Genomic DNA, 57,671 nt, shown 5'->3' with positions numbered 1-57,671 from the left:
CTTTCATAGACTCCAAACCAGGTATGCCAACGTTCAGCGTCGGGAACGTATTCATATATATAAAACAAAAAGGGAGTCGCTGCAATAAAAGTTGCAACAATACTCCCAATTAAAATCTTTCGATTATAAGTACTCTTATCCGTGTGTAGGGATTTTGAGTTTTCTCTTATCGACTTTGTTAATTGCTTGCTCATTTAAATCAATGATGTTAGTTGCTGAAACAGTAAATAACATTCCACCGAAAATGGCAATGGCTAAAATTAATTTTTTGCTTTTCATAATTCAAGGGATTAATTAATTAATACTACAAATGTAAAGGGTCGCTAAGCCTTCATAAAATGAAGCAATGTTAAAATCCGATGAATTTTGAAGTTTCAATTACGGTTTTTCCGTAATAGGCTATCTCGGTAATTAGAATGTCCACTAGGAAATCCTAGTGTTTACGGGCTGTTTTCGGCATATAGTTCGGTTAATGTATTAGTACTTATAGTTAATTTGAGGGTTCTTGTTTTATCATCATTTATAGCAATATCTATAGTATGATAGGTGTCTGGCAACAACTCTTCAATGCGGTCTGGCCATTCCATAAATAGCCAAGCATCACTATCTAAATAGTCTTCAATGCCAAAATCATAGGCTTCGTCTATGCTTTCAATGCGATAAAAATCGAAATGAAAAAGCCTGTCATTGGGTAATTGGTATTCATTGACAATAGAAAACGTAGGGCTTGATACATCATCATTAGAGCCCAAAGCGTTTACCAAGGCTTTAATCATGGTGGTTTTCCCCGAGCCCATCGCTCCATTGAACAACACGGTTTTGGTTTTAAACTGTGTTATCAGCTGACGAGCTACCTGCTCTAAGTCTTCTAATCGATATGTATATGTTGCGGTTATCAATCGAATACTGAATTAATTACAGGGCAATTATAACTAGAAAAAATGGAAAATCCTAGAAAAAAGTGTATTTCGTCGGATTTTTATGCTTTTTATGGAATTTTGTTGTGTTGTTATGAAGCGCAGAGCGATGTAGTCATCTTTCTAATTTTAACTCTAATTAAGCAGATTGCCACATCACGCTCTAGCGTGATTCGCAATGACGGTGTAATTATGGTATATAGTATGTGACGTCTAAGTGAGCGTTCCTCCCCTTGGGGGAGGCTAGGTGGGGCTCCCGAGTAAGAGTTCCTCCCCTTAGGGGGTCCCGACGCTTCGGGAAGGTGGGGCTTTGGCTTTTCTACTTCGGCTCCATAACCACAAAAGGAATTATCATCTCCTCCAAAGACACACCGCCATGCTGGTACGTATTCCTATAATAACTCACATAATGGTTGAAGTTATTCGGGTAGGCCAAGAACAAATCACCTTTAGCAAATATGAATGAACTACTCATACTTAATGCCGGTAAATGGATATCCTTTGGGTCTTTAATGGCATAAACATCCCGGTCTTCATAAGTTAAGCTACGCCCGGTTTTATAACGCAGGTTAAGGCTCGTGTCTCTATCACCAATAACTTTGGTTGGCGATTTTACATTAATAGTACCGTGGTCGGTAGTTAAAATCAATTTAAAACCGAGTTGCTGTGATAATTGAATCATTTCCAGCAAGGGTGAATTTTTAAACCAACTCACCGTCAAGGAACGATAGGCCTTATCATTAGACGCTAATTCCTTAACGACTTCCATTTCCGTTTTGGAGTGTGAGAGCATATCCACAAAATTGTAGACGATTACATTAAGGTCGTTGTTCTTCAAACTTCTGAAATTCTCAACGAGCTTTTTACCGTTTCGTAGGTTGGTGATTTTATGGTATTCATAATCGATATGATGTAATCCCAAACGCTTTAACTGCGCTTTCAGAAAATCATCTTCGTGCATGTTTTTTCCGCCTTCATCGGTATCATTCTTCCAAAACTGTGGAAATAACTTTTCCATGTCCGATGGCATCAATCCTGAAAAAATAGCATTGCGCGCATACTGTGTCGCGGTTGGGAGGATACTATAGAAAGAGGTTTCTGACTGTTTTTTATAATAATTATTGACGATGGGCTCAAAGGCTTTCCATTGGTCGTAACGTAAATTATCTATAACAATGAGTACGGTCGGTTGTTTGTCGCTTAATTCTGGCACCACCTTTTCTTTAAACAATTGGTGCGACATCAATGGCGCATCTGCACCCGGCGAGAACCAATCCGTATAATTTTTCTCAATAAACTTCCCGAATTGTAGATTGGCTTCCACCTTTTGGGATTCCAAAATTTCCGTCATGCCTACATCTTCAATATCTTCAAGCTGAAGTTCCCAGAATATCAATTTCTGATATAAGTCCGCCCACTCTTCATAAGTATTGACCATAGACAAATCCATGGCTATTTTTCGGAATTCCTGCTGGTAATTAGAGGTGGTTTTTTCGGACACTAATCGAGAATGGTCCAAATTCTTCTTCAGACTTAATAATATCTGATTCGGGTTAACGGGTTTAATCAAATAATCCGCAATCTTACTGCCAATGGCTTCTTCCATGATGTATTCCTCTTCGCTCTTGGTAATCATTACCACAGGAAGATTGGCACGGCGTTCCTTAATTTCATTCAAGGTTTCCAAACCTGTAAGTCCGGGCATGTTTTCGTCTAGAAAAACAATATCAAAATTGGTGTCGTCTAAAATTTCTAAAGCCTCGGTACCACTTTGGCAGGTGGTTACTTTATACTGTTTTTGTTCCAGAAAAATAATGTGAGGTTTCAATAAATCTATTTCATCATCGACCCAAAGGATATTGATTTCGTTCATGTATATTTGTTTATGTCTAAATTAAAGGATGTAGGCTTGTCAGTAAAAAACAAACTCAAAATATTTAACGACCCAATTTACGGCTTTATTGTCATTCCTAATGCGCTGATTTTTGATTTAATTCAGCATCCGTATTTTCAAAGATTGCGACGCATAAGCCAAATGGGATTATCATATTTGGTCTATCCAGGCGCACATCACACACGTTTTCATCATGCTTTAGGTTCAATGCATTTAATGCAAAAAGCAGTGAGTGTCCTTCGTTTTAAAGGGATTGCAATTTCTGAAGATGAAGAATCGGCATTGTATATCGCCATTTTATTGCACGATATTGGTCACGGCCCGTTTTCTCATGCCATGGAGCACAGCATTGTAAGTGGCATCTCGCACGAAGAGATTTCGCTCCATTTTATGGAAGAACTCAACACCGAATTTAACGGAAGATTAACTTTGGCCATTCAGATATTTAAGGGTGAATATGTTCGAAAGTTCATGAATCAACTCGTGTCAAGTCAATTAGACATGGACCGTGCCGACTACCTAAAGCGCGATAGTTTCTATACAGGCGTTGCCGAAGGAAACATTAATAGTGAACGTTTAATTACAATGTTGAATGTTAAGGATGATGCCATTGTTATAGAAGAAAAAGGCATTTATAGTGTAGAGAAATTTTTGGTAGCGCGCCGTTTAATGTATTGGCAGGTGTATTTGCACAAAACGGGTTTGGTAGCAGAGCAGTTATTGACCCGTGTTTTAAAACGTGCGAAGGAATTGGTGGAGCAGGGGGTAACGCTACAGGCTAGTAAGCCTTTGATGTACTTTCTTGAAAATACCATCGATGCTTCAAACTTTAAGTCCGAAGCCTTATCGACCTTCTCAAAATTGGATGATTACGATATTGTTTCAGCCATGAAAGATTGGCAATACCATTCGGATTTTGTCTTGAAGAATCTTTGCGAGATGATTATTAATCGGGAATTGCTGAAAATAAAGCTGAAGAATAAGCCTATCGATAAAAGTGAAGTAAAAAAGCACAAGTCGGCATTGATGGAAAAATATGGTATTTCTGAAGAGGAAGCTTCTTATTTTGTGTTTTCAGGAAGCATTTCAAACCAAGCGTATAAGTCAGGTAAACAGGATATCAATATTCTTCTAAAAAATGGCAAAACCAAAGATATCGTAAAGGCATCAGACCAATTAAATCTTAAGGCATTGAGCAAACCCGTGACCAAACATTATATATGTTATCCCAAAAACAGAATGTGATATGTTTTTTCTATTTTTGCATGACCAATCAATAGACTTAAACAAAAACATTTGAAGTTTACAGCACAGCAAATTGCAGGTATTTTAGAAGGCGACGTCGTTGGTGACGGTGAAGTTGAAGTATCGCAATTGTCAAAAATAGAGGAGGGCGAAGAAGGCTCTTTAACGTTTTTAGCCAATCCAAAATACAAACCTTATATATATACCACAAACGCATCCATTGCTATTGTGGGTAAAGATTTTGAACCAGAGCAGGCCATTTCCACGACTTTGATTAAGGTTGATGATGCCTACAAGGCGTTTTCAAAATTGCTGGAATATTATAACCAGATTAAATTGAATAAATCAGGGATTGAGCAACCTAGCTTTATTTCTGAAGATGCCAAATACGGCGAAAATATCTATGTTGGCGCTTTTAGCTACATCGGAAGCAATGTAAAAATTGGTGATAATGTGAAGATATTCCCCAATGCATACATTGGTGACAACGTTACAATAGGTGATAATTCTATTCTATTTGCTGGGTCTCAGGTTTACAGTGATTGCGTGATTGGCGATTCTTGCGTGATTAATTCTGGAGCCATAATTGGTGCCGACGGATTTGGATTTACACCAAACGAAAAAGGAGAATATTCAAAAGTGCCTCAAATAGGAAATGTGATTCTCGAAGACTTTGTTGACGTAGGCGCAGGCACAACGATTGATAGAGCGACTTTGGGGTCAACGGTCATTAGACGAGGCGTGAAGTTGGATAATCAAATTCAGATAGCCCATAATGTAGAGATTGGACAAAATACGGTCATTGCCGCTCAAACAGGCATCGCTGGTTCAACCAAAATAGGTAAGAACTGCCAGATTGGTGGGCAAGTCGGAATTGTTGGTCATATCACTATTGGAGATAATGTCCGTATACAAGCGCAATCAGGTATTGGTCGCAATGTAAAAGATAATGAAACCCTGCAAGGCTCACCAGCATTGAATTATGGGGACTATAATAAATCGTACGTTCATTTTAAGAACTTACCAAAACTAGTTAAATCCATTAACGATATTGAAAAAAAAGTAAATGGCAATAGTTAAGACAGAACAGAATCAAAAAACTATAGAAACTGAAGTTTCATTACAGGGTGTAGGACTACATACCGGAAAAGATGTAACCATTACCTTTAAACCTGCACCAGCCAATTCAGGTTTTTCTTTTAAACGTGTAGATTTAGAAGGTGAGCCTAATATTGAGGCAGATGCTAATTATGTAACCAATACCCAACGCGGTACCTGTTTGGAAAAGAATGGTGTGACCATACAAACTTGTGAACACGTTTTGGCCGCATTGGTAGGGTTAGATGTTGATAATGCTATTATTGAATTGAATGCTTCTGAGCCACCAATTATGGATGGCTCGTCCAAGTTCTTTGTAGAAGCCCTTGAAAAAGGAAAGATTGTAGAACAAGATGCTAAACGCGAAGTATTTGTGGTACATGAAAATGTCACCTATTTAGATGAAGAAACTGGAAGCGAAATTATCCTCATGCCAGCCAATGAGTATCAAATAACAACTATGGTTGATTTTGGCACTAAGGTATTGGGGACTCAGAATGCGACACTGAATGATATTTCGGACTTTAAAAGAGATATTGCTGACTCTAGAACTTTTAGTTTTTTGCATGAATTGGAAACACTTTTAGAACATGGCCTGATAAAAGGAGGAGACCTTAATAATGCAATTGTTTATGTAGACAAGGAAATTTCAGAATCGACGATTGAAAAATTGAAAGTGGCCTTCAACAAAGACAATATTGCGGTGAAGCCAAACGGTATTTTAGATAACCTAACGTTGCATCACCCTAATGAAGCCGCACGCCATAAATTACTTGATGTTTTGGGGGATTTGGCTTTGATTGGTACACGAATTCAAGGTAAGGTAATTGCCAATAAACCTGGTCACTACATCAACACCCAGTTCGCCAAAAAATTATCCAAAATAATCAAGAACGAACGTAGAAACCATGTACCAGTTGTAGATTTGCATGCGGCGCCAGTCAAGGATGTTAATCAGATTATGGAGATGTTGCCACACCGACCACCGTTCTTATTGGTGGATAAGATAATGGAGCTTTCACAGGAGCATGTTATTGGTGTAAAATGCGTTACCATGAATGAACCCTTCTTCGTAGGTCATTTTCCTGGTGCGCCAGTGATGCCAGGTGTTCTTCAAATTGAAGCGATGGCACAAACAGGAGGCATTTTGGTATTGAGCACAGTACCAGACCCTGAAAATTATCTCACATACTTATTAAAGATTGATAACGTGAGGTATAAACATCAAGTAGTTCCAGGCGATACCTTAATTTTCAAATTGGATTTAATGACGCCAATTAGACGTGGTATTTGTCAAATGCAAGGTCGTGCTTATGCCAATGGACGTTTAGTTTCAGAAGCAGAAATCATGGCACAAATCGTAAAAGTAAAATAACATGAATCAACCTTTAGCATACGTTCATCCGGGAGCAAAAATCGCCAAAAATGTGGTGATTGAACCTTTTACAACAATCCACAACAATGTGGTGATTGGTGAAGGGACTTGGATAGGTAGCAACGTTACCATTATGGAGGGCGCTCGGATTGGAAAAAATTGCAATATTTTTCCAGGAGCAGTTATTTCGGCGGTGCCACAAGATTTAAAATATAACGATGAAGACACTACCGTTGAGATTGGTGATAATGTCACTATCCGAGAATGTGTGACTATTAACAGAGGAACGACGGACAAGATGAAAACGGTTGTAGGCAACAACTGTCTAATAATGGCATACTGCCACATTGCGCATGATTGTATTGTGGGTAATAATTGTATTTTTTCGAATAATAGTACTCTAGCAGGACATATTAATATTGGTGACTATGTGGTTTTGGCGGGGATGACAGCTGTGCATCAATTTTGTTCTATTGGAAATCACGCATTTGTAACCGGAGGTTCTTTGGTGCGTAAAGATGTACCACCTTATGTAAAAGCTGCTCGGGAGCCTTTGTCTTATGTCGGAATTAATTCGGTTGGCTTAAGACGTCGCGGGTATTCTACGGAGAAGATTCGTGAGATTCAAGACATATACAGAATGCTCTATCAGAAAAACTATAACAACTCTCAGGCTTCAGACTTAATTGAAGCCGAAATGGAAGCTACGCCAGAGCGTGATGAGATTCTTCAATTTATAAAGAATAGTCATCGTGGTATCATGAAGGGCTATTTTAAATCAAATTAAAAAACAACTAAACGACAAACGACTTAACAACAAATGGCAAGTACTTCAGATATAAGAAACGGACTGTGTATTAAATACAACAACGACATTTATAAAATCATTGAATTTTTACACGTAAAACCTGGTAAAGGCCCAGCATTTGTGCGTACAAAATTGAAAAGTGTTACTACAGGGAAAGTGTTGGATAACACCTTTTCTGCAGGTCATAAGATTGAAGAAATTCGTGTTGAAACTCATAAGTTTCAGTATTTATACAACGATGGTGAATTCTACCATTTTATGAATGAAGCCGATTACACGCAAATCCGTTTATTGGAATCTGCCTTAGATCGACCTGATTTAATGAAGGAAGGTGAAATTGTGACCATACAGATTAATACTGAAGACAACATGCCATTATCAGTGGATATGCCTGCAACTGTAATTCTAGAAGTTACCCATACAGAACCTGGTGTTAAAGGTAATACGGCAACAAATGCTACCAAGCCTGCGACTGTTGAGACTGGAGCAGAGGTTAATGTTCCATTATTCATTAATGAAGGGGATAAAATAAAAATTGAAACAGATAAAGGCACGTACAAAGAGCGTGTAAAGGAATAAGTGAAGTTTCCTAAACCACATACCTTAGAGCAAGTAGCCGAACTGATTGATTCAGAATTTATAGGCGACGCCAATTTTGAGGTTTTAGGTATGAATGAAATTCATGTTGTAGAACCTGGCGATATTGTTTTTGTAGATCACCCGAAGTATTATGACAAGGCTTTAAATTCAGAAGCGACGATTATCCTTATAAATAAAAAAGTAGACTGCCCAGATGGTAAAGCTCTATTGATTTCTGATGATCCGTTTAGAGATTTCAATAAGTTAACCAATCATTTTAAGCCATTTCGTCCTTCAAACGTTTCTGTAGCTGAATCTGCTCAAATAGGTGAGGGGACCATTATTCAACCTAATTGTTTTATTGGGAATAACGTTGCGATTGGAAAAAACTGTGTCATTCATAGCAATGTTAGTATTTATGATGATGCTGTTATCGGGGATAATGTCGTCATACATGCGGGTTCTATTTTAGGTGCAAGTGCTTTCTATTACAAAAAACGACCCGAAGGCTTTGACCAATTAAAATCTGGTGGCCGTGTTGTGATAAAAGATAACGTTCATATAGGGGCTTTATGTACCATTGACCGAGGTGTTACCGCAGATACCACCATTGGAGAAGGTACTATGCTCGATAATCAGATACAAGTTGGGCACGATACTGTAATTGGCAAAAAATGCTTGATTGCATCCCAAGTGGGGATTGCTGGTTGCGTGGTAATTAAAGATGAGGTTACTATTTGGGGGCAGGTAGGCATTACCAGTGGCATCACAATTGGTGAGAAAGTTGTTATTTCAGCTCAATCTGGAGTTAGTAAATCCTTAGAAGCCAATAAGCATTATTTTGGAACCCCAGCTGAGGATTTTAGGACCAAATACAAGGAGATTGCTTCGATTAAGCAAATCCCTGAAATCATAGAAAAATTAAAAACATTATAATGACAGCGAAAGAGGTAGTTAAATCATTTTACAATGCAGACTTAGCCAATGACGCTTCTATTGTTCAGCGTTTTTTTCATAAAGACTGTGAATTGCATTGGAATAGTAGTAGAGGCTTCACAATTTTAAATTACGATGATATTGTTGATTTTTTTGTTGGCACTAGAGACGCCTACAATAGTCTGAGATTTCAATTTAGTCATATATTGGTTGATGGCAACTTTGTTACAACTCGACACTCGTTGTACGCCATTACTATTGAACAACCAGAAGATGAGGAGTTATTGGCACATTTTACATCAATTTGGGAAGTAAAAGATCATAAATTATACCGTTGTTACGAAATCAGTCAATTGGCGGACGAGAAAACCATTTCGTCAAATTCTTTCAAAGAAATAAAAGTGTAAAGCACTCGAAAATACGTGTCAATTCTCGTATTTTTGCAACGTTTTAAAAACAAAATATAAGCACAAATTTATGAGCGTTTTAGTTAATAAAGATTCAAAGATTATAGTTCAAGGTTTTACAGGTAGTGAAGGAACTTTTCACGCCGGCCAGATGATTGAATATGGTACTAATGTTGTTGGTGGTGTTACTCCAGGTAAAGGCGGACAAACCCATTTAGATCGTCCTGTATTTAATACTGTTGACGAAGCTGTTGCCAAAGTAGGAGCTGATACGTCGATTATTTTTGTACCACCAGCATTTGCTACGGATGCCATTATGGAAGCGGCTGAAGCAGGTATAAAAGTAATTATTTGTATTACTGAAGGTATTCCTGTCGCTGATATGATAAAAGCTGCAGATTACATAAAAGATAGAGATTGTCGATTAATCGGGCCAAATTGCCCTGGCGTTATTACACCTGAAGAAGCCAAAGTAGGTATCATGCCAGGTTTCGTCTTTAAGAAAGGAAAAGTTGGTATTGTTTCAAAATCAGGTACATTAACGTACGAAGCCGCAGACCAAGTTGTAAAACAAGGTTTGGGAATTACTACGGCGATTGGTATTGGTGGTGACCCAATTATCGGAACCACCACAAAGCAAGCTGTTGAGATGTTGATCAATGATCCAGAAACCGAAGCGGTTGTGATGATCGGTGAAATCGGTGGTCAGCTAGAAGCTGATGCGGCCAATTGGTACAAGGCTAGTGGTAGTAAAAAACCAGTAGTTGGTTTTATCGCAGGTGAAACTGCACCAGCTGGACGTACCATGGGACACGCAGGTGCTATCGTTGGAGGATCTGACGATACGGCTCAAGCCAAAAAGAAAATCATGAGAGCCTGTGGTATTCATGTTGTGGATTCCCCAGCGGAGATTGGAAAGAAAGTCGCTGAAGTTTTAGGATAGGCTTTGACAAAAAGGTAATTAGATGTCCAATTAAATTGGACACAAGCTGTTAAAAACCTCGCAAAATCTTGTGAGGTTTTTTTTATTGATGCAACTTGTAATTAATATCTTTGAAAGACATGTCAAATTTGATTTTGTCGTCTTAAAAAATGTATCGAATAAACCAACTAACATTATAAATTATGCAACTATTAGAAGGAAAAACAGCAATCATCACAGGTGCCAGTCGTGGTATTGGAAAAGGTATTGCTGAAGTATTTGCAGACCATGGCGCCAATGTGGCGTTTACATACAGCTCATCGGTAGATGCGGCAAAAGCTTTAGAAGATGTACTTAATGCCAAAGGGGTTAAGGCAAAAGGCTACCAAAGTAATGCGGCCGATTTTGATGAATCCCAGAAATTGGCTGAAGATGTTTTGGCCGAATTTGGAAGCATAGATATCTTGGTAAACAATGCCGGAATCACAAAAGATAATCTCCTAATGCGTATGGCAGAGGAGGATTTTGATAAAGTCATTGAAGTCAACCTGAAGTCCGTTTTTAACATGACCAAAGCCGTACAGCGTACCATGCTAAAGCAACGTAAAGGCTCTATTATCAATATGAGTTCTGTTGTTGGTGTTAAAGGCAATGCCGGACAAACCAATTATGCGGCGTCTAAGGCTGGTATTATTGGATTTTCGAAGTCCGTAGCATTAGAGTTAGGCTCTAGAAATATTCGGTCTAATGTCATTGCTCCAGGGTTTATTGAAACGGAAATGACCGCCAAATTAGACGAAGAAACCGTAAAAGGTTGGCGAAATGCCATTCCATTAAAACGTGGTGGCACACCAGAAGATATTGCCAATGCCTGTGTGTATTTGGCGAGTGATTTGAGTGCCTATGTCACCGGACAAACCTTGAATGTGGACGGTGGTATGCTAACCTAACTGAATGCAAACAGCAACGATTTTCTACATCATCCTCGCAGGTATCATAGCGCTTTCATTAGCGCTATTGCAGTATAAATACAAATCAAAAGCCAGTGGTCGCCGTTCGCAACTATTGGCTTTATTGCGTTTCCTTACCTTGTTTGCAGTTGGCTTACTCATCATTAACCCGAAGTTTGAATCGGTCACCTATTTTGATGAAAAGCCAAACCTCATTTTAGCCATTGACAATTCTGAATCGATATCGTATTTGAAACAGAATGAAAATGCTTCTCGTATTTTGAATCAACTTAAAAACGACGATAATCTAAAAGAGCAATTCACGATTGAAACCTATAGCTTCGGAAGTGATTTTAACACGTTTGAAACGTTGACTTTTGAAGACAAACAAACCAATATCAATCGCGTCTTTAAAAACATAGAAGACATTTATTCTGAAAATACGGCGCCAATCATTCTAATATCGGATGGGAACCAAACTTATGGTGCCGACTATCAATTCTACGGTAGTAAGTCTAAACAAGCTGTGTTTCCAGTAGTATTGGGCGATACCATTCAGTATTCAGATTTACGGATAGAACGTTTGAATGTCAATCGGTTTGCCTATCTAAAGAATCGCTTTCCAGTTGAGATATTTGTCAATTATACGGGCGATGAATCGGTGAATTCGCAACTACGCATCTTATCTGGTAACGCAACAGTATTCTCGCAAAACCTCAATTTCGATTCCAACTCAGGCTCACAACTCATCAATACAACGTTACCTGCAAATAGCGTTGGTGTGAAATCCTACACGGTTGAAATCGTGCCTTTGGAGTCAGAACGCAACAAGGTGAACAATAGAAAGCGATTTGCGGTTGAAGTGATTGACCAAAAGAACAATGTGGCGATTGTAGCGGAAGGCCCACATCCCGATTTAGGCGCTTTTAAAAAAGCTATTGAATCCAATGAGCAACGCCGTGCAACGATTTTAAAGCCACGAGATTATATTTCTAAAAAAGATGATTTTCAATTGGTTATCCTGTACCAGCCAAATAATAGCTTTAGCACTGTGCTAAAGTCTATTTCTGACGATAAACGCAATGTTTTTTTTGTAGCAGGTCCAGCAACCAGTTGGGATTTATTGAATAAAAATCAGGAGTTTTTTAGTCAGACGATAACCAATCAATCCGAAGATTATCAACCCAGTCTCAACCTTAATTACAACACATTCATTATTGACAATCTTAATTTTGACAATTATCCTCCATTAAAGTCAGAATTCGGAAAGCTTGAATTTAAAGTCCCAGAACAAACCATTCTCTTCAAAACTATAAATGGTACAGCAACGAGCAGGCCTTTATTGTCCTCTTTTGAGTTTAACAACAACAAATACGCCTTGCTCAACGGGGAAGGCATTTGGCGCTGGCGAGCCCAAAATTACTTGGACACCAACAGCTTTCAGGATTTCGATAATTTTATGGGGAAACTCGTTCAATATTTAAGTTCCAACCAAAAACGACGTAGAATGAATGTAGATTACCGTTCATTCTATAACGGTAATGAAAGCTTAATCATAAGCGCACAATTTTTCAATAAGAGTTATGAGTTTGATGCCGATGCTAATCTGGTCATCCGACTTAAGAATGAAACAGACGATACACGGCGAGAGATTCCCTTGTTATTGGATAATTCAAGCTACAGCATAGATTTGAGCGGTATTGCCCCGGGCGACTACAGCTTTACTGTCTTAAATACTAATGAACCAATTTCAGCTTCAGGCCAATTCAAAGTCTTGGAATATAACGTAGAACAGCAATTTTTAAATGCGGATATCAGTAAGCTCAAAGCCGTAGCAGAAGGTTCAGGTGGAAAAACTTATTTTTCAAACCAAGTTGAGCAGTTGGTGAATGACCTTCAAAATGATTCGAGATTCGCCATCGTACAACGTAGTTCAAAAGATATTGTTCCGTTAATTGATTGGAAATATCTATTGGCGTTCCTTGCTTTAACCTTATCTTTGGAGTGGTTTATAAGAAAATATAACGGACTCATTTAATTCAAAATAAAAATGGAAAAATTACCAAAAATCGGACTGCCAATCATTATTGGTGTCCTTGCTTTAATTGTTATCCTCGCTAAATCGGCAGTAACTATAGACTCTGGTCATGCCGGTGTTTTATATGAAACTTTAGGCGATGGTGTAGACCCAGAAAAACCAGCTTTGGGCCCTGGGTTCCATGTGGTAGCACCTTGGAACAGAGTGATTGATTACGAAACACGTCAGCAAGAAGTACCAGAAAAAATGGCCGTGTTGTCATCAAATGGTCTAGACATTAAATTAGATGCTTCGGTTTTATACGAGCCAGATTTAGCCAATTTAGGACGTTTGCACAACCAAAAAGGGGTGGATTATTTAAACAGGGTATTACAACCTGCGGTGCGAAGTGCGGCCAGAAGCGTCGTTGGACGTTATACGCCAGAGCAATTATACTCTAGTAAGCGGGATGCTATACAGGAAGAAATCTTTGAAGAAACAAAAAAAATTGTTGGACCTCAGTTCATAATTCTGAAAGACATCTTAATTAGAGACGTAACATTGCCACCTACAATTAAGGAAGCGATTGAGCGTAAATTAAAGCAAGAACAGGAGTCTTTGGAATACGAATTCCGTTTGGTAACTGCCGAAAAGGAAGCTCAAAAAGTAAGAATTGAAGCTCAAGGTAAAGCAGATGCTAACCGTATTTTAAGTGCTTCTTTGACGGATAAAATCCTTCAGGATAAAGGTATTGAAGCAACAATTAAATTATCAGAATCGCCTAATTCTAAAGTGATTGTGATAGGTTCTGGAGATTCAGGAATGCCGATTATTTTAGGGAATCAATAAAATTCTCTTAAAAACTTGGAATTGTAATTAAATTTTTGGAAACTTTGTTTTCACAAAAAGCATAATGAACAACACACATTTACATTATCATTTACATTCTGGCTGTCGAGCGAGTTGTTAGTGTATGACGTAAATTTTAAATCATATATAAAAACCCGTTTGAGAAGTCAAATGGGTTTTTTGTTTTTAAAAGATTCCTATTCTCAAACACAAAAAAGATTTCCATTAGGAAAATGTTATGAGTAAACTAAAAATTGCAGTACAAAAGTCGGGTCGTCTTCACGACGATTCCTTAAAAATCTTAAAAGAAATCGGTATTTCCATCGATAATGGTAAAGACCAATTAAAAGCTTCAGCGCGGAATTTTCCTTTAGAAATATTCTATCTGAGAAATGGCGATATCCCTCAATACCTTAGAGATGGTGTAGTCGACGCGGCCATAATTGGCGAGAATGTTTTGATTGAAAAAGGAGGCGATATCAGCATCGTTGAACGCTTGGGCTTTTCAAAATGTAAAGTATCCATTGCTGTTCCTAAATCTTCCAAAGCATCGTCCTTAAAGGATTTAGATGGTAAGCGCATTGCGACATCGTATCCGAACACTGTTAATCAGTTTTTAGAACAAGAAGGCATTTCAGCACAGCTACACATCATCAATGGTTCTGTTGAAATCGCCCCGAATATTGGTTTGGCTGATGGTATTTGTGACATTGTATCTAGCGGGAGTACCTTATTTAAAAATGGCTTGAAAGAAATTCAAGTCCTTCTTCAATCTGAAGCCGTTTTAGCGACATCACCTGCAATTTCAGAAGAGAATAAGGCCTTGATAGATAAAATTCAATTCCGTCTTAAATCGGTTCTTAGAGGTCGAGAAAACAAGTATGTTTTGCTCAATGCGCCAAATGATAAGTTAGAAGCCATAGTTAATATTCTGCCTGGGATGAACAGTCCTACGATTTTGCCTTTGGCTAAGGAAGGCTGGAGTTCGCTTCATTCCGTTATTAACAAAAATGATTTTTGGAGTGTCATCGACGAGTTGAAAGCCAATGGTGCCGAAGGTATTTTGGTATGTCCAATTGAAAATATGGTACTCTAATGAAAACAATTGTAAACCCTCAACGAGCAGACTGGACATCAATTTTGGCGAGACCAACCCAAACGGTAAATGATATTGAAGATACGGTCAATCAAATTTTTGATGACGTACAAAAAAATAGGGACAAGGCTATTTTTAAATACACTGAAATGTTCGATGGTGTAATTTTAGAAGACAATCTGGTTTCTGAATCTGAAATTCAAACAGCTTCTGATGCCGTTTCAGATGAATTAAAATCAGCCATTAAAACTGCCAAAGCGAATATTGAAACCTTTCATAAAGCGCAGAAGACCGAACGTATTTCTGTCGAAACCACGAACGGTGTAGAGTGTTGGCAGGAAAAACGAGCTATTGAAAAAGTGGGTCTGTACATCCCTGGAGGGACAGCGCCATTATTTTCCACGGTGTTGATGTTGGCAGTTCCTGCGACTATTGCAGGATGCAAAGAATTGGTGTTGTGTTCCCCGCCCAATAAAGAGGGCAAAATTGCAAATGAAATTTTATACACCGCCAATCTTTGTGGTGTAACCAAGATTTTTAAAGTCGGTGGAATTCAAGCTATCGCCGGATTAACCTTTGGAACAGAATCCATCCCACAAGTGTATAAAATCTTCGGACCAGGAAACCAGTTTGTAACGGTTGCGAAACAACTAGCCACAAAATATGGTGTAGCCATCGATATGCCCGCTGGCCCCAGCGAATTATTGGTCATGGCAGATGACTCAGCCAATGCTAGTTACGTAGCTTCCGATTTATTGAGTCAAGCCGAGCATGGCACGGATAGTCAAGTGATTTTGGTGTCTACTTCGAAAGATTTGATTTCTGAGGTTGAAGAGCAAATTGAACTTCAGATTGAAGCATTACCCCGGAAAGCAATGGCTAAGCAGGCCATTGAAAATTCCAAATTGATTTATGTCGAAGATGATGAAACAGCGTTGGATTTAATTAATGCTTATGGCCCAGAACATTTCATTGTATGTTCTAAAAATGAAGGGTTATTTATAAATCGTATTGTTAACGCAGGTTCCGTGTTCATCGGAAACTACACGCCTGAAAGTGCTGGCGATTATGCGTCGGGAACCAATCATACCTTACCGACTAATGGTTTTTCAAAAGCTTATTCAGGAGTGAATTTAGATAGTTTCAACAAGAGCATCACCTTTCAACGGATTTCACAAGAAGGTCTTTTAAACCTTGGATACACGATTGAATTAATGGCCGAAGCTGAAGGCTTACAAGCCCACAAAAATGCAGTATCCATCAGATTGAAAGATTTAAAAAGCTAATTATGGAGTCATTTAATCTTAACAATCTTGTCCGAGATAATATCAAAAGCTTGAAACCTTATTCTTCAGCACGTGACGAGTTTAGTGGTGTACCAGCAGATATGGTGTTTTTAGATGCTAATGAAAATCCGTTTGAAAACGGTGTTAATCGCTATCCAGACCCACAGCAACGTAGCGTAAAGTCGCTTTTAGGTGAAATTAAAGGCATAAAGTCAGAAAACATCTTGTTGGGTAATGGAAGCGATGAAGTGTTGGATTTGATTTTCAGGGTCTTTTGTGAACCTAAAATTGATAATGTTATCACCCTGCCACCAACCTATGGCATGTATGAGGTTTTAGCAAACACAAATGATATTGAGGTCAAAAAGGTCTATCTCAAACTAGATTTTCAGATTGATGTTGACCAAATTTTAGTTCAACAAAATGACAGGTCTAAATTATTGTTTTTGTGTTCTCCGAATAACCCGTCAGGAAATCATCTTAATAATAAGGATATAGAACGACTGTTAAATTATTTCAATGGATTGGTTGTTTTAGATGAGGCTTATATCGATTTTTCAGAACAGGAAAGCTGGTTAACGCGATTGGAAGAATTTCCAAATCTCATTGTAACACAAACCTTGTCAAAAGCTTACGGCATGGCAGGAATACGCTTGGGTGTCTGCTACGCATCGTCAGATATTATTTCGATTCTAAATCAAATTAAGCCTCCGTATAATGTTAACGAACTCACGCAGAAAAAAGCAATTGAACGCCTGATTAACAAAGAAGCAGTTCAAACAGAAATCGACACTATTTTGCGAGAGCGAGGCACATTGACGCATGCATTGACTGAGATTCCATTTATATCTAAGGTTTACCACTCTGACGCTAATTTTGTGTTGGCGAAAGTAGATGATGCATCAAAGCGCTATAACCAACTGATTGAAAAAGGCATCGTTGTACGGAACAGAACAACTCAGCCGTTATGTGAAAATTGCCTACGATTTACGGTCGGCGCACAAGATGAAAATAAAAAGCTGATAGACGCTTTAAAACAATTATAAACTAATTAAAAAGTCCTCTCCTTAGGAGAGGATTTAGGAGAGGAATGAAAAGAGTATTATTTATAGACCGAGATGGAACACTGATTAAAGAGCCAGCAGATGAACAGATTGATTCGTTTGAAAAGTTGGTGTTCTATCCCAAAGTGTTTCAATATTTGGGACGGATTGCCAAGGAGTTGAATTACGAAATCGTGATGATAACCAATCAAGATGGTTTGGGCACAGAAGTATATCCAGAAGACACTTTTTGGCCAGTTCATAATTTTATCTTGGACACCTTTAAAGCAGAAGGCATTGAGTTCAAGGAGCAATTCATTGATAGAACCTTTGCCAAGGACAATGCACCAACTAGAAAACCAAACACGGGATTGTTAACCCAATATTTTTCCGAAGACTATGATTTGACGAATTCCTATGTCATTGGTGATAGACTAACGGATATTGAATTGGCAAAAAACCTCGGAAGCAAAGGCATTTTCATCAATGATGAAACCAACTTGGGAACCGACGAAATTACTGTAAAGCGTGAAGAGTTAGATGCTTTTATTACGCTTGAAACTAATGATTGGGAAAAAATCTATTCTTTATTAAAAGTTGAAGAGCGAACAGGTTCTATAGAAAGAAATACCAATGAAACAAAGATTAAAATCGACCTAAATCTTGATGGTACCGGAAAAAGTAACATTTCAACAGGACTCGCATTTTTTGACCACATGCTCGACCAAATTGCTCGGCATGGGCAACTGGATTTAGACATCCAAGTAAATAGCGATTTAGAAGTCGATGAACACCACACTATCGAAGATACGGCAATTGCCTTGGGAGAGGTGTTTGCAACGACCTTAGGCAATAAATTAGGTATAGAACGCTACGGTTTCTGTTTACCAATGGACGATTGTTTGGCGCAAGTCGCTATTGACTTCGGTGGACGCAATTGGTTAGTCTGGGATGCTGATTTTAAGCGCGAAATGATTGGAAAAATGCCAACAGAAATGTTTTTCCATTTCTTTAAATCATTTACCGATGGCGCTAAATGTAACTTAAACATCAAGGCCGAAGGTACCAATGAGCATCATAAGATTGAAGCCATATTCAAAGCCTTTGCTAAAGCAATTAAAATGGCCGTTAAACGAGACGTTGAGAAAATGATTTTGCCATCAACAAAAGGGATGCTGTAATCCCATCTCTCTTGACGCGTTGGGATTCCCAAAGCGAAGGAGCTGATATAAAAATATATGAACACTAAGAAACTAGATTTGTCAAGTCCGAGTAAGAGTTCTTCCCCTTTGGGGAAGCTAGATGGGGCTTCCATTATAATTATCGATTACGGCGCCGGAAACATCAAGAGCATACAATTCGCCTTTCAGCGGTTAGGTGTTGAAGCTATTTTGTCGAGTAACCCTGAAGATATAAAGAGTGCAAACAAAGTTATTTTCCCAGGAGTAGGTGAAGCCAGTTCGGCAATGCAGAAGCTGAGAGAAAGTGGGTTAGATACGATGATTTCCGAATTGAAGCAACCTGTTTTAGGGATTTGTTTAGGCATGCAACTGATGTGCAATGGCAGTGAAGAAGGTGACACCAAAGGTTTAGGGATATTTGATGTTGATGTGAAACGTTTTTCAGACAAGGTGAAAGTGCCACAGATGGGATGGAATACAATTTCAGAATATCAATCTGAATTATTCAATGGTATTGATGAAAAAGAATATATGTATTTAGTCCATAGCTATTATGCTGAATTGTGCAACGAGACCATTGCGACTTCTGAATACGATTTAAAATACTCTAGCGCCTTACAGAAAGACAATTTTTACGGCGTTCAGTTTCATCCTGAAAAGAGTAGTGAAGCAGGAGCGCGCTTGTTGAAGAATTTTTTGGAAATTTAACTAATAATGAATTGATATGTCAAACTGAGCTTGTCGAAATGTAATGTGATAGTTTGAAAGCACATAATATAAAGTATATAATAGTTTAAAAAGAGATTCCCGCTCAAGCGGGAAGTAAGCATGAGAATAATACCAGCCATAGATATCATAGACGGAAAGTGCGTGCGCCTCACTAAAGGTGATTACGACACTAAGAAGATATATAATGAAAATCCTGTTGAAGTCGCGAAACAGTTTGAAGACGCAGGCATTCAGTATTTGCACGTTGTGGATTTAGACGGTGCTAAAGCCAAGCACATTGTCAATTACAAAGTTTTAGAACGCATTGCATCTAAAACCAATCTCAAAATTGATTTTGGAGGCGGTTTAAAGTCCAACGAAGACTTAAAGATAGCTTTCGAGTCCGGCGCACAACAAATTACTGGTGGAAGTATTGCGGTTAAAAATCCAGAAACTTTTGAAAGTTGGATAAATACCTATGGTGTTGAAAAAATCATTCTAGGTGCCGATTGCAATAATGAAAAGATTGCGACAGATGGGTGGCTGGAAGAAAGCGAATTAAACGTCATTCCTTTTATTCAAAATTATCAGGATAAAGGCATAGAATACGTCATCTGTACCGACATTTCCAAAGACGGTATGTTGCAAGGCCCTTCATTTGATTTGTATTCTAGAATTTTAAAGGAGTGTCACACTGAGGATTCCCTAAGCATCACGGGAAGTGGATTAAAACTCATTGCTTCAGGAGGAATTTCAAAATTTGATGAACTGCCACAGCTCAACGACATGGGTTGCGATGGTGTCATCATCGGGAAAGCGATTTACGAAAATAAGATTAGCTTAAAACAGCTAGAACAATTCATTATTAACCAATAATAGTTCCTTCCCTTAGGGAAGGTTAGGATGGGATTATGCTAGCAAAACGAATCATACCTTGTTTAGATATAAAAAATGGTCGAACCGTTAAAGGGGTCAACTTTGTCAATTTGAGAGACGCGGGAGACCCAGTAGAATTAGCGAAACAATATGCCGAAATAGGGGCAGATGAACTAGTATTCCTAGACATAGCGGCCACGCTTGAAAACCGTAAGACCATGCACAATATGGTCTTGCGTGTTGCAGAGCAAGTCAATATTCCATTTACAGTAGGTGGCGGTATTTCTTCCGTCGAAGATGTTGATGCTTTACTAAAGTGTGGTGCGGACAAGATATCCATTAACTCGTCGGCCGTAAAACGACCAGAACTGGTTAATGAACTGGCCGATAAATTTGGAAGTCAATGTGTCGTAGTGGCCATTGATGCAAAACAAATTAATGGCGATTGGTTCGTGCATTTGGCGGGTGGTACCATTCCGACGGATATAAAACTATTCGATTGGGCAAAAGAGGTCGAAGAGCGCGGTGCTGGGGAGATTTTATTTACCTCGATGGACCATGATGGCACCAAAGCGGGATTCGCAAATGAGGCCTTAGCAAAACTTTCAGACTTGGTTAATATACCAATCATTGCTTCTGGTGGCGCAGGTAGTATTCAGGATTTTGCGGATACCTTCAAAAATGGAAAAGCGGATGCGGCCTTGGCGGCGAGCGTGTTTCATTTTGGTGAGATTCCCATTCCGACATTAAAAAAAGAATTAAAACGACAGAACATTGAAGTACGACTTTAAGATGACAGATATAAAATATAATTCAGATGGGCTGATTCCAGCTATCATTCAAGATACAACAACAAAAAAGGTATTGATGTTGGGTTATATGAATGCTGAGGCAATTCAAAAAACAAATGACACAAAATTGGTGACTTTTTTCAGTCGGAGTAAGCAACGCTTATGGACCAAAGGCGAGGAAAGTGGAAATACTTTGACACTCATCAGTATTAAAAATGACTGTGACAATGATACACTTTTAATTGAAGCCAAACCCGCTGGACCAACTTGCCATAGAGGTACGGACACCTGTTGGGGAGACATTAATAATGAAAGTTTTGGGTTTATTTCAAAATTGGAAAGTACCATTGAAGACCGTGTAAAAAATGCTTCAGGCGAATCCTCTTATGTAGCGTCTTTGTTTGAAAAAGGCATCAACAAAATTGCGCAGAAAGTGGGAGAGGAGGCCGTTGAAGTGGTTATTGAGGCTAAAGATAATAACGATGACTTATTCTTAAATGAGAGTGCCGATTTGTTATTTCACTATTTAATGTTGCTTCAGGCTAAGGGTTATAAACTGAATGATGTTGTTAGTGTTTTAAAATCTAGGGAAAAATAAAACTGCCGAACTCAAATGAGAACGACAGTTTTTTCGCATTGATGTAAAGAAAGTTTAATCATTCGCGAGTTTTACCGTAAGATTTGGATATTTAGATTTAAGCTCTTCTTCTAGACCAATAACGTGTGATGCCCCGACAATAACAATATGTCGTTTTCCATCAGACTCAATAACCTGCTCAGCAATATTTTTTGCCATACGCATATTGCGTTCGTCCCAATATTTATTTCCGTCAATACACCCTGGTGTTTCAACTTTAGCATATTCAAAAGAGCTCATTTCGTGGAGCATTTCCAATGATTTTCTCTTATTGGTATGCTTTCCCAAACCTCTGAAAATAGCAGGTAGAATGGAGGAGTTATAGCTTTTCTTATTCAGTTTGGTATTTATCTGATTATTGCCATTGGTTCTTCCTTCTATGGAACATTTCTTCCACGCCTCATGGAACAAACCGTTAGTTTGCTGGTCATCCATGGATGTGAGCAGTTTTATGTTTTGGGACAAGGCTAGTTTAAAAGTAAGGTCGCCATCTTCATGTCGCGTTGGTTTTTTTGAACCTTGTACGCCGTATTTTTTGATGTACGTATAAAATTCGTAATTAGCATTGTCTGTCCTATAAGCAAAGGTTGTGATAAGGTAATCCAAATCGCTTTCGCTCATATCGACAAATGATTTTTTTAAAGTACGATTGAATTTTTCAGGATTGGGATTAAATGTCTTTTGAATGGAGTCAGACAAATAATAAAACGCCTTATAACTTTTAGACCAACCGTCTTTTAAATAGTCCCAACTTAAAGAGTCATCCCCTCGAGGACTTTCCACATAGATTGCATCTGGATTATATTTTTCTGCTCGACGAAGCATCGGCTTATAACTGTTCTTTACGATTTTTGGAACCGTATGCATTGTGCCAATAATTAAAACTTCTTTTTGCTCGGTTTGACAGAATGTAAAAGCAAATACGACACTAAAAATAAAACTGAAAACTGATTTTGAAACCATGATAAATAGATTTTGATGTTAAACTTTCTTGACACAAATCTATTTCTTGACTATCAATATATTCAATAATAATAAGGCTTTGGGGCGAAATGCTATCCTCTTGTGGCGGAATTGATATGAGTGCTGATGCTATCTTGATAGGTTTTGGAAACTGGCAATAAAATATTATGACTCATTTGGGCAAAACGCTTGCCATTTTCTGTTTTCCATTGTTGAAAATGAAGTGGATTAATAAGGTAGGAGCGATGCGTCCTAAGGATATCTTCAAATTCTTCATCGATTTTAGATAGTTTGTTTCTGATGAGTGTTTTCTTCAGAAGTGTTCCTGATTGGTAAAATACTTCAATATAATTATCCGACGATTTTATGCATATTAAATCATCCTGAAAAAGTTTCAAGCCTTCGTATTGTCCCTCGCCTTTTATTTCAATTTTGGTGGCTTCCAATTTCTTGTTTTTATACTTTCCAAAGGCATAACGTGCGATGATTATAATCGGAAGAATTGTCGTTAACGCCGGAAGGTAAATTGAAGATAGCATATAACCCAAGGTATACGGATTAATATCATTTGCCATAATGACTGTTAAATAATAGATTCTTGAAACTGTAATGGCAAAAACACAAAAACACAGTAGGAATATAGCTTCTTGCCACAGAAACCATTGTGGCTTAGTGCGTTTATACAAAAAATATTGAAAGGGTAGAAAAACCAAATAGCAAACCCCGCCAATTAAACCGTAACCTGGAAGGTAGAGTAGCTTTTCACTTTGGCTAAATACGCTAACGTCCAAAGGTTCCGTAAAATAGAGAAAGGCAAATATCCATAAGGCCAATCCTAAACCGATAAGGAGATGATGTTTTAATTTTGGGTCAAAAGGATAGGCCATTAATAGCTGTAGAATTAAGGTTTAAAAATACAGATTGCTTTTGAAAGCATCAATAAAATAACGTTCTTGCTTTTATGTTTAAAAAGACATTCTATTATTTGGTTAAGGTTCAATATTTAGGCTATCGGTTTCATGGTTGGCAGAAACAACCGAATCTTAAAACGGTGCATCATATGATTGACCGTACTTTAAAATATGTTTTAGTTGACCAACGTTTTAAGACGCTTGGTGCGGGACGGACAGATGCGATGGTTTCTGCAAACGAAGCGGCCTTTGAGCTGTTTATCTATGATGAAGACCTATCGGATTTAGAAGAGTTCATCAAAACCTTTAATGAAAATTTACCTCAGGATATTAGAGCATTGTCTATAGTGCCAGTGGATAAAACATTTAATGTTATCCAAGATTCTAAAATCAAAGAATACCATTATTTGTTTTCGCAAGGTGCTAAAAATCACCCGTTTTGTGCTTCCATAATGACGGGAATTCAACAAGAATTGGATATCGATTTAATGAAAAAAGGGGCGAAATTGTACGAAGGAACTCACAATTTTAAGTCCTATTGCTATAAACCGTCAGAAACTGGTCTTTTTGAAAGGCATTTAGAGCTTTCAGAAATTGTGGATAACGATATTTATTCGGCTAGTTTCTTTCCTGAAACGTCTTATGTGTTTAGAGTCAGAGGGAAAGGTTTTATGCGCAATCAAATCCGGCTGATGATTGGCACATTAATCAACTTAGGCAAAGGGGATTTAACTTTAGACGATATAGCTAATTCACTCAAAGCAGATTCCCAGTGGCAAATGAATTTTGTGGCGCCAGCTTCAGGTCTTATCTTACACAGTGTTAAGTTTGAAGAGGCATTAAAAAAGGCATCAATTCTACATTGATGCCTCTTAAGGTTTGGTTGGTCTAATATTACTACAGCCTAACTTGCTACGTGTAACACCGGATCTTTCTCTACGAACTTTCCATTGACTGATTCACCTAGAATCAATACTTCCTTAGAACGCTCGTACATTTTAATAGCGCGGTGCATCTGTAATTTGTCTTGGCTGTAAAGTTTAACTCCTGATTTTGATCCTTTGTTGCGGATCTCAATATAATAACCATCTTTCAACTTAGTTGGTCTTGTTGCTGGTCTACCCATTTGACTTAATTTATTTTAAAAAGTTTTGCATTATAGTGAAAATTCTGTCAATACGCAAAAAAATCCGACAATCCATTGGTTCTTCAATCTTAATGTTCCATAAAGAAGCCTTTAAAATCTTATAATTATATACAAATCAATTGAAATTGTGTAATACATAAAGTACTCTTATTCCCGACCTTGTGGGACATAAATAATATAAATAGAATCAAAATATGAAGGAACAATTTAATGTAGCATGGTCAAATCTTATAGAAAAATTGCAAGGATGGTTTAACGCCATTATTGAAAGTCTTCCAAATTTCATTCTTGCGATTTTAGTCATGATTGTGGCTTATTATGCGGCGAGATACATTAATAAATTTGTCACAAAAGCGGTAGGAAAAAAAGTAAATCAACCGTCAATAAGTAAAACAATAGGTCGCATCTCTGCGGTCGTTGTAGTGCTTGCCGGTCTCTTTCTTTGTTTAGGAATTCTTGATTTAGGTAAAACACTAACCTCATTACTGGCCGGTGCAGGAGTCGTTGGATTAGCCATTGGTTTGGCACTTCAGGGAACTTTAGCAAACACCTTTGCTGGAGTCATTCTATCATTCCGAAAGAAAATTCAAGTAGGGCATTGGATTGAAACTTCAGGCTTTGAAGGTGAAGTTATGGATATCAATTTAAAAGATTTTACATTAAAAGAGGCTGATAACAATATGGTCATTATTCCAAATAAAACCATTTTGGAAAACCCAATGAAGAACTATTCATTGACACAAAAAATGCGCATTTTCTTAGAATGTGGCGTGGGTTATGAGTCCGATTTAGAGTTGGTTCAAAAATTGACCAAAGAAGCGATGGCAGACACTTTTGATACTGTGGATTCATCTGATGATGTTGAATTCTACTATAAGGAATTTGGTGGAAGTTCAATCAATTTCCTCTGTAGATTTTGGGTTAATGGCGAAAAAGCCATCGATAGATTAAGAGCTACAAATAAAGCAATCATAGCACTTAAAAAGACCTTCGATGCTAATGATATTAATATTCCTTTCCCAATACGAACGCTACAGTTTGACAATAAATTGAATATCAATCAATCTATAAATCAAGAAGAGGGAGTATAGCCGAATTAAACATGGAAATGAGTTATTATACAGGGCGATTGAAATAAGCTAAGCCCTTTAAAATTAAGATATTTGTACTATAAATTATTAAACACTAAAAACAAAAATACATTATGAAAAGATTAGTCTTTGTATTCTTTATGATATTCGGACTGATGACAACCTCCGCTTGTAGAGAACAAAAAAAAGAATTGACTCCAGAAGAAAAAGTAGAACGCGCTTATGATTCTTTGGAACAAGATTTGGAAAAAGCAGGCAATAACGCTAAAGATGCTGTCGAAGACTTAGAAGAAGAAGTTGAGAAAGCAGACGAACGATTAAAATAAAGAACACAACACAACAATTATAAGTATTAATTTAAAAAAAAAATGATGAAAAAAGTAATATTAGCCTTGGCCGTATGTTCATTTATAGGACTTAATGCCCAAGAAACACCAAAAGAAGTAACAGAAGAAACGAGAACCAAAATCATTAAGGTAAAAGTTAATGGGGAAGTGAAAGAGCGTAAAATTGAAATGATTAAAACGCGAGAGACAACACCTGTAAAGTTAGATCCTAGAGATGCAGGTAAAGACAAACAAGACCGTGTTATGGCACCAACTAAAGTTGATAAGACCGTAATGGTAAAGGATACTGACAATAACGGATTTGATAATTACGCTAATTATAACTATACACGTTTTGATGGACAAGTCTATAATATGACGCCAAATCCATCAGGTTTTACAATAATGACGGATGAAGGAGATGTACTTTTAGCAAATGCAAGATTGTCTACCGAGAATAACATGTATCTGGTTACAACTGATGAATATTCAGGAATTGGATTCTTTAGAGGAAACAAATTTATAGTTGAATATTATGATGATGAAGCAGATATGTTGGTTATGGAAGAGTATAACCGTAATAACATGAAGAAAACAAAGACAATGATGAAAAAGAAGTAATATTCTTTAGATTCAATTTGAAAAATGCCACGCTATTGCGTGGCATTTTTTATTTTTAATGAAATTTTGAATCCATGAGTCAGCAAATACCTAAAGGTCTATTTCCGTTTTTTAATAAATTAAAGAAAAACAACAATCGGGAATGGTTCACAGAACATAAGCCGGAGTTTAAAGCGTTAGAATCTGAAGTGAAAGCGGTGTATAATTATTTGGGCTCACTGATGAATGAGCATGACCAGATTGAAAAAACTAAAATATTCAGAATTTATCGTGATGTGCGTTTTTCAAAAAATAAGACACCATATAAAACCCATTTTGGGGGTTCTTTTGCCAGACGAAAACCAGAATTGAGAGGAGGCTATTACTTGCATCTTCAGCCTAATAACGAATCGTTTATTGCCACCGGATTTTGGGAACCAAGCAAAGAGGATTTACTAAGAATAAGAAAAGAGTTTGAAATGGACGACTCAGAAATGAGAGGCATCCTCAATAATAGAGCCTTCAATTCCGTTTGGGGAGGATTTGTTGGTGATGAATTAAAAACGGCACCAAAAGGATTTGATAAGGAACATCCTGCTATAGATTTAATCAGAAGAAAACAATTCATCTTCACCAAATCCTTTACAGACAAGGAAGTTATGGCCGATGGATTTATCAATCAAGTCAATAGCGACTTTAAAGCCATACGACCGTTTTTCGATTATATGAGTGATGTACTAACCACTAATCTCAATGGTGAGTCTTTATTATAAAGAAAACCCGAGTTTCCTTAAGGGATACTCGGGTTTTTTAATAGTCCGTATAAGTTCGCTTATACTTGCACCATGCCACCATCAATCTGTATTTCGTGCCCCGTAATAAAACTACTTTCATCACTTGCTAAAAATAATACGGTATCCGCAATTTCTTTAGCTTCACCAAATCTATTCATTGGTACTTGAGACAAAATTTGAGATGCCATTTGTTCCTGTTGTTCTTCTGGTACTCCAGCTTCGTTAAAAAAGTTAGTGCCAATCGGTCCAGGACTCACTGCGTTTACTCTGATGTTTCTATCTTTTAATTCGTTGGCGAAACTTTTATTCAAATATTTAACGGCACTCTTTGCGGCTCCGTAAACACTTGCGCCAGGCATAGCAATATCTGTAACAACGCTTGTATTAAAAATCACCGTTCCACCATCGGGAATCATGCTTTCTAATTGCTGTACAGTAAAATAGCCACCTTTAACCAAGGTGTTGAATTGACTGTCAAATTCGTATTCAGTGGTTTCCGCTAGTGAATTGAATTTCCCAAAACCAGCATTGACGAAGAGCACATCGACATTGTCTGTATGTTTAGATACTTCAGATTTAAGATTCCATAAATCTTTTGTACTTCCGGCGTCGCTTACTATACCTTTAGCATATGAGCCTAATTCCTTTTCGGTTTTTTCAACGTTCTCTTGACTTCGACTTGTAAAGATAACTTTTGCACCATGGGCAATGAATTGTTTGGCGGTCGCTAAACCGATGCCACTTGTGCCTCCGGTAATTACTACTGTTTTGTTTTTGAATTTACTCATGTTATATATGGTTTTTATTTGAAACAACCGTTTCAAATTGATTAAAAAAAATTTACATTAATGTGGACAATATATTTTGCACTATGGTTTGTAATTTTGCTCTGTCGGAAATTAATATGCCCGTCATTCGCAATCCCTGTAGTGACGAAAACAAATAAAGTGCATAGTCTTTAGCACTTCTAGAAGTGTTGATATCATCTTTTGCTTGGCCAAGGATGACTACATCCTCCAAAAAAGCCAACGTGTCATTTTGATGTGCAATCAAGAAATTGTTTATCGCCTTATCCTTATTGGCCATTTCTGACTTACAATTCACTATAAGACAGCCTTTTCCATCTTTATCATTACAAATTTCTTGAATATATAGATTAAAAATGCTCTCTATAACCTTAATGGTTGATGCGTTTGATAACGTGGATTGGACATTGGCCCTAGTATAACGGCCACTATAATTTTTAAGACAAAGCAAGAATAGACTTTGCTTATTCTCAAAGGAATTGTATATACTAGACCGATTTAAGCCTGTGGCATCCACTAAATCCTGCATTGAAGTTGCATGGTATCCTTTACGATGGAATACCTCGGTGGCTTGGTCTATAACAATCTGTCTATTAAAAATTTCAGTTTTTGGCATTTTATTTGAAATGTTCGTTTCAAATGTAATGAAAATTTCTCTTTGGACTGTTAAATGTATGATAAAGTCAAACGGCTTTTTTAATAGGAGGAAGGGCTAATACCTGAATGCTATTGATTAAGCGCTCTTTCACAATATTCATCATACGCTTATTTAAAGCTGAAGAATTTTCAATATAAAGCGCATACTCTTCAACAGTGAACTGCCCGATAATCATGCCTTTTATGGAGTTTCTGAATTTCATGTCCTTGTGGATGGCATTTTCAATATAATCTAACTGTTTTTCAAGCGACAATTCAAAGAATACATTCTTGTGCTTTTTGCTGTAATTTCTGAATACGGCGATGAATAAATCGTGTTGCATCTTAATCACAGGCCGTAAGGTTTTATTCTGAAAAGACTCTTCGGAACTCATGGAATCATAAACTTTAGCTGAAGAAATAATAGGTCTAATAGAAAGCAAATTAGATGTGCGCGTGGACATGGTTAGGGATTTTAGTTCAACTTGGAATTAAATTTACACATATAGATGCAGGAGCTAAGTAATCGGACGGATTCTTGTTAACGTGGTTATTAACAATACTTCAAATTTTCTTACAAAACCCACGGACTTCTTATCTTAGTTGAAAATTTTGAATTATGAAATTCGGAAGCGTAGATAATCCTGAAGATATTGACTTCACTTTACCTAAAGACCATCCTGATACGAAACGCGTTCTGACGCCAAATCCTAATGATGATTTTAAGATTTATGTGGGCTGTGCCAAATGGAACAAGGCCGACCTCAAAGGATTCTATCCAAGGGGTACTAAGGACGAATTGGCCTATTATTCCAGTCAATTCAATTCCATAGAACTAAATGCGACATTTTACAGGATTTTCCCTTCTGAACAGTTTGAAAAATGGTACGATAAAACACCCGAAACATTTAGGTTCTTTCCAAAATTGAATCAGGAAATTAGCCATTGGAAACGTTTAAGCGACGAAAGCCAGCAAGTCGTTGACCGCTATTTATACAGTGCGATAAATTTGAAAGAAAAGCTGGGCTGTCTATTCCTTCAGATGCACAATAATTTTGCGCCTAAGGATTTCGACCGCGTTAAGGCATTTATGGACTCATGGCCGAAGGAAATTCCATTGGCCGTAGAATTTCGTCATACGGATTGGTATAATGATGCCGATATTTCTAATGTGCTTTACCAGCTATTGGAAGAAAACAATATCTCTAACATCATTGTCGACACCGCTGGCCGTCGTGACCTGATGCATATGCGATTGACCAATGACAGGGCGTTTGTTCGCTATGTTGGTGCTAATCATGATAGTGATTATACACGGTTGGATGATTGGGTAGAACGCCTAAAAACTTGGAAAGACTACGGCATTAGGGAAGTGGATTTTTTCGTTCATCAAAACATTGAAAAAGAATCGCCCTTACTTTCCGCTTATTTCATCAAACAACTGAATGAAAAATTAGGCACAAGATTAAAAGTTCCTAATGAAGACGATGAGCAAAGGTCATTATTTTAAGGCTAGTATATAAGAGTTAAATTCATCTAAACATCTAAACATCTAAACAACAATCGACTAACGACTAACCACTAACATATGAGATTCCATACCAGAAAATGGGTTAAACCCGAAGACTTAAATCCAAACGCCACATTATTCGGAGGGCAATTACTGGCGTGGATTGATGAAGAGGCCGCATTATATACCATCATTCAATTAGAGAATAGTAAGATTGTCACCAAATACATTTCCGAAATCAATTTTATGGCGTCGGCAAAACAAGGTGATATTGTAGAAATCGGTATTGAAGTACTCAACTTCGGGAAATCCTCTATCACATTAAAATGTGAAGCCCGAAACAAAATGACTCGCGAGACCATTCTCACCGTCGATAAAATAATAATGGTCAATCTAGGTGACGACGGAAAGCCAGCACCTCACGGTAAAACAAAAGTAGAATTTGTTAAAGACCGACTTAAGTCTTAGCCATACTCATTACGGGGTACAACTCAAATACCTCTAAATCAAAATAGGGAACGGCCGCCAAAACGTGGTCAAAGATTTCACCCATAATGTGCTCGTAATTTTCCCAACGCTGGTCTTTACTAAAAGCATAGATTTCCATCGGGATGCCTTGTGGTGTGGGCTCTAATTGGCGGACCATCATGGTCATGTCTTTGTTTATGGCTGAGTGATTTTCAATATACGTATTCAGGTATTTTCTGAAGACTCCAAAATTCGTCAGGTTTCGTCCATTAATCAAGACCGATTTATCAATATTTTGAGAACTATTGTGCGAATTGATTTCAGCTTCCTTATTCGAAATGTAATTCGAAACGAGTTGAATCTTCTTAAACTTCGATAAGTCTTCAGGCTGTAAAAATCGAATGGTTGAGGCTTTAATAATAACAGAACGTTTTATGCGCCGACCACCAGAAGCCTTCATACCACGCCAGTTTTTAAACGAGTCTGATATCAATGCATAGGTTGGGATAGTGGTAATGGTCATATCCCAATTCTGAACTTTTACTGTCGCCAAATTGATTTCAATCACATCACCGTCGGCCCCATATTTTTCAAATGTAATCCAGTCACCAATGCGCACCATGTCATTTATTGAAACCTGAATACTCGCTACAAAACCTAGAATGGTATCCTTAAAAATAAGAATGATAATGGCCGAAGCCGCACCGAGAGTCCCAGCGAACTTTATAAATGACAGACCCGTAATAATTGCCAACGCAGCGAAAACACCAATCAGCCAAGCAAATATCATAAAGACCTGAATGTAACTGTCAATCGGTTTGTCCCTAAAATTGTCAGACTGCTTTAAATAGTCCTTTATGGAATTAAGAATACTTCTAACAATCCAAAGCGTAAGCATTATTCCGAATATGGTGAGCGTCGTTTTCATGATAGTTGACGCTCTTTCAAAATCCCTAAAAATTATAGGGATCAGTTGCGAAAAGAGAAGGACTGGTATAATATGCGCTACATTCCTAGGCAATTTATTGGCGATTAGAATGTCATCAAAACTCGATTTGGTCCGATTGGCAATGTTGGCCGACACCTGTCTTAAAACCCTTCGAATTAAAGCATCTATAAGAAAAACGGCTACCAAAGAGATAACCAACAGTGTCAACATATTGAGATATGTTGCAGTACTTTCGGAAACACCCCAATCCAGGAACATGTCGTAAAATAAACAGTCTAGTGTTTGCATCTTAAGCCTTTAGGAATTTCTTATCTACGTAAAACGTCCCGAATGGGATGATAGAAGCGATCAGTACGGTTATGAAGGTACGTTGATTCCATTTGTATTTAGGTTTGAGCCAAATGGCTAAAACAATATAGGCCATAAACAAAATACCATGTGGCATGCCCAAAAGTTTCACGTACTGTGGGTCACCATTCAAATATTTTATAGGTGTTGCTACAAATAGCAAGAGAATGTAAGACACACCTTCGAGCAATGCGATAAGTCTAAAAAATGCCTTCATATTAAGGGGCTTTAAATTTTTGCAAAAGTAGGTTAGAAAATAGGATTAACCATATCATTTTAACAGCTTTTAAGATATGGGCGTCATTCATAATTGTATTAATTATCTTTAGCATCGATTAACCAAAAACCATAGTTCATTATAATGCATTTACGCCAAATTCCCCTTCTCATTTTAGGTCTGTCATTAGTCTTTAGTTGCAGTACAACTAAAGCCCAAGCTAAAAAGCCCCAATCAGCGTCAACAGCCACTAGCGCCAAAGCGCCGGCCTCAAAATCAAAAGGTAAAATAAAGCCTTATGATAAAGTAATTACTAAAGATGCCGTAACGGATGAAGGTCTGTTTCATGTCCATAAAGTAGGGGACAACTATTTCTATGAAATTCCTAAAGACTATTTAGATACAGACATGCTTTTGGTGAGTCGATTTGCTAAATTACCATCCAATTTGGGTGGTGGCTACGTCAATGCTGGCTCTAAAACCAATACGCGGTTGGTGCAATGGCAACGCTTTCAGGATAAGATTTTAATCAAGGAAAAATCCTATAGTGCCGTCGCTGAAGATAGTTTACCGATAAATATTTCAGTGCAAGCCAACAATTATGAACCTACGCTCTATGCTTTCGATATAAAAGCGTTTTCTAAAGACTCAAGCAATATCGTTGTAGATGTCACGAAATTTTACAATTCAGACGTAAAAGCCTTGAGTGGTTTGTCTTCAAGAGCAAGAACGCAATATAAAGTACGGAATTTAGATGCCTCACGAAGCTTTATTAATAGTATGAAGAGCTTTCCAGAGAACATAGAAGTGATTCAAGATTTCACCTTTAATGCCAATGAACCTCCAGTAAATACGGGCGATGGAACAATAAGCATTCAAATGAATCAGTCCATGATTCTGTTGCCAAAAGATAAGATGCAACCACGCTATTTCGACCCAAGAGTCGGTTGGTTTACCTTAAGTAAATACGATTACGGTAGCGATGAATTAAAGGCAGATAGAAAAACCTATATCCGTCGTTGGCGATTAGTTCCTAAAGATATTGAGGCCTACAAACGTGGGGTATTGGTGGAGCCAATAAAACCGATTGTGTATTACTTAGATCCTGCGACGCCAATGAAGTTCCGATCATATATGAAAGAAGGAATTGAGCTTTGGCAAAAGGCCTTTGAAGCTGCCGGATTTAAAAACGCAATCATCGCTAAAGACCCACCGACAAAGGCCGAAGATCCTGATTTTAGTCCAGAAGACATCCGTTATTCTGTTGTGCGTTACGTGGCGAGTACCACCCGAAATGCTACTGGGCCAAGTGTATCTGACCCAAGAACCGGTGAGATTATAGAAAGTGATATTATATGGTATCATAACCATTTGCGTTCCTACAGAAACCGTTATTTATTGGAAACCGGGGCCGCCAATCCGTCTGCCAGAACGCTTAACACCCCAGACGAAGAAATAGGAGAGATGATGAAGATGGTGATTGCCCATGAAGTTGGTCATACCTTAGGTTTACCACATAATATGGCGGCCAGTTACGCCTATGATGTAGAGAATTATCGTGATGGTGATTTTACGCAAAAATATGGTATTGCATCAACTATTATGGATTATGCGAGATACAACTACATTGCACAGCCAGGTGATGAAAACATCAGGTTTGTAAGACAATTAGGGCCTTATGATGATTACGCGATCAATTACGGTTACCGCTATATTCACGAAGCTAACTCTGCAGAGGCAGAGCGTAAAACTTTGGACCAATGGGTGTCTGAAAAAGGAGGTGATCCAATTTACAAATTTGGAAGCCAGGGCAGTCGTTTTGACCCGCGTTCACAAACAGAGGATATTGGTAACAATAGTATAAAAGCAAGTACTTACGGCTTAAAAAATCTTAAATATGTAGCTGCTAATCTCCCAAATTGGACCAGTGATGTCACCAATAATTATGATGATCTCAATGAATTATACGGCGAGTTGCTCGGCGTCTGGAGCCGTTATGTTGGTCATGTAGTTACGCATGTCGGTGGCGTTTACGAAGACACCAAAAACCCGTCTCAGGAAGGGACTGTTTATACCGCTGTTCCAAAAGACCAGCAAAAAGCGGCGATGAATTGGTTACAAGACAATGCGTTTACAACACCAACGTGGTTGATAGACACTTCTATTTTAAAGAATGTGAATCACGCCGGATATACCGACCGTTTAAGAGGGCTCCAAGCGAGACACCTCAACAGTCTTTTGGATTTTGGACGTTTGGGCAGGCTTATTGATCATCACGCATTAGATTCTGATAATTATTCTCCATTGCAAATGTTGCGCGATGTAAGACGCGGTATTTGGTCCGAATCGCAATCGCGTTCAAACGTATCCGTTTACAGACGAAATCTGCAACGTGCTTATATAGATCGAATGGCTTATTTAATGACAGAAAACATGAATAGCCGTTTTTCAAGAACAGCTTATAATGTCAACCAATCTGATGTGAGGGCTTTAGTCCGTGGCGAATTAACAACCTTAGCCAGTACATTGCAAAGTGCGTCTAGAGCTGGAGTCAATACTGAAACGCGTTACCATTATCAAGATATTTTGAAACGTATTGAGATGGCATTGAATCCTAAATAGTCACTAATGAATCGGGAAGGCTACAAGATACACATCATTGGTGCAGGCATAAGTGGCCTTTTGGCCGCCAAGACTTTGGAAGCTAAAGGCTACCGTCCCATAGTTATTGAAGCTACGGATCGGGTTGGCGGTCGGGTTAAGACCGATATTGTGGAGGGCTATCAATTAGACCACGGCTTTCAGGTGTTGCTCAGCGCCTATCCTAAGGCCATGGAGCATCTTGATTTTGAAGCGCTAAATTTACAAGAGTTCTTACCGGGAGCCACCATATTTAAAAATGGCACGTCAACGACCATTGGTGACCCATTACGTCATCTCTCTCTGTTGTTACCAACATTGACATCTTCGGTAGGATCGCTGTCTGATAAACTTAAAATTCTGAAGTTGAATCTCTCGTTAAAGCGAAAATCTATAGATGCTATTTTTAAAAGCGAAACAACCACAACGCTGGCATATCTCGAAAACAAAGGATTTTCCAATGAGATGATCAATCATTTTTTCAGACCTTTTTTCTCTGGAATTTTTTTGGAGCCCGATTTAAGAACGTCAAGCCGAATGTTTGAGTTTGTTTATAAAATGTTCGGTGAAGGTTTAGCCACCCTGCCAAAAGAGGGTATAGGCGCCATTCCCTCACAATTAAAGTCACAATTAAAGACCACGGAATTCAAATTTAATACTGAAGTCGAAGCAGTAGAAGATGATCGCGTCATTTTCAAAGACGGATCAGAAGCTGCAACACACTTTACCATAGTTACTGCTAATACCAGCAAACTAATTTCCAATTTAAACAATCAAGAGGTTTCGTGGAAATCTTGTCAAAATCTTTATTTTGAAGTCGCTTCAAGATCTATAAAAAAACCTCTAATTGGCCTCATTTCAGATAAGGATGCCTTAATCAATAATATCTTTTTTCATAATAGTCTAAGCGCCTCATCAAAAGGTAGTTACGAATTATTATCTGTTACCGTGGTTAAAACTCATAATTATTCCGAAGATCAGTTGCTAGACATTGTTATTGAGGAACTACAATTTAGATGTGGGATCGAAATTATGAGACATTTAAAGACCTATGATATTTCTAAAGCATTACCAGATATGGATCATCTTCACTGTGATATGTCGCCAACGGAAACCCTTTTAAAACCCACCATTGTATTGGCTGGTGATTATTTATTAAACGGCTCTTTAAACGCTGCGATGATTTCAGGAGAAAGAGCTGCACAAGGTGTCATTGCACAACTTGAAGATGGCTTGAGTATTGAAAACTTGTCCTCTGAGTACGTCTGAATTAAATTACAAGTTGGACAAACGCCAAATCAAAGCAAAAAACTAGCGTAATTCCGTATGCAAAAACCATCATTTAAAGAAGCACTTAGATTCTGGACCAAACTGGGGTTTATCAGTTTTGGAGGTCCTGCTGGGCAGATTGCGATAATGCACGAGTATGTGGTTGAAAAGAAGAAGTGGGTCAGTGACAGTAAATTTTTACACGCTTTAAATTATTCCATGATTTTACCCGGTCCGGAAGCGCAACAATTGGCGACCTATATCGGTTGGATGCTTCACGGCACTCTGGGCGGCCTCACCGCAGGAATTTTATTTGTGCTTCCTTCCATGTTCATTCTTCTTGGTCTAAGCGCCATATATGTGTCTTTCGGTAACATGCCTTGGGTTTTTGCCTTATTTACTGGCCTCAAGCCCGCTGTCATTGCCATTGTTATTCTTGCTCTTATCAAAATCGGTAAAAAATCATTGATTACACCGTTTCACGCATTTGTTGCACTGGCTGCGTTTATTTGTATATTCTTTTTCAATATATCGTTCCCCTTGATTATCATTGGAGCTATTATTTTGGCAAGTTTTTGTAGACAGGTTTTTCCAGTATTTTTCAAATCTAACAGCAGCAAAAGCGCAAATGAAAACGATGATGAGAAGGGATTTTACATCAATAAGCACACTGTATCACCGCATAGTGGTTTTAAGCCATCACGATTTTGGAAACAAATAGGGACTAGTGCGTTGCTCTGGTCAATGCCTCTTGTTGGTTTTTACTTTCTAACCAGTGATTTCGAATTTTGGAAAGACCTATCCGTTTTTTTTACCAAAGCCGCCTTCGTTACATTTGGCGGGGCTTACGCAGTGCTACCATATGTGGCGCAGGTCAGTGTTGAACAATTTGGTTGGCTGACAGAATTACAAATGATTGACGGACTTGCATTGGGCGAGACAACACCAGGGCCTTTAGTTATGGTTTTGGTATTTGTAGGTTTTATGGCAGGTCATAATCATTTTGGTGGTTCATTAGCCATGGGGGCGCTTGGACTAATAACGACGACATTCTATACCTTTCTTCCCTGTTTTCTGTTCATTCTTGTTGGAGGCCCCATCATTGAAAGGACGCAAGAAAACAAATGGGTTAAAGAAATCTTATCGTTGGTTACCGCAGCAGTTGTTGGTGTAATTCTCAACCTTACGATTTACTTAGGAAAGGCCGTACTCTTCCCAGCGGAAATATCATTTGCCACCCTTGATTATATTACATTTGGTTGGATTATAGTATCGCTTATCGCGTTATATCGATTTAAAATAAATATGATAATTTGGATAGGTATTAGTGCACTTTTTGGATTGGTCAATTATCTTATAATGTCATAACAAGAGCATCCCACGGACTACTAAAAGATCTACAATCACAATATGAAAAAAGAAAAGAAACCAGATTTAGTCGTTTATGATGAGGAAAAAGGCCAATATAATGCGGCCTTTTTACCCTTCGCTACGAGTGTTGGTGCACCTCAAATTACGTTACCCAATAACTCTACATGGAAGAAAACACAGGTCTACAAGGCTAATAAGCATTTAAAAGCGCGCTTTGAAGCCATTAAAGCAGAATATGATGCCATATTAGAAGTGATGGCCTATAACGAATTGGTGAATTCAGCAAAATTTAGTTTTACGCCTTTAGTCGGCGAGATTTATCATCTGTATAATAATACAAAACAAGAACCTTTCCTGTCTATAATTACACCCGACACCTGTGAATTTGAACACCTCGGTAGTTTTAGGCTTACAATTGATCATCTTTGGGAGAAAATTGACTGACTCTATATGATACTAAAACATCCAGTAAGTGACTTACTGGATGTTCTATTTTCAGGCTTCAGCCACTAAAGGCAACTAAACTAAATATCTGAAACCTGATGTTAATTCTTGGCAAACGTCAATGTGTCAACACTTCCATCGCCACCACTGACGTCGCGAAGCTGTATCTGAGTAGAACTATTGGCAATAAGATCCCAATCATCATTTAGGTCATCAAAATCATCAGATTCTGGGACGCTAAATGCAATATTAAAATCCACATCATTGTCGTCATTGCTGTCATCACTAGAATTACTGCTGTCAGTTACTGACCATGTTCCAGACTTTGTGGTTGTACCGTTCGTTGCGGTTAAAGTGCCATTGGCGCTGAATGTAAAGTCATAACCATTAAAATCATTGGTTTCATCGACTCCAGAATCGATATAACTTGTGACGCGCCAAGTTCCGGATTGAACATCAGCTGTGACTTGCGCAATGAGCATAGCATTGTCATTTGGGCTACCGTCATCATCATCTTCAGAACAGGTGGTAGATAGCAAGCAAAGACTAAAAAACACAAGCATAGGTTTAAAAAAAGACGCTTTCATAATTGAGGGTTTTAGGGGTTATACTATAGATATAACAGTCTTGATGTAAAAACCCCTACCTTGAATAATGTTAAAATTAGGGTTGCAAGTTGTCTGCGTTTCGAAGTATTTGGAACACTAATGCTTTGGTCAGTTCGCGTCCATTGGCTTTCTCCCGAAGCACATCATACGAAAACCGAAAGTCACAACCCACTTTGTAGTCCGAACAGCCATAAGCCGTTTTTCCTTTAATAACCTGACCTTTATTACATTTTGGACATAAGTTTGAAGGCGCTTCAGAAGTCTTGGCGACCTTTGTTTTTGGTTCAAATTTTAGTTTGAAGTTCTCATCAAAGCGCAACAACCCTTCTTGGGTTTTTCCATCGATTTTGAAGCCTTTAAGATTTACCGTAGAGCCTTTATCTAATAAACGTTTGAATTGATTTTCAGAAATCGATTTATTTTCAAATTTGAAGGGCAACAGGAAGTCACACGTTTTTCCATAGAGCGAACAACCGTAGGCCGATTTCCCTTTTACCAACTGACCCGATTGGCATTTTGGGCATGTACTACCAACCAACCCTTTATTCGATTTCGAGTTATTATTTGACTTCGATTTTGAATTGGGTTTATTATTAACAGCGGAAATTCGGTTCACGACTTTTTCGGTTCGTACTTCGTAGACCAAAGCATCAACCATGCGTTTCATGCCTTTTATGAATTGACTCGCCGAAAATTCCCCTTTTTCAATATCCTTGAGTTGCTTCTCCCACTGACCTGTTAATTCCGCAGATTTCAATAAGTCATTTTGTATGGTGTCTATCAACTGAATACCCGTGACAGTCGGTAGAATCTGCTTTTTGTTTCGTTTAATGTATTTACGCCGGAATAAGGTTTCAATGATATTTGCACGTGTCGAAGGACGGCCGATACCATTTTCTTTCATCAGTTCTCGCATTTCATCGTCATCCACCTGCTTTCCTGCCGTTTCCATGGCGCGTAGGAGGGAAGCTTCGGTAAACTGGTTTGGTGGTTTAGTTTGTTTTTCTAAAAAGGATGGTTCGTGTGGGCCTTTTTCGCCTTTTTCAAATTTGGGTAAGAGTTGGTCTTTATTCGATTTGCTCTTAAACAAGACACGCCATCCAGGCTCCACAATTTCCTTACCAGTCGTTTTGAATTTGACTTCAGATGCTTGCCCGATGACCGTAGTGTTGGAGACCTTACAATCAGGATAAAAGACGGCAATGAAACGTCTCGTAATAATATCGTAAACCTGCTGTTCCCGAGGTTGTAATGGAATTTCTATTCCGGTGGGAATAAGGGCATGATGGTCCGTTACTTTTTTATCATTAAAGACTTTGGCAGATTTCTTCAATTTCTGACCGAGAAGCGATTCCGTAAATTTTGAATACTTGGTCAACTTACGAAGAATGCCCGCTGATTTCGGATAAATATCATTGGGAAGAAAGGTGGTGTCAACCCTAGGATAGGTCACCACTTTCATTTCGTACAGTTTTTGTGCTGTCTTTAAGGTTTCATCCGCCGACATCCCAAATTTTGTATTGCAATACACCTGTAATCCGGTTAAATCGAACAGTTTCGGAGGGTATTCTGTGCCTTTCTTTTTGGTAATGGACGTAACTTCAAAATCGTCGGCTTTCACTTTATTGGCCAGCACTTCGCCATCTTCCATCTTTAAAAAACGGCCATCTTCATAATGAAAAAGGGTATCTCGATATAGCGTTTGTAGTTCCCAATAAGGTTGAGGCTTAAAGTTTTCAATCTCCTTAAAACGATTCACTAGCATCGCCAAAGTTGGTGTCTGTACACGCCCAACCGATAGAACTTGCTTGTAACCGCCGTGTTTTACGGTGTACAACCGTGTAGCATTAATGCCCAATAACCAGTCCCCGATAGCGCGAGAGAAGCCTGCGTAATACAAATTATCAAAATCTTCAGAGGGCATTAAGTTTTTAAATCCATCTTGAATCGCTTCGGTCGTTAAACTCGAAATCCAAAGGCGTTTTACCGTTCCGGAATAACCCGCTTCGTTCATCACCCAGCGCTGTATCAATTCCCCTTCCTGCCCAGCATCCCCGCAGTTGATGATTTCTGAAGCTTTTTGAAACAACGACTTTACAATGTTGAATTGCTTTTTAATCCCATCATTGTCTGAAACCTTGACTTCAAATTTATCAGGAAGCATCGGGAGATTATTTAAATCCCAACTTTTCCAGTAGGGTTTATAGTCTGCAGGTTCCTTCAAGGTGCATAAATGCCCAAAGGTATAGGTGACGGCATAACCGTTGCCTTCAAAGTAACCATCGCGCTTGGTATTGGCACCAAGAACGGAGGCAATTTCTCGAGCAACACTGGGTTTTTCGGCGATACAGACTTTCAAAATAAAGGAAAATTTAAAGGGTGTAAAATAAGAAAATTATGGTGTTAACTGATGTGGGTTTAAGTCCGAATAGCAATTCTTTTTCAACTTATTTTTAAAATTAGTGTAACATATAAGACAAGGTATCTACTAATGGTATAAGACTAAATAATTGTTTATTAGGTTATTACCCTTTTATGACCTATTTTTAATCAATTATTCCCCATTTTCTTCATGATTCAACCAAAGCCCTTTTGGTAATTGGAATAGCTGTATTTAAATAACTACAAATGCCTGTTGTGGCCTATTTACCCGCAACAAACTATGTCTATTAACCAATTAAATATTTAAATTATGAGTAATCAACCAGACCCAATTAACATTACAGTGACCGTAGATACGGAGAACATTACGGAAGCGAACAAAAAACTTATGGTCGTCTTTTCCCAAGGCTTAGGTGGTCCTGTAGAAGACCCAGGACATCCTGAAAACTACACCTCTGAGGTACAGAAAAACCAGAAACTGACATGGACTGCCGTAGCCAAAAACGGTCAGACACCTGTGTTTTTTCAGAATGTAAAGCACGAAGATGGTAAATCCATTATGAAAGAAATTAAACGTGGTAATGGCCACAACGTGTATGTCGCTAAAGTACGTAACGACAATTCAGTTAACAACAACGATGAAGAAGAGTATAGCATCATGATTGGTATGGCAGGCTATGAAGGTATTTCGGGCAGTAATGAAAATGGTCCAATTGTCTATTTAGGCAACCAAGTGGCGTATATGGATAGCTATCAAAATAATATATGGCATATTGTACCCAATGCGCCTTTTGAAATTGAAGGGATTGCTGGCTATAATACAACTGGAGTTATAGCCTATAGTGGCAACCAGGTAGCGTATATGGATGATTATAGTAGTGGGCAATGGCATATGCTCAGCAATGCACCGTTTACTATTGAAGGAATTTCAGGAGAAAATTCAAGAGGTGCTATAATCTACTCAGGCAATCAAGTTGCTTACATGAACAGTAATGCTAATAATGTATGGACGCCACTTGCCAATGCTCCATTTAGTATTGAAGGTATTACCGGAAGAAACTCAGATGGTGTATTGGCTTATGCTGGCAACCAAGTGGCTTATATGCCTAACTACAGTAACAACCAATGGATTTCAGCAACAAACGCACCATTTGATATTGAAGGTATTAGTGGTAGTAATACCAATGGCACAGTTATTTATGCTGGCAATAGAGTCTGTAGGTCTAATAATGGCGTATGGACCGAAGTGGCCAATGCACCGTTTATCATCGAAGGTATTGCAGGTAATTCCACAAGAGGCCCAATTGTATTTTCTGGACCACAAGTACAGTATATGAGCAATTATACTGAAAATGCGTGGCATGCTGTTGCTAATATGCCTTTTGATACGAGGAGTTTTACTATTGATCCTAGATTGAAATTAAAAATCGATGGGTCTAGATAAATTTTTAATAGTTGATAAGACATTTTATCTAACAATAATTATATTAATTTTAGATGTTTTTAGCTTAATTTCTCAAAACCAGAAAAAGGCTGACAGTCTAAAGGATATTTATAAGTCAGGTAAATATGAAACAACTGAATTTAGAATATTAAATAAAATAATAGAATCAGAAACAAATCAAGATTCTATACTATATTATGCAGAGAGGATTCTAAATAAAGCGCCTAATATAATTCCTAACGATTCTTCAACTTTAGCATATGAAATGGGTTATTTAGCTAAAGGCAACGCCTATCTTTATAAGGGAGATAATTTAAAGGCGGTTGATGCTTTTCTCAATGGCCTTAAATATGCAAAAAAAATAAAAGATGATAGAGTTGTTGGGATAATTCAGATTTCCATAGCAGATACATACTCAGTTATGGAAAATAATCAGTTTGCTGAATTATATTATAGAGATGGTATAGAAACCTTAAGAAAGGTTTCTGATTCAACCAACTTAGCATCAGCTCTGTTAAATGCCGGTGATTGGTCTTTAAATACCAAACAGTATGATAAAGCACTAGAATATTTTGAAGAATCGAGCATCATTTTTAAGAAAAAAGATTATACACTAGGAACAGCCTATAATTTGGGAAATATAGGTATAGTCTATGCAGAACAAAACAAGAACGACTTAGCAGAAGATAACATCAATGAAGCTATTCTTATTTTAGAAGAGCTAAAGGATTATTACCCTATATCTGTGTATCTAACATATTTAGCCGATATATATGCAGACAAAGGCAACTATGAATTGGCCTTTAAATACGCCAACAGAAGTTTAGAACTTGCTAAGGATTATGGTTTAAAAGAACAAATAAGAGATGCCAATTTAAAGCTTTCTGAATTAAGTAAGAGTGGTGGGGATTACAAGTCTTCACTGAACTATTTTGAGGATTATATAGAATATAGAGATAGTATTAGAAATATAGATGAAGTGCAAAAAATAGGTAATGCAATGACTCAGCAAGCTTTAACGGAAAAAGAACTTTCTGAACAAAAACGCAAAACCCAACGCATCATACTCTTCGCTATTGCAGGTGTCTTATTCTTAATCGGTTTGCTGGCTTATGGATTATTTAGGCGCAACAAATTCGTACAAAAAACCAATAAAATCATTGCTAAGGAAAAAGAACGTTCAGATCATTTATTGTTAAATATTTTACCAGAAGATACCGCCCAAGAACTAAAAGACAAGGGTCGGGTAGAAGCGAAGAAGTATCCTTCCGTCACAGTGTTGTTTTCCGACTTTAAAGGGTTTACGAGTTACTCTGAGCATCTATCGCCAGAGGAAGTGGTACAAACGATAGACCACTACTTTACCAAGTTCGATAATATTATGGACAAATACGGTTTGGAAAAGATCAAAACCATTGGTGATGCCTACATGGCTGTTGGTGGTTTGAGTTTTGACAATGTCGACCAAGCCAAGGAAATGGTTTTGGCGGCCAAGGAAATGAATGATTTTGTTACCCAAGCCAAAACCGATACGCATACCTCGGCAACTTTTGATATACGGATTGGGATTAATACAGGCCCCGTCGTTGCTGGTGTGGTTGGCACCAAGAAATTCGCTTATGACATTTGGGGTGATACGGTAAATATCGCTTCACGTATGGAAAGTAATTCTGAAGCAGGGCACATCAATATATCAGAAGCGACCTATAATGTGGTGAAATCAGATTTTCATTGCGAATACCGGGGCGAGCTGGCGGTAAAGAATCATGGAAACATGAAAATGTATTTCGTGAGCTAGACATGTTTTAGAGCAAAAGCAAAATAGAATACAGTCAAGCAAAACAGTTATAAGGCCTTATCTTGAAAATAAAAAATCATGAGAACACTTATAATATTATGTATCGTATTATTTACCTTCAATGCCAATGCACAAGACCCTATGCTTCAATTTAATAACGAAGCTTTAGAAGAAGTGGCTTACGATGTCACCACAGCGTATAATAAGCATTTAGGCATGGACGGACGCCAAGTCACCTTATTTCAAAAGAAAGTAGAAGAATTCTTGATTCGAGAGGAGAAAATCCATCAGAATTACACCGGAAAAGAAAAACTAGATCTTATTGCCGAACTCAGAAAGGCAGAAACTATGGAAATGTGGAATATCCTCACACAGCCACAGATGGAGGTCTATAAAAAATGGAAACCCACGATTCAACCGATTGCTAAAGTAAAATCGGATAAAGACTAAATTAAGAAGCAACGCAAAAGCGTTGCTTTTTTTGTTGCACAGCTTTCAAACCGATTGTCATGTCGAACGCAGTGAGACATCACACCACAATTAAGATGAATAGAGTAAGATTCCTCGTAGTACAACGCCTTCGGAATGACTTAAATCTAAGACAATTATCCCGCCAAGCGTTCTTTTTCTCTAATCGTGCGTTTTAAATGCAATAGGTGATTGGCAATCGAGGCCAATTCAAAATTGAGTAAACGATCGTCTTTTTTACTGAAGTTTTCAATATGATGCTTGTAAATAGACTCCAAGCCATCTTTAATTGAAATAAAGTAACTGTCGTCCGTAGCGTCTAGAGTAACGGAGCTTTTGTAGTTACTCTCTTTTAACAACCAATAAGATAGGCTGTTAATCTGATTGAATAATGCTAAATTCTCATCCATAATAGTAGGTTTTAATAGGTTTGAGGGCGGTAACAGTATGCAAGATAAACTTGACGAATTTGGAGAGGTCCGATAAACAGTTGAGTGGTTAATATTTTCGATATGAAGGTGTTATATGTTCAATTGTTTCGATGAACGACGCTTATTGGTTAGGCATGGTATTCACAATCAAGCCAATATGTGTAAAGTAATTCATGGCACCAAACAGAAGGAAAATGACACCCAAAGTATAGATCAGCTTATACGTGACTTTCACCAGGGGCGTTTGCCCACGCTTGCCATTGGCAAAGCGTTCAAAAACAAAAGGACAGAGAATAGCCGCAATACCCGTAAAAGCCCATAAACCCGAAATAAATAAAGCCTCAACAATAGGATATTCAGCAAATTCTCCAGCTATCGGTTCTTCCGGTGGTGCGGCGAATAATTTATAACGTACACCCGCAATGGCAACACCTATAAGGGCAAGACCCATTCCGTATAAAATATACTTAAAATGTCTCAAGTCCTGAGCAACGCTCATCATCGGTGATTGTGCTGTTTTTATACTTTCTCTATTCTTCCACATATAGAACGCGATACCCAAAAGTAAAGTTCCCAACACCAATGAGGGCTCACCAAAAACGATATTATCAAAGGGATAGTATTTAGCTAATGGCCAAGTGACCGTCATATGCAAACCAGTGAGAAACAAAATCATTCCTAATACTGCAAAATTGAGTGACCACCCTTGGGGATTTAACTTGGTTTTAAAGCATAAGTGTTGCGCTACTTTTGCCATAGAGCAGAGCGCGGCACCTGTTGCAACGGCCATTACGGTGTTATAAACGGGCATGTTTGCCCAATCTATAATAAGATCGCTTTGAGACATAAGAGGTTGTTTGGGAGCTCAATATGCAAAAATTAGGCACTCAGATTGCCGTTTGTAAAGGATTGCATAAAAGATTTATGTTATGAAGCACATTAGTAGATGCCATTGACTGAATTGATATTCTGTATTAACAAAATCAATCCGGCAAGTCACGCTTTATCCGATAGATTAAAATACCTTTACTCAGAAATTAATGGAGTGAAGTCATCCAAACTACTTATCATCCTGGCCTTTTTCTCCATTTATGTCTTTTGGGGATCCACCTATTTGCTGAATAAACTCGCGGTTTCAGAATTACCGCCGCTATTTCTGGCATCCTTAAGATTCACGGTGGCAGGTGTATTCATCTTGGTTTTGGCGCTAGCTTTAGGAAAGTCACTCAAATTATCTTGGAAACAACTTCGGAATTGCAGTATCGCCGGATTTCTCTTCCTCGCCTACGGAAACGGTGTCTTTGTTTGGGCCTTAAAATTTGTGGATAGTGGTTTTGCGGCGCTCGAAGCGTCCATCAATCCCTTAATCATACTCATCCTAATGCGTGTGTACCATAAGAAACCCATTAAACTGAAGTCCATTATCGGCATCGTCTTGGGTGTTGTTGGGATGTATGTTTTGGTAAGTCAGGATAGTTTAAACTTGGAAGAGGGGAGTGCTATTGGCATCCTACTCATATTCACCTGTGTGCTCAGTTGGAGTATCGGTTCTGTTTTTGTGGCGCAGGCCGAATTACCGAAGAATTTTTTTATTTCTACAGGCTATCAAATGCTGATTGCAGGACTCATGCTTTGTGTGGCAAGTTTTTTATTCAATGAAACCTGGAGCATGCCGACGCAATGGACAGACCAAACACAGTTGGCGATGCTGGGCTTGATTCTCTTCGGAAGTATTGCCGCATTCACCTCATTCAACTACTTATTAAAGGTGGTTTCTACGGAAAAAGTTGCGACCTCTGGCTACGTGAATCCTGTAATTGCGCTGTTGTTGGGCTGGTATTTTCTAGGCGAACTGATTACCATACAGACGATTATAGCCGCAGTCTTATTATTACTAGGCGTTTATTTTATCAATTCGAAGAAAGATTAACTAATAGATTAGTTTAAACTAAATATTTAGTTATATTTGAAATTGAATCATGAGTTTCTATGTCATATATGCGAATTAAATCGGTTGTCATTACCATAGGTCTTTTCTTTAGTATGGCTTGTACATCACAAGCGCAACATGAAGATCCCAATTTACAAGCCGCTTATCAGGCGCATGGATCGCTTCAACTTAAAGAAGCGACAGACTTATTTCAGAAAGTTGCAGATAATGAAAGTGCTACAGTCAAAGACCGTTGCGAAGCCTTGCGTGAAATTGGTGTCATTAGTTGGAAATTCCATCAATCTCCGGAAAATGCCAAAGCTTATTTGATGAAAGCCGATAGTCTTGGCGATTACAGATCCGAAACCTGGTTGAAATTCTTACGAATTGAAGAGGAGCAGGGGCATTATTCTGAAGCTGTTGAGGCTGGAAAAAAAGCGCTGGCCGTAGCAGAATCGGATGCCGACCGAAATTATGCACGTTATCGAACAGCCAAAGTCATTTTGAAAGACGCCGTGCATCAGTTGGAACAAGGGCAATCCATCTTGACTTCAAAACTCAACGAGGCTTTGGTCTTAGTGGAAACCGTTTTACAAGAGAACCCAACCAATACCAATGCCTCAGACGTGTTATTGGGCATTGCTTTAGTGCAAAACGATGCAACAAAAGCTTTAGGAGCGTGGTTGGGCTATTACCGATTTGCAGATACCGAGAGTGCTTATGACTATCTAAAACCTGCGGCACAACAATTAGAAGCCCTGTTATCCAAATGGGCAACGAAAGAGCTTGACACCTCGGAAAAAACACAACTAATCAAAGCATTAGGCGCATCCCGATTTTACGATTACGCGAAACTATTGGCCCAAAAATGGGACATTAAGAGTGAAGCCGTTACATCGCTTATTGACTATGCCGATTATAAAGAGAAGATACGCCAAATCACGAACGAATTCTACCGCAAATCGGCCCTGGGAGACTCTGATTCCGGAGCTTACATTGAAGCCATTGGTAACTTGAATCGGGACTTATATGCAATCCTTTCTAAAACTGATGAGACTTTTAGTGGCGCGAACTTCCAGGATTTGATACGCGAGCAATTTGGTACCGTATTTATAATTTCCAGTAGTAGCGCTTCACGAAATACAGGCTTGGTCTTTGGGCACATCGTTAATGAACGTCTTAGAACCATAGAACAATACGGCCACAAAGCAGATTTTACCTTTACGGAATTAGATATGATGGTCTCCAACGGCTTTCCCAGCTGGTTTTGGGAAGATAGAGGTGCCGGCGGTTATGCCTTATCTGGCGGTTTTCTGCGGATTAAAACCATGTTCAAATTTTTGGCGATTAATGCCTGGGAAAAAGTCACGGACTCGGTAAGACGCCAAAAGATTGAAGACGACATACAAGCGAATCTATTTCAATCTGACCAAAACACGGACATCAAAACAGTACGCGCCGCCTTATCCCAAAAATTGGAATTAGACGCTTTAGACGAACTTTTACAAAACCTTAAAGCCAAAGGCTATACCGACAAAACGCTACAGCTAAAATTTATAGAAGCCTACGAAGCCTTACGCGACAATGCGACCATGTTTGCCCATGAAGGCCGTCATTCCATAGACCGTGTGGTCTTAGGAAGCGAGTACAGAGCTTTAGGATCTGCCATAATTGAATACCGAGGCCGATTATCACAAATTGCCTTTAGCGATTCTCCAAAACTCGAAATCGCCAATATGCTCTTCGGTATTGGTCAAACACCAACAGGACAATCCAATAAAATGATTCTCGATGTCTATGAGAATTGGCTAAACGAAAATAAATCTCGGATTCCTGGCTATGACGCCAACAAATGGCCATTAGCAAATCTCTATAAATTAAAGGACCAACAACTACGAGAGATTATACGTGCTGTAGATCCGTTTTATACGGAGTAGAACTCGTTAATAGAATTTATAAGGTATGGTGATGTGGTTATGGAGGTGTGGATGACGATATTTCTTATTTTACATAATGTAAATTATAGGACATAAATTGATAAGTTTAAGTTGTTTAATACTATAAATATTATGGACTTATTTTAAATTCCAATCTTTGACATTGTTTGGTAAAGCAGGTACACCAACTCTTCCAATATATGAAAGATATCTTTGTCTTACTTGTTGAATAAAAGGAGAATTAATTTTAAACGGTCTCTCTAATTTGTTTACTGTTGAGCTTGTAATTCTTTTAGCTGATAATCTAAAATCGATAACCATTGTAGTGTTAAAACCATCAGTTATGGGTAAACAGGGTAAAAAGTGTAACCTTGGCTCGTTTTGATTAAAATATTTCCTAAGAGTATCTTGCTTATTTGATTCTAAATCTTCGTAAGTCGGTTCACTTTTACTAAAAAAGCTTCTTACCCTATTTTGAAACGCCCCTTTCTTAAAAGTAAGTAATTCAAATTCATAATTTGGTTTATTTTTTATTATTCTAATATCACATTCTGGTGTGATTATAATTCCAAATGTTTCTTGATCAATTACACATACATCTCCTGTCATTAGAGGCGCATCAGATGTCAGATTAGAATAACTCAAAATACTAAACAACCTACTTATTGATTTATCATAATCACTTTTATCAGCCAGTTCATAATCTGTCTCACTATTACCTTCATCTCTAATTGTCTTTATTAATTGTCGGTCTTGAAGTAAATTTTCTGCTAATAGTAGTTGCATGAGTTCAATAACAAATAGCTCTGGATCAACTCCATCTCCATCTGCAGAAGCGTAAATATGCTTTAGCCAATTGTCTGAAGCACTTGACAACTCTTTAAAAACTTTCTGAATAGCTATATTTATTGCTTCACTCCATTTTATTGGTGCGGAAAGGTTTCGATTTTGAGTTTCCCAGTCATTAATTTCCTTAAGGATTTGAGTTTTTATAATTGATATATTAGCAGAGGTAAAATCAGCATCCTTAATTTTAAATCGAATTCTGTCGCCAAACTTTTCTTTTAAAGCCTCACCTTGCGGACTATTTTCAACATGTTCTTGGGAAAAAATATAAATGAGTGAGTAAAAATCATTCTCATTTAAAAAAGTAAATGTCTCATTCTCTTTGACAGATCCTTGGGTAATGGGATTTGGAATTCCTATCTCTTTTTCTATATCTTCAAAAGATTCTTCTGGTTCATCATTACCGAATTGCCAATCAAGAATTACAGCCTTAAATGCTCCAATAGACTTGGTAGATTCTTCAACGAATTTTAAATTTTCTATTCCAAGTACTGGAAGATCTTTTCTCAATTCATTATAAAGAAAATTTTCAGGTCTATTATCAGAATAAATATGATCATCTGCATACAATATTACTCCCGCCATATTTATTCTGATTTAAATGAAATTTTAAAGTTTGCCCCTGGTAATATTTTTTCATTGTTATCAGTTACTAAGCTAATTTCAGCATCAATTCTATCTAACAGCTCCTTTACTATATAGAGGCCCAAACCTCTTCCATCAGCCTTTGAGCTATAAAATTCTTTGAATATAATATTTTTTCTTTCTCGTTCGATACCTATACCTGAATCAGCAAATATCACTGTCTTTTCAAGACTATCAATTTTTATATTTATTCTCTTATCTTCATTTTGTTGATCAAGCCAATAAATAGAATTATCCATCAGATTTAAAATAACTTGTAAAATAAGACCTGTATTGGTCTTAATAATTAAATCATCATCACCAGAAACAATCTTAAAATCAATTTTATCCTTCAATTCTTTCCTGAAGTATTTTGATATGCGTACAGCCGTATTTTTAAAGCTAACATCTTTAGTGACTTTTCTGGCTCTCCTGAATAAAGGTTGCAAGACTTGAAGTTCTTGATAAAGAAAATCGATATTTTCTTTTAAGTTGTTCAAAAACTCCTCTAATTCTTTTGATTGAATTTGATTTTTTTTAAACCTTCTTATGAAATCAGAGGTATTCTCTTTCAACCTAACCAATAATGACATTGTATCGTGAGTAGCCTTTTCAACTACCATTCCTGTACCTGCTAAATCTTGTGTAATGGTTAATTCTTCCTTAATATCTTTTACATAAGCATTTGTTGTTTCAAAGAAAGTTTTAGACTTGTCTAATAATGATTTGTCATTCAGCTTGAGAATATAATTTTTCAACTTATTAAATGCATCCCTATATGATTTTGCGGCACTTTTTTCAGCCTCTTCCTTTTTTAATTTAGTTTTTTGTTTATCTTCTTCTACTTCATCTTTCATTATTTTTAATGCAGCCTGTAAAATTGCAACGAACTCATCTTTGGCTCCATCTGTGTTCATAAGACCTTCTCTGTCAGCAGCATCTCGTAAAATTGGATTCTCATCTTGGCTAATAAATATAAATCCTATTAAATCATTATAGCTAAAGTAATTACCAGCTCTATCCTCGGATCTAAATTTACTCAACTGCAACCAGTCATCACCAATCTCACCATATGGATAGACTCTTATGTTATCTCTATATAGATAGACTGAAGTTTCTTTTAAAAAATTTTTTTCTACCTGAGTTAAGCTTTCAGACGGATTTCTCAAATCAAAACCATAAAAGAAGAACATAAAAGATCCTATTTTGGGTTTTCTTATAAATGAATTATTATCCTCATTCAAAAATATATCCCGAAAAAGCTTCAACTTTTTGATATCATACTTTAATAATGTTGCATTTTCCAAATCAAATAAGTCGAACTTAATGGGCACAACTTTTTTATTGTGTGTATAAGTAGCATCAATAAAACCTTTGTCGTCTATACTACCTTCAAAATAAAATGGAGCCATTTCTGACATCTCATCAAATGAGAGTAATTTAGTTTCATACTTCTTATCCTCCCAAAACAGAATGACATCAAAGTCTTTGCTTATATTTAAATTTGGAAGTTCAGGAGGCATCATCCTAAAAAAGGCATTTGAAAGTTTCTTTAAATCAGGTTGCTTCCAATTGTTTCTAGGCGAAGAAATTCTTATTAAAGTTCCTTGCTCTTTATTGTTTAAAATTTTAGTTGGAACTTCATTTCGTTCCCATTTATTTAAAATTTGGTTTAAGAACTTGTCCTGATGATTACTTTCTATAAATTTATCATCTGCATAAGAAGTGAAATCGAGTGTTAATTTTATTTCTTGCTCATCTTTCTTTTTCGTATACACTTCAACATAATCACCTAATTTATAAACGGCAAATCGCCCAACGCCTTTGTCTCCTTGCATCATTCTTCCTTTCTCAGTTCGCCTTACCTTTTCATTTTGAGACTTCTTTTTATTTAGTTTGTTGGGTGTTGCAGGTTTCATCCAAACATTAAGAACTGTATCCAAATCCATTCCTACACCATCATCTTCAATTTCTATAATACCTGTTATCGGATCAGAATCAACTTTAAAATCTTGAAACCTCACCTTTACTTCCTCTGCATCGGCATCATAAGAGTTCTTTACAATTTCAATCAAACCAACCCATTTATCACTTATAAGTTGATCACCTAAAATACTAATTAAGCGTGCATAAGGTTCGAAAGCTACTTCACCTGATTTTTCGTTATCATCAATGTTAATGATTCCCATTTTCCTTTTTTGCTATTATTATATACTCCTCAGGATAAATCTGCTTACTATTTTTATTATTGATAGTAGTAAACTTACCAGTTTTTTTATCTCTTATAGTTGGTATTAATTTATGAGGTATAGACCTTTTTATAACATCCTCAATTTCAAATCCACTTAAGTCTAACAATTCTGCAAAAATTTCTGCGGATTGTATCTTGACATCTTTAAAAGTAGTATTACCAATTACGACGAACGATTTTCCACCATCTTTTAAAATTCGGTACATTTCGTTGGCAACATCATGCATGTCACTAAAATAGTTAGCTACTTCCCTTGCTGTTCTTAAATTTTTGTCTTTTAAATCATTAATTGCCCGTTGAGCAATTGCAGAGTGTGAGTCTAGACTTTCACCATATGAATAAAACGTACCAATAAAGTTCTTTCTAAATTCACGTAAATTATTTAAATAATCGAACCAATATCCTGTTAATTGATGTAAATCAGCATATTCATATGAAGTAACGTAAGGTGGAGATGTAATTATTGCATTAATTGTAGCTGACTTTATTGATGTTTTACGAGCATCTTCAAGTACTAATTTTGATTCTATATTTGTAAATTTTAAATCCTCTAATGCTTCAAAAAACAATTGGTTTTTTTTTAGCATAGATTTAACTTGTTTATTAAAAGTTTTAAAAACATCCGTTGGTACTTTATCTGGGTCAACTTGTGGCTTTGTACTAGATTGCAACCATTTGGAACAATTCTTTAGAATATTAGATAAAGCGACTAAAAAGAAATTTTTGACTTTTTTAGTTGTTTGCAACTCAGTAATTATTTGGTAAAGAAAAGCAATTTTATACTTTTCATTTGGATAAAACCAATAATCAATTCGATCATGTTTCTCAATCTGCTGGAAATCTTCAGGTCTGAAACTTTCAATCTCAGCTAAAATAATTTTATATTTTGAAATCAATAAGTTTTCTCGGATTGGATTTGTTTTAACATCCGTAATTAGTTGAGCAACAGGATTTATATCAACACCCACTGATTTTCTACCATGTATTTTTGATTCAACAAGAGTAGTCCCGCAACCAGCAAATAGATCTGCTATAGTATCACCCTGGTCAGTATAATCTTCAATTATTTTCTTAACTAAATTTGGTAGGAATTTTGCGGGATATCTGTGATAACCATGTGTCCACTGCTGTGTAGATTTTACGTTTTTGAAGACCCATTCTTCACTAACTGGTATATTTTCAAAGGGAAATGTAATGCTCATTTAGTTTCATTAGTTGGATAATCAAATATAGAATAAAAAAAATTATTTTAATTACATCTCAAATATCTGTAATACAGGTATTTATATATAATTGAGTTCTGTTTATAGTATTGTTTTTCATCTTCTAAAAAAGATCAAGATAGCAACTCATTTGAGTCTTCGTTACTTTATAAAAAGTAGAATCTTAATTATCTTTCACTAACTTTAAAAACTAATCCAACCAAACCATCATATGAGACTAAAGTTCACCACCCTCGCAACCCTTCTTGTTTTTCTATGTTTAGCTATACCGGTTAATGGCCAAAGTAAAACCACCAAGGACGACACCAACCCTTTTGACGGCCTAGAACTGAGAAATATTGGCCCTGCCTTTATGAGTGGGCGTATTGCAGATATTGCCATTCATCCTAATAATGAACATACCTGGTATGTCGCCGTGGGGTCTGGCGGTGTCTGGAAAACCACTAATGCCGGTACCACATGGACACCCATTTTTGATGAGGAGTCCGTCTACTCTATCGGCGCAGTGTCCATAGATCCTAATCGCCCAGAAACCATTTGGGTCGGCACAGGTGAAGATGTTGGTGGGCGTCATGTTAGTTTTGGCGATGGCGTGTATCGCAGTGATAACGGTGGAAAATCGTGGACGCATATGGGCCTAAAAGATTCCCAACATATTTCTAGAGTGGTCATTCATCCAGAAAACAGTGATGTTATTTATGTCACGGCGCAAGGCCCACTTTGGAGTAAAGGCGGTGACCGTGGTTTGTATAAAAGTACAGATGGCGGTAAAACCTGGAATAAAACCTTGGGTGATGACCAATGGACCGGCGTTACAGAATTGGTTTACGATCCTAGAAACCCAGATAGAATGTATGCCGCCACTTGGCAACGCCATAGAACGGTTGCGGCCTATATGGGTAATGGTCCTGGTTCGGCCTTATACCGTAGCAATGATGCGGGTGATACCTGGGAAAAGCTGAGCAACGGCTTACCGGAAACGGCACTTGGTAAAACGGGTTTGACCATTTCGCCTCATAATCCAGATGTGTTGTACGCCGCTTTGGAATTAGACCGCAGGCAAGGCGCTGTATACCGTTCTGAAGATGGCGGTAGTTCCTGGGAAAAACAATCCAATACCATTTCTGGCGGTACTGGTCCACATTATTATCAAGAGCTTTATGCCTCACCACATCAAGAAGGGCGTCTATACCTCATGGATAATAACATGCAGATTTCTGAGGATGGCGGTAAAACCTTCTATCGTATGAATAGTAAGAACAAACACGGGGACAATCACGCAATTGCTTTTAAAGCCAACGACCCTAATTATCTCTTAGTAGGAACTGATGGTGGTCTTTATGAATCATTCGATTTAACCAAAAGCTGGAAATATATTGAAAACCTACCCGTCACCCAATTTTACAAAATCGCTGTGGATGATGCCACACCGTTTTATAATATCTATGGTGGTACGCAGGATAATAGTACGGAAGGTGGCCCATCGCGTACCGATAATATCCACGGCATACAAAATAGCGATTGGCGCGTGGTGTTAGATTGGGATGGTCATCAGCCCGCTACAGAACCGGGTAATCCTAATATCGTTTATGCTGAACGTCAGGAAGGCACCTTATCCCGACTCGATATGAAAACGGGTGAATCTATGGATATCCAACCCCAGCCAACCGACCCTAATGCCATCATGCGATTTAATTGGGACGCTCCTATTTTGGTTAGTCCACATAAACCAACTACCATTTATTTTGCGGCCCAACAGGTTTGGAAATCGGAAAACCGTGGGGATTCTTGGACGGCCATTTCAGACGATTTAACAAAGAATGAAGAGCGCTTGGCACTGCCGATTATGGGACGTCAGCAGTCTTGGGATAACGCTTGGGATGTGTATGCCATGTCTAATTACAATACCATAACCTCATTGTCCGAATCGCCAAAACAGCAAGGGCTTATTTACGCAGGTACGGATGACGGTTTAATCAATATTTCTGAAAATGATGGCGCTAATTGGCGACAGGTGAATGTTGTTCAACTTCCTGATGTTCCGTCTACCGCTTTTGTTAACGATATAAAAGCAGACCTTCATGATGCCAACACGGTCTATGTGGCTCTAGACAATCACAAATATGGTGATTTTAAACCCTATTTATACAAAAGCACCGATAAGGGCAAGTCGTGGACCTCGCTCTCCTCTACCCTTCCGGATAAGCATTTGGTATGGCGCATCGTTCAAGATCATGTCGCGCCAAATTTGTTGTTTGTCGGTACAGAGTTTGGGTTGTTTGTGTCTACAAATTCAGGACAATCATGGACGGAGCTTCAGGGGAATGTGCCAACAATTTCATTTCGGGATTTAGCCATTCAGAAACGCGAGAATGATTTGGTGGCGGGCTCCTTTGGTCGTGGTATTTTCATATTGGATGATTATACGGCCTTTCGGGAACTGGCAGGTAATGGATCGGATGAGAGTTCGAAGTTATTTCCAATTCGTGATGCTTGGTGGTATATTCAACGTGGACATCTCGGTTTTGATGCTGATAAAGGCAGTCAGGGTGATGATCATTTTGTGGCACCTAATCCAGAATTTGGAGCACTGATAACCTATTATTTGAAAGACATCCCGAAAACCAATGCCGCATCTCGAAAAGAACGCGAAGAGAAAACAAAGACGGATTTACCATTTCCAGGATGGAACACTTTAGAACTTGAAAAACTTGAAGACAAACCACAAGTCGTAGTTGTTATAAAGAATGAGACTGGTGACATCGTAAGAACAATATACAAGGAAGCCAAACCTGGCATGAATCGTATGGCTTGGGATTTGCGCTACCCTAATTTTATGCCTGTACTTTTGGGTAGAGATACACCTATGGATTATGTGCCACCACAAGGACTTTTGGCGCCTCCAGGCAACTACTCGGCAACATTATATTTGTCGGCAAATAATACTGTCACACAGATTGATGAACCAAGAACATTCACTGTAAAACCGTTACATAAAAATACACTTGAAGGCTCTAATATTGAAGAGGCCTCTGCGTTTTGGCGAAGCTATGAGTCTACAGCAAGAGCCACCAACGAAATTGACTTAAGCATCGCTAAGTTCGATAAGAAACTTATGGCACTTCAAAAGGCCGTAATGAACAGTCAAATGTCGCCGGAAGAAGGCTTAAAAGCTATCAACGCCATTAAGACAAAATTAAACACGTTAAAGTCCACCTACTATGGGAACCAAGCCAAGCTGGAAGTTGGCGAGAAAAACCCAAAGACGGTCAACGATATGTTGTTTACCTTATACCTCAGTTTAGGAAGATCAACCTACGGACCTACAGAAACCAACAAAGCACAACTTGATATGATTGAAGGTAAATTGATGAGCGCAAAACAAAGCGTAAATGCCATAAACGCTGCTATTCAAGACTTGGCGTCTACGATAAAAGCTAATGGCGGTCCTTATATTGAAGATTAGTTATGAACACGTTTAAAGGTGAAACACTATTTTTTCATTAACTCCTTTGAAAATTGAGCATAAAAAAAGCCCATCACAGAATGATGGGCTTTGTACTTTTATAAGGGGTGTAATTAGCTTACTTTTACGTTTACTGCATTCAATCCTTTGTTACCTTC

The 57,671-nt window shown here is 37.9% G+C and carries 56 protein-coding genes (2 of these 56 cut by a window edge); 36 read left to right on the top strand and 20 right to left on the bottom strand.

What is annotated here, in order from left to right; translation table 11 throughout:
• The 4 genes from ACFOSX_RS12725 to porX form a co-directional block, all read right to left on the bottom strand.
• Window positions 1-194 carry the beginning of a hypothetical protein gene (locus ACFOSX_RS12725; protein ID WP_386101778.1) on the bottom strand. 361 nt of this gene lie to the left of the window's left edge, so only the first 194 of its 555 coding nucleotides appear in the window; the start codon lies at window positions 192-194; its stop codon lies off the left edge, out of view.
• Complete coding sequence (locus ACFOSX_RS12720; RefSeq protein ID WP_386101775.1) at window positions 136-279, bottom strand: hypothetical protein; 144 nt, start codon at window positions 277-279, stop codon at window positions 136-138. The genes ACFOSX_RS12725 and ACFOSX_RS12720 overlap by 59 nt, the downstream gene beginning before the upstream one ends.
• Window positions 280-440: 161 nt before the next feature.
• Window positions 441-899 (bottom strand): tRNA (adenosine(37)-N6)-threonylcarbamoyltransferase complex ATPase subunit type 1 TsaE, encoded by a 459-nt coding sequence (gene tsaE, locus ACFOSX_RS12715; RefSeq protein ID WP_386101772.1) that lies wholly within the window; start codon window positions 897-899, stop codon window positions 441-443.
• 337 nt (window positions 900-1,236) lie between these two features.
• Window positions 1,237-2,790 carry a T9SS response regulator signal transducer PorX gene (porX, locus tag ACFOSX_RS12710; protein WP_386101769.1) on the bottom strand — a complete coding sequence of 518 codons (1,554 nt, stop codon included), beginning with the start codon at window positions 2,788-2,790 and terminating at the stop codon, window positions 1,237-1,239.
• Window positions 2,791-2,826: 36 nt separating this feature from the next.
• Here porX and ACFOSX_RS12705 point away from each other — a divergent pair, with 36 nt between their 5' ends.
• The 19 genes from ACFOSX_RS12705 (at window position 2,827) to hisIE (ending at window position 21,576) form a co-directional block, all read left to right on the top strand.
• Window positions 2,827-4,056 carry an HD domain-containing protein gene (locus tag ACFOSX_RS12705; protein WP_386101986.1) on the top strand — a complete coding sequence of 410 codons (1,230 nt, stop codon included), beginning with the start codon at window positions 2,827-2,829 and terminating at the stop codon, window positions 4,054-4,056.
• A 51-nt stretch (window positions 4,057-4,107) separates the two neighbouring features.
• The gene (lpxD, locus tag ACFOSX_RS12700; protein ID WP_386101766.1) at window positions 4,108-5,136 is read left to right on the top strand and encodes a UDP-3-O-(3-hydroxymyristoyl)glucosamine N-acyltransferase; all 1,029 of its coding nucleotides are present in this window, start codon (window positions 4,108-4,110) and stop codon (window positions 5,134-5,136) included.
• On the top strand, window positions 5,123-6,529 hold the full coding sequence (locus tag ACFOSX_RS12695) for a bifunctional UDP-3-O-[3-hydroxymyristoyl] N-acetylglucosamine deacetylase/3-hydroxyacyl-ACP dehydratase (RefSeq protein WP_386101763.1): 1,407 nt from the start codon (window positions 5,123-5,125) through the stop codon (window positions 6,527-6,529). The genes lpxD and ACFOSX_RS12695 overlap by 14 nt, the downstream gene beginning before the upstream one ends.
• 1 nt (window position 6,530) lies before the next feature.
• Window positions 6,531-7,316: an acyl-ACP--UDP-N-acetylglucosamine O-acyltransferase gene (gene lpxA, locus ACFOSX_RS12690; RefSeq protein ID WP_386101760.1), complete on the top strand. Its 786-nt coding sequence runs from the start codon at window positions 6,531-6,533 to the stop codon at window positions 7,314-7,316.
• 33 nt (window positions 7,317-7,349) lie between these two features.
• Window positions 7,350-7,916 (top strand): elongation factor P, encoded by a 567-nt coding sequence (gene efp / locus ACFOSX_RS12685; protein ID WP_386101757.1) that lies wholly within the window; start codon window positions 7,350-7,352, stop codon window positions 7,914-7,916.
• Window positions 7,917-8,852, top strand: a complete 936-nt coding sequence (locus ACFOSX_RS12680; RefSeq protein WP_386101754.1) for a UDP-3-O-(3-hydroxymyristoyl)glucosamine N-acyltransferase — start codon at window positions 7,917-7,919, stop codon at window positions 8,850-8,852.
• Complete coding sequence (locus ACFOSX_RS12675) at window positions 8,852-9,259, top strand: nuclear transport factor 2 family protein (protein ID WP_386101751.1); 408 nt, start codon at window positions 8,852-8,854, stop codon at window positions 9,257-9,259. The genes ACFOSX_RS12680 and ACFOSX_RS12675 overlap by 1 nt, the downstream gene beginning before the upstream one ends.
• Window positions 9,260-9,329: 70 nt before the next feature.
• On the top strand, window positions 9,330-10,202 hold the full coding sequence (gene sucD / locus ACFOSX_RS12670; RefSeq protein WP_386101748.1) for a succinate--CoA ligase subunit alpha: 873 nt from the start codon (window positions 9,330-9,332) through the stop codon (window positions 10,200-10,202).
• 182 nt (window positions 10,203-10,384) lie between these two features.
• Window positions 10,385-11,131: a 3-oxoacyl-[acyl-carrier-protein] reductase gene (gene fabG / locus ACFOSX_RS12665; RefSeq protein WP_386101745.1), complete on the top strand. Its 747-nt coding sequence runs from the start codon at window positions 10,385-10,387 to the stop codon at window positions 11,129-11,131.
• A gap of 4 nt (window positions 11,132-11,135) precedes the next feature.
• Window positions 11,136-13,169 (top strand): VWA domain-containing protein, encoded by a 2,034-nt coding sequence (locus ACFOSX_RS12660; protein WP_386101742.1) that lies wholly within the window; start codon window positions 11,136-11,138, stop codon window positions 13,167-13,169.
• A 12-nt stretch (window positions 13,170-13,181) separates the two neighbouring features.
• On the top strand, window positions 13,182-13,997 hold the full coding sequence (locus ACFOSX_RS12655) for a prohibitin family protein (protein WP_386101739.1): 816 nt from the start codon (window positions 13,182-13,184) through the stop codon (window positions 13,995-13,997).
• A 238-nt stretch (window positions 13,998-14,235) separates the two neighbouring features.
• On the top strand, window positions 14,236-15,093 hold the full coding sequence (gene hisG, locus ACFOSX_RS12650) for an ATP phosphoribosyltransferase (RefSeq protein WP_386101736.1): 858 nt from the start codon (window positions 14,236-14,238) through the stop codon (window positions 15,091-15,093).
• Window positions 15,093-16,379, top strand: coding sequence for a histidinol dehydrogenase (hisD, locus tag ACFOSX_RS12645; RefSeq protein WP_386101733.1), 1,287 nt, complete (start codon window positions 15,093-15,095; stop codon window positions 16,377-16,379). Before hisG ends, hisD begins: the two co-directional genes overlap by 1 nt.
• 2 nt (window positions 16,380-16,381) lie before the next feature.
• Window positions 16,382-17,425, top strand: coding sequence for a histidinol-phosphate transaminase (gene hisC / locus ACFOSX_RS12640; protein WP_386101730.1), 1,044 nt, complete (start codon window positions 16,382-16,384; stop codon window positions 17,423-17,425).
• 44 nt (window positions 17,426-17,469) lie between these two features.
• Window positions 17,470-18,603: a bifunctional histidinol-phosphatase/imidazoleglycerol-phosphate dehydratase HisB gene (hisB, locus tag ACFOSX_RS12635; RefSeq protein ID WP_386101727.1), complete on the top strand. Its 1,134-nt coding sequence runs from the start codon at window positions 17,470-17,472 to the stop codon at window positions 18,601-18,603.
• A gap of 57 nt (window positions 18,604-18,660) precedes the next feature.
• Complete coding sequence (gene hisH, locus ACFOSX_RS12630; protein WP_386101724.1) at window positions 18,661-19,311, top strand: imidazole glycerol phosphate synthase subunit HisH; 651 nt, start codon at window positions 18,661-18,663, stop codon at window positions 19,309-19,311.
• 120 nt (window positions 19,312-19,431) lie between these two features.
• Window positions 19,432-20,187, top strand: a complete 756-nt coding sequence (gene hisA / locus ACFOSX_RS12625) for a 1-(5-phosphoribosyl)-5-[(5-phosphoribosylamino)methylideneamino]imidazole-4-carboxamide isomerase (protein WP_386101721.1) — start codon at window positions 19,432-19,434, stop codon at window positions 20,185-20,187.
• A 35-nt stretch (window positions 20,188-20,222) separates the two neighbouring features.
• Window positions 20,223-20,978 (top strand): imidazole glycerol phosphate synthase subunit HisF, encoded by a 756-nt coding sequence (gene hisF / locus ACFOSX_RS12620; RefSeq protein ID WP_386101718.1) that lies wholly within the window; start codon window positions 20,223-20,225, stop codon window positions 20,976-20,978.
• 1 nt (window position 20,979) lies between these two features.
• Window positions 20,980-21,576: a bifunctional phosphoribosyl-AMP cyclohydrolase/phosphoribosyl-ATP diphosphatase HisIE gene (gene hisIE, locus ACFOSX_RS12615; RefSeq protein WP_386101983.1), complete on the top strand. Its 597-nt coding sequence runs from the start codon at window positions 20,980-20,982 to the stop codon at window positions 21,574-21,576.
• A gap of 54 nt (window positions 21,577-21,630) precedes the next feature.
• Here the strand turns inward: hisIE and ACFOSX_RS12610 are convergent, their stop codons facing one another.
• On the bottom strand, window positions 21,631-22,578 hold the full coding sequence (locus ACFOSX_RS12610; protein ID WP_386101715.1) for a DUF5694 domain-containing protein: 948 nt from the start codon (window positions 22,576-22,578) through the stop codon (window positions 21,631-21,633).
• A gap of 92 nt (window positions 22,579-22,670) precedes the next feature.
• Window positions 22,671-23,465: a LytTR family DNA-binding domain-containing protein gene (locus ACFOSX_RS12605; protein ID WP_386101712.1), complete on the bottom strand. Its 795-nt coding sequence runs from the start codon at window positions 23,463-23,465 to the stop codon at window positions 22,671-22,673.
• Between the two features lie 74 nt (window positions 23,466-23,539).
• Between ACFOSX_RS12605 and truA the strand changes: the two genes are divergently transcribed.
• Window positions 23,540-24,355 (top strand): tRNA pseudouridine(38-40) synthase TruA, encoded by an 816-nt coding sequence (truA, locus tag ACFOSX_RS12600; RefSeq protein WP_386101709.1) that lies wholly within the window; start codon window positions 23,540-23,542, stop codon window positions 24,353-24,355.
• 38 nt (window positions 24,356-24,393) lie between these two features.
• On the opposite strand, the gene ACFOSX_RS12595 is transcribed toward truA, so the two are convergent.
• Entirely contained in the window at window positions 24,394-24,615 is a 222-nt protein-coding gene (locus ACFOSX_RS12595) for a hypothetical protein (RefSeq protein ID WP_386101707.1), read from the bottom strand.
• 215 nt (window positions 24,616-24,830) lie between these two features.
• Between ACFOSX_RS12595 and ACFOSX_RS12590 the strand changes: the two genes are divergently transcribed.
• The 4 genes from ACFOSX_RS12590 (at window position 24,831) to ACFOSX_RS12575 (ending at window position 27,426) form a co-directional block, all read left to right on the top strand.
• Entirely contained in the window at window positions 24,831-25,727 is an 897-nt protein-coding gene (locus tag ACFOSX_RS12590; protein WP_386101704.1) for a mechanosensitive ion channel family protein, read from the top strand.
• A 113-nt stretch (window positions 25,728-25,840) separates the two neighbouring features.
• Window positions 25,841-26,053: a hypothetical protein gene (locus ACFOSX_RS12585; RefSeq protein WP_386101701.1), complete on the top strand. Its 213-nt coding sequence runs from the start codon at window positions 25,841-25,843 to the stop codon at window positions 26,051-26,053.
• 45 nt (window positions 26,054-26,098) lie between these two features.
• Window positions 26,099-26,674: a hypothetical protein gene (locus ACFOSX_RS12580; protein WP_386101698.1), complete on the top strand. Its 576-nt coding sequence runs from the start codon at window positions 26,099-26,101 to the stop codon at window positions 26,672-26,674.
• Window positions 26,675-26,748: 74 nt separating this feature from the next.
• Complete coding sequence (locus tag ACFOSX_RS12575) at window positions 26,749-27,426, top strand: DUF2461 domain-containing protein (RefSeq protein WP_386101695.1); 678 nt, start codon at window positions 26,749-26,751, stop codon at window positions 27,424-27,426.
• 59 nt (window positions 27,427-27,485) lie between these two features.
• On the opposite strand, the gene ACFOSX_RS12570 is transcribed toward ACFOSX_RS12575, so the two are convergent.
• From ACFOSX_RS12570 to ACFOSX_RS12560, 3 genes are all read right to left on the bottom strand, one after another.
• Entirely contained in the window at window positions 27,486-28,235 is a 750-nt protein-coding gene (locus ACFOSX_RS12570; RefSeq protein ID WP_386101692.1) for an SDR family oxidoreductase, read from the bottom strand.
• A gap of 52 nt (window positions 28,236-28,287) precedes the next feature.
• Window positions 28,288-28,869: a TetR/AcrR family transcriptional regulator gene (locus ACFOSX_RS12565; protein WP_386101689.1), complete on the bottom strand. Its 582-nt coding sequence runs from the start codon at window positions 28,867-28,869 to the stop codon at window positions 28,288-28,290.
• A gap of 67 nt (window positions 28,870-28,936) precedes the next feature.
• On the bottom strand, window positions 28,937-29,353 hold the full coding sequence (locus ACFOSX_RS12560) for a glyoxalase (protein WP_386101686.1): 417 nt from the start codon (window positions 29,351-29,353) through the stop codon (window positions 28,937-28,939).
• Window positions 29,354-29,508: 155 nt separating this feature from the next.
• Here ACFOSX_RS12560 and ACFOSX_RS12555 point away from each other — a divergent pair, with 155 nt between their 5' ends.
• Together ACFOSX_RS12555 and ACFOSX_RS12550 are read left to right on the top strand one after the other, a co-directional pair.
• A complete protein-coding gene (locus ACFOSX_RS12555; protein ID WP_386101683.1) occupies window positions 29,509-30,399 on the top strand; it encodes a DUF72 domain-containing protein in 891 nt (296 codons plus the stop codon).
• Between the two features lie 78 nt (window positions 30,400-30,477).
• Entirely contained in the window at window positions 30,478-30,867 is a 390-nt protein-coding gene (locus ACFOSX_RS12550; protein ID WP_386101680.1) for an acyl-CoA thioesterase, read from the top strand.
• Here ACFOSX_RS12550 and ACFOSX_RS12545 read toward each other — a convergent pair.
• Together ACFOSX_RS12545 and ACFOSX_RS12540 are read right to left on the bottom strand one after the other, a co-directional pair.
• Window positions 30,857-32,104, bottom strand: coding sequence for a mechanosensitive ion channel family protein (locus ACFOSX_RS12545; protein ID WP_386101677.1), 1,248 nt, complete (start codon window positions 32,102-32,104; stop codon window positions 30,857-30,859). The genes ACFOSX_RS12550 and ACFOSX_RS12545 overlap by 11 nt on opposite strands.
• Window position 32,105: 1 nt before the next feature.
• Window positions 32,106-32,381: a DUF3817 domain-containing protein gene (locus tag ACFOSX_RS12540; protein ID WP_386101674.1), complete on the bottom strand. Its 276-nt coding sequence runs from the start codon at window positions 32,379-32,381 to the stop codon at window positions 32,106-32,108.
• Window positions 32,382-32,525: 144 nt separating this feature from the next.
• Between ACFOSX_RS12540 and ACFOSX_RS12535 the strand changes: the two genes are divergently transcribed.
• From ACFOSX_RS12535 to ACFOSX_RS12520, 4 genes are read left to right on the top strand one after another with little or no spacing between them, the layout of a single operon-like run.
• Window positions 32,526-35,003: a zinc-dependent metalloprotease gene (locus tag ACFOSX_RS12535; protein WP_386101671.1), complete on the top strand. Its 2,478-nt coding sequence runs from the start codon at window positions 32,526-32,528 to the stop codon at window positions 35,001-35,003.
• Between the two features lie 6 nt (window positions 35,004-35,009).
• Entirely contained in the window at window positions 35,010-36,290 is a 1,281-nt protein-coding gene (locus ACFOSX_RS12530; protein ID WP_386101668.1) for an FAD-dependent oxidoreductase, read from the top strand.
• A 57-nt stretch (window positions 36,291-36,347) separates the two neighbouring features.
• Window positions 36,348-37,658, top strand: coding sequence for a chromate efflux transporter (gene chrA / locus ACFOSX_RS12525; RefSeq protein ID WP_386101665.1), 1,311 nt, complete (start codon window positions 36,348-36,350; stop codon window positions 37,656-37,658).
• Between the two features lie 42 nt (window positions 37,659-37,700).
• Complete coding sequence (locus ACFOSX_RS12520) at window positions 37,701-38,105, top strand: DUF2452 domain-containing protein (RefSeq protein ID WP_386101662.1); 405 nt, start codon at window positions 37,701-37,703, stop codon at window positions 38,103-38,105.
• Window positions 38,106-38,206: 101 nt separating this feature from the next.
• Here ACFOSX_RS12520 and ACFOSX_RS12515 read toward each other — a convergent pair whose 3' ends face one another.
• Window positions 38,207-38,692: a hypothetical protein gene (locus tag ACFOSX_RS12515; RefSeq protein WP_386101659.1), complete on the bottom strand. Its 486-nt coding sequence runs from the start codon at window positions 38,690-38,692 to the stop codon at window positions 38,207-38,209.
• 76 nt (window positions 38,693-38,768) lie between these two features.
• Window positions 38,769-41,072 (bottom strand): type IA DNA topoisomerase, encoded by a 2,304-nt coding sequence (locus ACFOSX_RS12510; protein WP_386101656.1) that lies wholly within the window; start codon window positions 41,070-41,072, stop codon window positions 38,769-38,771.
• Window positions 41,073-41,405: 333 nt separating this feature from the next.
• On the opposite strand from ACFOSX_RS12510, the gene ACFOSX_RS12505 reads away from it, so the two are divergent.
• The 3 genes from ACFOSX_RS12505 to ACFOSX_RS12495 all read left to right on the top strand — a co-directional run bounded on the left by ACFOSX_RS12505 (window position 41,406) and on the right by ACFOSX_RS12495 (window position 44,787).
• Window positions 41,406-42,539 carry a hypothetical protein gene (locus ACFOSX_RS12505; protein ID WP_386101653.1) on the top strand — a complete coding sequence of 378 codons (1,134 nt, stop codon included), beginning with the start codon at window positions 41,406-41,408 and terminating at the stop codon, window positions 42,537-42,539.
• Window positions 42,526-44,337 carry an adenylate/guanylate cyclase domain-containing protein gene (locus ACFOSX_RS12500; protein ID WP_386101650.1) on the top strand — a complete coding sequence of 604 codons (1,812 nt, stop codon included), beginning with the start codon at window positions 42,526-42,528 and terminating at the stop codon, window positions 44,335-44,337. The genes ACFOSX_RS12505 and ACFOSX_RS12500 overlap by 14 nt, the downstream gene beginning before the upstream one ends.
• Window positions 44,338-44,415: 78 nt before the next feature.
• Complete coding sequence (locus ACFOSX_RS12495; protein ID WP_386101647.1) at window positions 44,416-44,787, top strand: hypothetical protein; 372 nt, start codon at window positions 44,416-44,418, stop codon at window positions 44,785-44,787.
• A gap of 155 nt (window positions 44,788-44,942) precedes the next feature.
• Here ACFOSX_RS12495 and ACFOSX_RS12490 read toward each other — a convergent pair whose 3' ends face one another.
• Window positions 44,943-45,215 (bottom strand): hypothetical protein, encoded by a 273-nt coding sequence (locus ACFOSX_RS12490; protein ID WP_386101644.1) that lies wholly within the window; start codon window positions 45,213-45,215, stop codon window positions 44,943-44,945.
• Between the two features lie 142 nt (window positions 45,216-45,357).
• Window positions 45,358-46,083: a DUF981 family protein gene (locus ACFOSX_RS12485; RefSeq protein ID WP_386101641.1), complete on the bottom strand. Its 726-nt coding sequence runs from the start codon at window positions 46,081-46,083 to the stop codon at window positions 45,358-45,360.
• 198 nt (window positions 46,084-46,281) lie between these two features.
• Here ACFOSX_RS12485 and ACFOSX_RS12480 point away from each other — a divergent pair, with 198 nt between their 5' ends.
• Both ACFOSX_RS12480 and ACFOSX_RS12475 read left to right on the top strand, forming a co-directional pair.
• On the top strand, window positions 46,282-47,166 hold the full coding sequence (locus ACFOSX_RS12480; protein WP_386101980.1) for an EamA family transporter: 885 nt from the start codon (window positions 46,282-46,284) through the stop codon (window positions 47,164-47,166).
• Between the two features lie 59 nt (window positions 47,167-47,225).
• On the top strand, window positions 47,226-49,103 hold the full coding sequence (locus ACFOSX_RS12475) for a tetratricopeptide repeat protein (protein WP_386101638.1): 1,878 nt from the start codon (window positions 47,226-47,228) through the stop codon (window positions 49,101-49,103).
• Window positions 49,104-49,241: 138 nt separating this feature from the next.
• Here ACFOSX_RS12475 and ACFOSX_RS12470 read toward each other — a convergent pair whose 3' ends face one another.
• The 3 genes from ACFOSX_RS12470 to ACFOSX_RS12460 are packed head-to-tail and all read right to left on the bottom strand — an operon-like array spanning window position 49,242 to window position 54,026.
• The gene (locus ACFOSX_RS12470; protein ID WP_386101635.1) at window positions 49,242-50,534 is read right to left on the bottom strand and encodes a hypothetical protein; all 1,293 of its coding nucleotides are present in this window, start codon (window positions 50,532-50,534) and stop codon (window positions 49,242-49,244) included.
• Between the two features lie 2 nt (window positions 50,535-50,536).
• Window positions 50,537-52,762 carry a sensor histidine kinase gene (locus ACFOSX_RS12465; protein WP_386101632.1) on the bottom strand — a complete coding sequence of 742 codons (2,226 nt, stop codon included), beginning with the start codon at window positions 52,760-52,762 and terminating at the stop codon, window positions 50,537-50,539.
• A complete protein-coding gene (locus tag ACFOSX_RS12460; protein ID WP_386101629.1) occupies window positions 52,749-54,026 on the bottom strand; it encodes a DNA methyltransferase in 1,278 nt (425 codons plus the stop codon). The genes ACFOSX_RS12465 and ACFOSX_RS12460 overlap by 14 nt, the downstream gene beginning before the upstream one ends.
• Before the next feature lie 232 nt (window positions 54,027-54,258).
• Here ACFOSX_RS12460 and ACFOSX_RS12455 point away from each other — a divergent pair, with 232 nt between their 5' ends.
• Window positions 54,259-57,513, top strand: coding sequence for a VPS10 domain-containing protein (locus ACFOSX_RS12455; RefSeq protein WP_386101626.1), 3,255 nt, complete (start codon window positions 54,259-54,261; stop codon window positions 57,511-57,513).
• A 113-nt stretch (window positions 57,514-57,626) separates the two neighbouring features.
• Here the strand turns inward: ACFOSX_RS12455 and ACFOSX_RS12450 are convergent, their stop codons facing one another.
• A protein-coding gene (locus ACFOSX_RS12450) for a cold-shock protein (protein ID WP_386101623.1) crosses the window boundary here: on the bottom strand, window positions 57,627-57,671 show its 3' portion. Its footprint extends 147 nt past the window's final position; only the last 45 of its 192 coding nucleotides appear in the window; its start codon lies beyond the right edge, outside the window — the gene reads right to left on this strand; its stop codon occupies window positions 57,627-57,629.

The sequence above is a fragment of the Winogradskyella maritima genome (assembly GCF_042650215.1).
GTDB lineage: Bacteria > Bacteroidota > Bacteroidia > Flavobacteriales > Flavobacteriaceae > Winogradskyella > Winogradskyella maritima.
Note: the sequence above shows the minus strand (reverse complement) of the source record. Positions and strands in the feature narration are given on the sequence as shown.

Bases quoted from the DNA above. Each gene is read 5' to 3' on its own strand.
- hisC (WP_386101730.1), top strand. From the start codon at position 16,382: ATGGAGTCATTTAATCTTAACAATCTTGTCCGAGATAATATCAAAAGC.
- lpxA (WP_386101760.1), top strand. From the start codon at position 6,531: ATGAATCAACCTTTAGCATACGTTCATCCGGGAGCAAAAATCGCCAAA.
- ACFOSX_RS12455 (WP_386101626.1), top strand. From the start codon at position 54,259: ATGAGACTAAAGTTCACCACCCTCGCAACCCTTCTTGTTTTTCTATGT.
- hisIE (WP_386101983.1), top strand. From the start codon at position 20,980: ATGACAGATATAAAATATAATTCAGATGGGCTGATTCCAGCTATCATT.
- truA (WP_386101709.1), top strand. From the start codon at position 23,540: ATGTTTAAAAAGACATTCTATTATTTGGTTAAGGTTCAATATTTAGGC.
- ACFOSX_RS12585 (WP_386101701.1), top strand. From the start codon at position 25,841: ATGAAAAGATTAGTCTTTGTATTCTTTATGATATTCGGACTGATGACA.
- ACFOSX_RS12555 (WP_386101683.1), top strand. From the start codon at position 29,509: ATGAAATTCGGAAGCGTAGATAATCCTGAAGATATTGACTTCACTTTA.
- ACFOSX_RS12545 (WP_386101677.1), bottom strand. From the start codon at position 32,104: ATGCAAACACTAGACTGTTTATTTTACGACATGTTCCTGGATTGGGGT.
- ACFOSX_RS12530 (WP_386101668.1), top strand. From the start codon at position 35,010: ATGAATCGGGAAGGCTACAAGATACACATCATTGGTGCAGGCATAAGT.
- ACFOSX_RS12560 (WP_386101686.1), bottom strand. From the start codon at position 29,353: ATGTCCACGCGCACATCTAATTTGCTTTCTATTAGACCTATTATTTCT.
- porX (WP_386101769.1), bottom strand. From the start codon at position 2,790: ATGAACGAAATCAATATCCTTTGGGTCGATGATGAAATAGATTTATTG.
- ACFOSX_RS12500 (WP_386101650.1), top strand. From the start codon at position 42,526: ATGGGTCTAGATAAATTTTTAATAGTTGATAAGACATTTTATCTAACA.
- ACFOSX_RS12570 (WP_386101692.1), bottom strand. From the start codon at position 28,235: ATGAGTAAATTCAAAAACAAAACAGTAGTAATTACCGGAGGCACAAGT.
- ACFOSX_RS12575 (WP_386101695.1), top strand. From the start codon at position 26,749: ATGAGTCAGCAAATACCTAAAGGTCTATTTCCGTTTTTTAATAAATTA.
- ACFOSX_RS12675 (WP_386101751.1), top strand. From the start codon at position 8,852: ATGACAGCGAAAGAGGTAGTTAAATCATTTTACAATGCAGACTTAGCC.
- ACFOSX_RS12520 (WP_386101662.1), top strand. From the start codon at position 37,701: ATGAAAAAAGAAAAGAAACCAGATTTAGTCGTTTATGATGAGGAAAAA.
- ACFOSX_RS12590 (WP_386101704.1), top strand. From the start codon at position 24,831: ATGAAGGAACAATTTAATGTAGCATGGTCAAATCTTATAGAAAAATTG.
- ACFOSX_RS12475 (WP_386101638.1), top strand. From the start codon at position 47,226: ATGTCATATATGCGAATTAAATCGGTTGTCATTACCATAGGTCTTTTC.
- efp (WP_386101757.1), top strand. From the start codon at position 7,350: ATGGCAAGTACTTCAGATATAAGAAACGGACTGTGTATTAAATACAAC.
- ACFOSX_RS12485 (WP_386101641.1), bottom strand. From the start codon at position 46,083: ATGTCTCAAAGCGATCTTATTATAGATTGGGCAAACATGCCCGTTTAT.
- ACFOSX_RS12660 (WP_386101742.1), top strand. From the start codon at position 11,136: ATGCAAACAGCAACGATTTTCTACATCATCCTCGCAGGTATCATAGCG.
- ACFOSX_RS12720 (WP_386101775.1), bottom strand. From the start codon at position 279: ATGAAAAGCAAAAAATTAATTTTAGCCATTGCCATTTTCGGTGGAATG.
- ACFOSX_RS12580 (WP_386101698.1), top strand. From the start codon at position 26,099: ATGAAAAAAGTAATATTAGCCTTGGCCGTATGTTCATTTATAGGACTT.
- ACFOSX_RS12470 (WP_386101635.1), bottom strand. From the start codon at position 50,534: ATGGCGGGAGTAATATTGTATGCAGATGATCATATTTATTCTGATAAT.
- ACFOSX_RS12490 (WP_386101644.1), bottom strand. From the start codon at position 45,215: ATGGATGAGAATTTAGCATTATTCAATCAGATTAACAGCCTATCTTAT.
- hisB (WP_386101727.1), top strand. From the start codon at position 17,470: ATGAAAAGAGTATTATTTATAGACCGAGATGGAACACTGATTAAAGAG.
- hisD (WP_386101733.1), top strand. From the start codon at position 15,093: ATGAAAACAATTGTAAACCCTCAACGAGCAGACTGGACATCAATTTTG.
- ACFOSX_RS12540 (WP_386101674.1), bottom strand. From the start codon at position 32,381: ATGAAGGCATTTTTTAGACTTATCGCATTGCTCGAAGGTGTGTCTTAC.
- fabG (WP_386101745.1), top strand. From the start codon at position 10,385: ATGCAACTATTAGAAGGAAAAACAGCAATCATCACAGGTGCCAGTCGT.
- ACFOSX_RS12460 (WP_386101629.1), bottom strand. From the start codon at position 54,026: ATGAGCATTACATTTCCCTTTGAAAATATACCAGTTAGTGAAGAATGG.
- hisG (WP_386101736.1), top strand. From the start codon at position 14,236: ATGAGTAAACTAAAAATTGCAGTACAAAAGTCGGGTCGTCTTCACGAC.
- ACFOSX_RS12550 (WP_386101680.1), top strand. From the start codon at position 30,478: ATGAGATTCCATACCAGAAAATGGGTTAAACCCGAAGACTTAAATCCA.
- ACFOSX_RS12610 (WP_386101715.1), bottom strand. From the start codon at position 22,578: ATGGTTTCAAAATCAGTTTTCAGTTTTATTTTTAGTGTCGTATTTGCT.
- hisA (WP_386101721.1), top strand. From the start codon at position 19,432: ATGAGAATAATACCAGCCATAGATATCATAGACGGAAAGTGCGTGCGC.
- ACFOSX_RS12505 (WP_386101653.1), top strand. From the start codon at position 41,406: ATGAGTAATCAACCAGACCCAATTAACATTACAGTGACCGTAGATACG.
- ACFOSX_RS12535 (WP_386101671.1), top strand. From the start codon at position 32,526: ATGCATTTACGCCAAATTCCCCTTCTCATTTTAGGTCTGTCATTAGTC.
- ACFOSX_RS12565 (WP_386101689.1), bottom strand. From the start codon at position 28,869: ATGCCAAAAACTGAAATTTTTAATAGACAGATTGTTATAGACCAAGCC.
- ACFOSX_RS12595 (WP_386101707.1), bottom strand. From the start codon at position 24,615: ATGGGTAGACCAGCAACAAGACCAACTAAGTTGAAAGATGGTTATTAT.
- hisH (WP_386101724.1), top strand. From the start codon at position 18,661: ATGAACACTAAGAAACTAGATTTGTCAAGTCCGAGTAAGAGTTCTTCC.
- chrA (WP_386101665.1), top strand. From the start codon at position 36,348: ATGCAAAAACCATCATTTAAAGAAGCACTTAGATTCTGGACCAAACTG.
- sucD (WP_386101748.1), top strand. From the start codon at position 9,330: ATGAGCGTTTTAGTTAATAAAGATTCAAAGATTATAGTTCAAGGTTTT.
- ACFOSX_RS12495 (WP_386101647.1), top strand. From the start codon at position 44,416: ATGAGAACACTTATAATATTATGTATCGTATTATTTACCTTCAATGCC.
- ACFOSX_RS12695 (WP_386101763.1), top strand. From the start codon at position 5,123: ATGGCAATAGTTAAGACAGAACAGAATCAAAAAACTATAGAAACTGAA.
- ACFOSX_RS12465 (WP_386101632.1), bottom strand. From the start codon at position 52,762: ATGGGAATCATTAACATTGATGATAACGAAAAATCAGGTGAAGTAGCT.
- ACFOSX_RS12515 (WP_386101659.1), bottom strand. From the start codon at position 38,692: ATGAAAGCGTCTTTTTTTAAACCTATGCTTGTGTTTTTTAGTCTTTGC.
- hisF (WP_386101718.1), top strand. From the start codon at position 20,223: ATGCTAGCAAAACGAATCATACCTTGTTTAGATATAAAAAATGGTCGA.
- ACFOSX_RS12655 (WP_386101739.1), top strand. From the start codon at position 13,182: ATGGAAAAATTACCAAAAATCGGACTGCCAATCATTATTGGTGTCCTT.
- ACFOSX_RS12605 (WP_386101712.1), bottom strand. From the start codon at position 23,465: ATGGCCTATCCTTTTGACCCAAAATTAAAACATCATCTCCTTATCGGT.